Genomic DNA, 55,875 nt, shown 5'->3' on the forward strand with positions numbered 1-55,875 from the left:
TCCTTTCTCACCTTGAAGAAGCGATCAAACCGGCCTCTTCAGTGAGCGGCGCATTCTACGCCGTTCCGCTTGCCTGTCAACCCCCAAGTTATTGCTAACTTATTGATTGGCCTGGGCTTTTTAAAAAGCACCGCGGCTTGCGAGGGGCGAATTATAGACCCGCCAGATTTTACGTCAAGGGGTTTGTTACATAAATATTGCACCCAACAAAAACCCCGCACCAGGCGGGGTTTTCATATACCCATTTAGAAGCAGTCTTCAACCGACTTCAAGGGGTAATGCGCCGGGTAAGGCAGGCGAGCAACACCACTATCAATAGCAGCCTGGGCAACAGCCGCCGGCACCTTCTCGATCAGACGCACATCCATCGGCTTGGGAATGATGTACTCCCGACCGAACTCCATCGCCAACCCACCGTAGGCTTCGGCTATATAGGCAGGCACCGCTTCTTTGGCCAACTCACAGATTGCATGCACAGCTGCCATCTTCATTTCATCATTGATACGCGAGGCACGAACATCCAGAGCACCGCGGAAAATGAAGGGGAAGCAAAGTACGTTGTTAACCTGGTTCGGGTAATCCGAGCGGCCAGTAGCCATGATCACATCCGGACGGGCCCCGTGAGCCAGTTCAGGACTGATCTCGGGATCAGGGTTGGAGCAGGCGAATACAACAGGATTCTCGGCCATCAGCTTGAGCTCGGCCGGCTGCAGCAGATTGGGGCCCGACAGACCAACGAACACATCAGCACCTTTCATAGCATCAGCCAATGTGCGCTTATCGGTCTCGGAAGCAAAGACAGCCTTGTACTCATTCAGATCGTCACGGCCAGAGTGGATCACACCCTTGCGATCGATCATATAGATGTTTTCGATAGCCGCACCCAAACTGACCAGCAGCTTCATGCAGGCGGTCGCTGCAGCACCCGCACCCAGACAGACGATCTTGGCATCTTCCAGCTTCTTATCTGCCAGCTCCAGTGCGTTGATCATGGCGGCCGCAGTGACGATGGCAGTACCGTGCTGATCATCATGGAAGACCGGGATATCGCACTGCTCGATCAGAGCGCGCTCAATTTCAAAGCACTCTGGAGCCTTGATGTCTTCGAGATTGATACCACCAAAAGTGCAGGATATACGCTTGACCGTGTCGATAAAGGCTTGCGGGCTTTCAGCTTCAACTTCGATATCAAAGACATCGACGCCAGCGAAGCGCTTGAACAACACACCCTTGCCCTCCATCACCGGCTTCGAGGCCCGCGGCCCCAGATTGCCGAGACCGAGAATAGCGGTGCCGTCGGAGATCACCGCAACCAGGTTACCCTTACCAGTGTATTTGTAGGCATTTTCCGGGTCCTTGGCAATTTCGCGCACAGGCTCTGCAACACCCGGACTATATGCCAGCGCCAGATCACGCGCGGTGGCAGTAGGCTTTGTCAGCTCGACGCTCAGTTTGCCCGGACGCGGGCTGGCGTGATATTCGAGCGCATCAGTTCTCAGATCAGACATGATTACCTTTCCGGTCAAGTTGCTTATTGTGTTATGGACGAATGAGAATACAGAAAAGGCTGTACCCTCACAAGATCATTCACAGCATCTATCCGGAAGTCTTAGCAGCAAAACTAAGGTCACTTCTTCCTCGATCTGCAGCAATCATTCAACATTCACCATCCGGGGCTCGAGCAGCGGCAACATGAAGCGCTTATGGCCACGGCGTCGAGACTGTCGATCCACCACCCAACCGCGCACTTCCAACTGGCGCCCCGGCCAACTATCGACCCCACCGAAGCGCCCGCTACCGACGTCAGTCAGACGCAACGTCAAGGGCCCGTCCATCCCAACCCATACATAGCGACCGGCACGCTCGACCGTGACCACCCGACCCCGTATCAGATGGAAGCCACCCGCTCGAATATCTGCCGCACGCATCACTGGTACCTGACTCCAGACCCCCAGTCGCTCACCCCGAGCCCGGGCCTCGAGACCCAGATGACAATCCAGCAGTGCAAGATTGGGTGCAATACCGATCGCAAAACCCATTCCACCGCGCAGCAGCTGGCCTTCAATATTGGCACCGCGGACATCAAACAGGTGCCCCAGCGTACGCCCATAACGATCCTTCGGCTCTACTCCAATCACCAGCCGCAGCCCATCCTCACCAGCCAGCCGCTCGAGCCCAACCCTGGCCTTTTGCGCATAAGGCTCGGACGGCTTGCCACTACGCCCGATTTCCGGAGCATTGATGCCAATCAGGCGCACCCGCCGACCGTCAACCAGATCCAGCGTATCTCCATCGATGACATGACGACTGACAACCGGATCACCTGCGCCAGGCTGACTGCAGCTATCGGCCAATGCCGCCCCAGCCAACAGCCAGACAACAAAAAAGGCGCCCCATTGGGGCGCCTTCTGTGAAACGGACAATGCCATCGAAACGGCTTTCCGAATCTTACTTCTTGGTGCTGACAGCACCGAAACGCTGATTGAAGCGCTCGATACGGCCACCGGTGTCCAGAACTTTCTGCTTGCCGGTGTAGAACGGGTGGCATGCGGAGCAGACGTCCAGATAAATACCCTTGCCCAGCGTGGAGCGGGTCTTGATGACGTTGCCGCAACCGCAAGTGGCTTCGATTTCTTCGTACGCAGGATGCAAATCAGCTTTCATGGGTGATTCCTCGGTTTTGTGTGCCGCCACCGGACCAACCTGATCAGGCACCGCACTGGATGATGCTACCCGGCATCGAACAAACGAACGGACCGGAAAATAGGCCGGCGATGATAACAGAATTCCGCTGCCACGCAAGCATTACGGGTGTCCGGCTCGGACACCCCCCTGAAAACACAGTATAGCCAAGCGCCGTGCTTTTTCAGGGCGCTCTGGCCCTGCATATCACTTCGGGCAATGCTACCATCAGCAGCTTGTCAGAACAGGACGTCATAGTGTCAGGACCTATTCTTCAGGTTGCCCTCCCCTCGCCCCTGCGCCGTCTGTTTGACTATCGCGCTCCGGCGGGCCTGCGCATGGATGACTTGCAGGTGGGACTGCGCGTCCGCGTGCCTTTCGGCAACCGCCAGATGGTCGGTTTGATTGCCGCCATCAGCGAGCATTCGACCGTCCCTGCAGGCAAGCTCAAACGCGCCGACGAGCTGATCGACCACACGCCACTGCTACCCGAGAGTCTCTGGAAACTCTGCCTCTGGACCGCCAGCTATTATCAACATGGTCTGGGCGACACGCTGAGCAGCGCGCTACCCGTACTGCTGCGCCGCGGCGAACCCGCCCTCGCCCGACAAGACCTGCTCTGGCAGCTATTGCCGGGCGCCTATCCAGAACACCCAGCCATCAGTCGCGCACCAAAACAGAAGGAAGCGGTTCAGGTGCTGGCCAGACACCCCCATGGCCTGTCCCATGCCCTCATCAATCAATGGGGGCTGACCCGCGACGCCCTCGAATCCCTCGAGCGCAAAGGCCTGGCACAACGGATCAATCAGTCACCGCACCATACCAGCGAGCCACAGCCTTTAATAAGGGAAACGCCGCTGACCGCCAATGAGGAACAACAAGCGGCCCTGGACGCCATTCTCGCCGCCAACGGATTCAATGTCTGGTTGCTGGAAGGCGTCACCGGCAGCGGCAAGACTGAGGTCTATCTACAAGCGATAGAACATTGTCTGCAGCAGAATCGCCAGGCACTGGTACTGATTCCCGAAATCGGGCTGACTCCGCAGACCCTTGAACGCTTCCGACGCCGCTTCAACGTACCGGTGGTGATTCTGCATTCGGGACTGAATGACCGCGAACGACTTGATGCCTGGATTGCCGCCCGCGAGGGCGAGGCCGGCATCATCATAGGTACGCGCTCGGCCATTTTCACTCCGTTGGCGCGACCGGGCCTGATCATTGTCGATGAAGAACATGACCTGTCCTACAAACAGCAGGATGGTCTGCGTTACAACGCTCGGGATCTGGCAGTCTATCGCGCCCATCTGGAACAGGTGAGTATCATTCTGGGCTCCGCCACACCCTCCTTCGAGAGCCTGCACAACGTACAGCCCGGACGCTATCAGCGTCTACGCCTGACCCAACGCGCCGGCAATGCCAGCCCACCGACCTTCCAGTGCCTGGATATTCGCAGCCGACCACTGGAGGGCGGCATGTCGCGCCCGTTGATCCAGCTGATGGGTGAACACCTGCGCCAGGGCAATCAGGTACTGGTATTCATCAACCGTCGCGGTTTTGCACCCACCCTGATGTGCCATGACTGCGGCTGGATGGCCGAATGTCGTCGCTGTGATGCACGCATGACGCTGCATCAATCACCCGCGCAATTGCACTGCCACCATTGCGGCAGCCAGCGTAGCGTCGATCGCACCTGCCCGAAATGTCAGTGCCAGGACCTGCGCCCCATTGGCGCGGGTACCGAGCGCACCGAAGAGCACCTGATCAACTGCTTTCCGGACTTCCCGGTACTGCGCATCGATCGCGACACCATGACCCGCAAACAGGCCATGCAAAGCATGCTCACACGCATCCAGAGCGGCGAACCCTGCCTACTGGTCGGCACACAGATGCTTGCCAAGGGTCATCATTTTCCCGACGTCACACTGGTGGCGATCCTTGATGCTGATGGCGGACTGTTTTCCACCGACTTTCGCGGCCCCGAGCGCATGGCACAACTGATCATCCAAGTGGCAGGGCGTGCCGGACGCGCAGAAAAACCCGGCCAGGTGCTGATCCAGACACATATGGCCGAGCACCAGCTGCTGCTGGATCTGACCGAACATGATTACAGTCGCTTCGCCGAACGCGAGCTGACTGCCCGGGCCACAGCGCAATTGCCTCCCTACAGCTTCATGGCGTTGTTGCGCGCCGAATCCAACTCATCGGCGCAGACCAACCAGTTTCTCGACGAAGCCTGCGAGCTGGCCGAACAGCTTACCGCCACGCTCGGCATTACCGGTGTCGATCTGCTCGGCCCCGTGCCGTCGCCAATGGAGCGCCGTGCCGGCCGCCATCGCGCGCAATTGCTGGTGCTGGCAGGACAGCGCTCAACCCTGCATCAATTGCTGCACAGCTGGTTGTCGGCGCTGGAACAGCACCCCCTGGCGCGCCGCGTACGCTGGTCGATTGATGTCGACCCACTGGACATGTTCTGAATCTTGACCCTGTCAGACAGAGGGATTTGGCAAGCAGCCCGTTAAGTCGGATAATGCCGGGTTTTCCACATGCCGTTGCCGGATACTCCCCTACTTATGAAAAACCTGATCAGCCAGTTGCTCGCCAGTGCCGTCAGCACCTTGCAAAGCCAAGGCGTCCTGCCAGCCGATATCTCTCCTGACATTCAGGTCGAGATCGCCCGGGACAAGAGCCATGGCGACTTTGCCAGCAACCTGGCGATGATGCTCGCAAAGCCAGCCCGCATGAAGCCACGCGACCTGGCCGAACAGCTGGTTGCCGCGCTGCCGCAAAACGCAGCAATAGCCGAGGTCAACATCGCCGGTCCCGGCTTCATCAACTTCTTCCAGGCACGTGATTGGCTGGCAGCACAACTGCAGATGGCGCTGGACGATCCCCAGCTGAACATTCCACGGGCCGATCCGACCCAGCGCGTGGTCGTGGACTACTCCTCCCCCAACCTGGCCAAGGAAATGCACGTTGGGCACCTGCGTTCAACCATCATTGGCGACGCCGTGGCGCGGGTACTGGCGTTTCTGGGTCACCAGGTGATACGCCAGAACCACGTCGGCGACTGGGGTACCCAGTTCGGCATGCTGCTGGCCTATCTGGGTACCCCAGTCGCCGAAGCCGAACTGGGCGATCTGGAGAACTTCTACCGCCAGGCCAAGAAGCGCTTCGATGAAAGCGAGGAGTTCGCCAACCGTGCCCGTGAACGGGTGGTCCAACTGCAGGCGGGTGACCCGCAGTGTCTGGCGCTGTGGAATCGTTTCAACAGCATCTCCCTTGGCCATTGCCAGGCAATCTATGACCGTCTTGGCGTCAGCCTGACGCCCGCCGATGTGCGTGGCGAAAGTGCCTATAATGACCAGCTTGCCGATGTGGTCGACAGCCTGCAGCAGGCTGGCCTGCTGACCGAAAGCGACGGCGCCCGCTGTGTGTTCCTCGACGAGTTCAAGACCAGCGAAGACAAACCCCTGCCAGTGATCGTGCAAAAGGCGGGCGGCGGCTATCTGTATGCGACCACGGACCTGGCGGCCATGCGCTATCGCCACCAGGTACTGCAGGCCGATCGCGTGCTGTATTTTGTCGATCAGCGCCAGGCTCTGCATTTTCAGCAGGTCTTCGCGGTAGCACGCAAGGCCGGTTTCGTAGCGCAGGACATGCAGCTGGAGCATATGGGCTTCGGCACCATGAACGGCGCCGATGGCAAGCCGTTCAAGACCCGCGACGGCGGCACGGTCAAACTGATCGACCTGCTGAACGAGGCCGAACAGCGCGCCTATCAGCTGGTGGCGCAGAAGAACCCGGAACTCGATCCCGAAGAGCTGAAGCAGATTGCCCGCGCGGTCGGCATCGGCGCGGTCAAGTATGCGGACCTGTCCAAGCATCGCAGCAGCGATTACAACTTCAACTTCGAGCAGATGCTCAGCTTTGAAGGCAACACCGCCCCCTACCTGATGTATGCCTACACCCGGGTGGCCAGCGTGTTCCGCAAGATCGACCGCAACATGTCGCAGCTGGACGATCTGGCGCCGCTGGTACTGCAAGAGGCCGCCGAGGTTGATCTGGCGGCTCATCTCGCACAGTTTGGCAACTTGCTGGCATACGTAGCCCGCGAAGGCACGCCACATTCACTGTGCCATTACCTGTATGAACTGGCCGGGCGCTTCTCCAGCTTCTACGAGAACTGTCCGATTCTGGCCGCCGACGAGCCGGCACAACGCGACAGTCGCCTGCGTCTGGCAGCACTGACTGGACGCACCCTGCAGCAAGGCCTTAACCTGCTCGGCATCACCACTCTGGAGCGCATGTAAGTCGCATGGCCAAAGCACGCAAAACACCCCGTCGCGGCGCCAGCCGCGCCCGGTCCAAACCCGGTCGGCGCATACCCGCCTGGCTGATTGCCGTGTGCGGGCTGGTGCTGGGTCTGTTCATCGCCTTTCTGTTCCAGCTGGAGCCTGGTCGCGACACGGTGAAACGCAATACTGCACCGCCGCCACCCGCCGCTAAGCCGGCGCCGGCAAAACCCGCCGGCCCCAGCTATGACTTTTACACCTTGCTGCCCGAATCGGAGGTGGTGGTACCCACGCCACGCCCTGCTCCACCGCCGACACCCAAGCCAGCACCCGCGAGCAAAGCCGAGTCCACTACCCGCTATTACCTGCAGGCCGGCTCATTTCGTCAGCGTAGCGAAGCGGACCGGGTGCGCGCACAGATCATCCTGATGGGCCTGGATGCCCGTCTGGAAAATGCCAAGCTGGCCAATGGTGACCTCTGGCACCGGGTACAGGTCGGGCCGTTCGCCGACCAGAGCAAAAGGACCCAAGCCGAACAGACACTGTCCGGCAACGGCTTCAACAATCTGCTCCGCCAGCAGCGCACCACCGCCCCCTGATGTTCCGACCATCGGCAGCATTGGCTGCCGATATCTTGAATTCCTCTTCCCCAGCCCCAAGATAATGGCAAAGGCAGCGCGTGCAGCGTGCTGCGTGCTATCTGAACAGCCAACAGGAGCTGCGCGTGACTACAATCGTTTCAGTACGCCGCCACGGCAAAGTGGTAATCGGTGGTGATGGCCAGGTATCGCTGGGCAACACCGTGATGAAGGGCAACGCTCGCAAGGTTCGTCGCCTGTACAACGACCAGGTGATCGCTGGGTTTGCCGGCGGCACGGCGGATGCCTTCACCCTGTTCGAACACTTCGAGGCCCATCTGGAAAAACACCAGGGCCAGCTGGTTCGCGCCGCCGTGGAAATGGCCAAGGAATGGCGTACCGATCGCACCCTGCGCCGTCTCGAAGCCCTGCTGGCCGTGGCCAACAAGGATGCCTCGCTGATCATTACCGGCAACGGCGATGTGCTTGAGCCCGAAGAGGGCATTATCGCCATCGGCTCCGGCGGCCCCTACGCCCAGTCGGCGGCTCGCGCCCTGCTGCGTCACACCGAGCTGTCAGCCCGCGAGATTGTCGAGTCGAGCCTGAACATCGCCGGCGAGATCTGCATCTACACCAACCAGAACCACACTATCGAGGAGCTGGACGCCAACACCTGAGGCGCCCGGGAATCTGCCACATGTCCATGACACCCCGCGAAATCGTCCACGAACTGGACCGTCACATCATTGGTCAGCAGGATGCCAAGCGCGCCGTCGCCATCGCGCTGCGCAACCGCTGGCGCCGCCAGCAGCTGCCCGATGCACTGCGCCATGAAGTCACCCCGAAGAACATTCTGATGATCGGCCCGACCGGCGTCGGCAAGACCGAAATCGCCCGCCGCCTGGCGCGCCTGGCTCAAGCGCCCTTCATCAAGGTCGAGGCCACTAAATTCACCGAGGTCGGCTATGTCGGTCGGGATGTGGAATCGATCATTCGTGATCTGGTGGATGCGGCGCTGAAGATGCTCCGCGAGCAGGAAATCACCAAAGTCGGCCACCGCGCCGAAGATGCCGCCGAAGAGCGCATTCTCGATGCCCTGCTGACCCCGCCACGCGATGGCACCACTGACCAGCCCGTGCGCGAAGACAACAGCACCCGCCAGCTATTCCGCAAACGCCTGCGCGAAGGTCAGCTGGACGACAAGGAAATCGATATCGACGTAGCCGATACGCCAGTCGGCGTGGAAATCATGTCGCCGCCCGGCATGGAAGAAATGACCAGCCAGCTGCAGAACATGTTCTCCAGCTTCGGCAAGAACAAGCGCAAGTCGCGCAAACTCAAGGTCAGCGAAGCCTTCAAGTTGATTCGTGACGAGGAAGCCGCCCGCCTGGTCAACGAGGACGATCTCAAGACCCGCGCCATCGATGCGGTCGAACAGAACGGCATTGTCTTCCTTGATGAGATCGACAAGGTCAGCAAGCGCGCCAACAGCGGCGGCGGTGCCGATGTGTCCCGCGAAGGCGTACAGCGTGACCTGCTGCCGCTGATCGAAGGCTGCACGGTGAATACCAAGTTCGGCATGGTGCGGACCGACCATATCCTGTTCATCGCTTCGGGCGCCTTCCATCTGACCAAACCGTCGGATCTGATTCCCGAACTGCAGGGCCGCCTGCCGATCCGCGTCGAGCTCAAGTCACTGTCACCGGCAGACTTCGAGCGCATCCTGACCGAACCGGATGCCTCGCTCACCGAACAGTACCGCGCACTGCTGCAGACCGAAGGCCTGGAAATGGAATTCGCCGACAGTGCCGTAGCCCGACTGGCGGAGATCGCCTGGCAGGTCAACGAGAAGACCGAGAACATCGGTGCCCGTCGTCTGCATACCGTGCTCGAACGCTTGCTGGAAGAAGTTTCCTTCAGCGCCGGCGATCTGGCCTCCAAGCAGAACGGCGAGAAGCTGGTGATCGATGCCGCGTATGTGGACGAGCACCTGGGCGAGCTGGCGGTCAATGAAGACCTGTCCCGCTATATTCTCTAACTGATCTGAAACGAGCCAGCCATGACCACTCCAATACCCAGCAAGATCAAACTGCACAAGGCGTCGCGTACGCTGGATCTGCACTACGCTGATGGCCGACATTTCAGTCTGCCGGCAGAGTTTCTGCGGGTGCACTCACCCTCGGCGGAAGTGCAGGGGCATGGCCGGCCGGTGCTGCAGACCGGCAAACAAAACGTGGCGCTGACGGCCGTCGAGATGGCGGGAAACTACGCGCTGAAGCTGGTATTTGATGACGGCCATGACAGCGGATTGTTCAGCTGGAGCTATCTGCTGGAGCTGGGCGAACGGCAGGATGCGCTGTGGCAGGATTATCTCGACCAGTTGCAGGCGGCCGGCGCCAGTCGTGATCCGGATACGTCGGTAGTGAAAGTGATGCTCTGAGGTCATGAAGCCAGCCGGACTCGGCTGGCTTCATATCACAGCTCTACTCCTCTGACGGCTTGCCCGGCTCGGCACTGCTGGCCGGGGCGGGCGCGGATTTGCCGCGAGTAGCCGCTTTCGGCGCCGTGGTGCGGCGGCGGGTGGTGGCTTTGACCGGCTTGGCCGCTCCATCCTTAGATGCTGCAGGCTTGGGCGTTGCAGGTTTGGCAGCAGCCGACCTGCTGGTTGCTCGCCGCTTGGGTGCGGCCTTGGCTGCAGGAGCAGCCGCGGCCTCACTGGCCGCCTGGGCCACCGAATCGGCGATCACTGTGGAACTGGCTGTGGCCGCAGCGGCAGCCGGCGGCTTGCGAGGGCGCGCGGGCTTGGCGTTGAGCTGCTCCACCGCACGGGTCAGCTCGGCAATACGACTTTCCAGCACCTGCAACTCTTCCTGACGCGCCAGCCCCAACCGCTCAACGGCACTGGCCACGCGCTTGTCGAACATTTCCTCGAGACCACCGAACTTGTCAGTCAGCTTGCTCCGCGCCTTGTCGACTTTGGAGCGAGCACCCTCCAGCGGATCCTTCTTGTTGCGCGAGCCCTTGCCGCTGGTCTTCTCGGCTTCGTCTGTGGCTGTCTGTTCTGCCTGCTCCCCATCGCGGATCAGCGACTCGAACAGCTTGGCGCCTTCTTTACCCATGCGGGTGTAAGCACCCAGACCCGCCAGCCAGATCTGTCGGGAATAACCTTCCAAGCCGTCAACCCAATGAGAATCCCTGCTTTCACGCTTCTTCTTGTCCGCCATGAATAAACCCTCGTGAGCCGCTGTCGGTGAGAATATCCAGCTTAGCAGAGTTGATTGGCGCTGCCGCTGTCGTGACTCAGACCAGGTATTTGTTCAGGGCTTTTTCGATTTCGCCCTTCACCATGCCCGCCATCGGGGTCAGCATCATGCCGAGCTTGACCGCCACGTGCACATTGTCATCGCCGACCCGGATCTTGCCGTCGACGCCGCTGCGCTGGAATGTCAGCTCATCGTCCTGCCAGGTACACTTGGCATCCAGTTTGGCGGCCAGCTTGTCTGCCATCAGTTGGGCACGCTCTTTCGCTGCGTCCTTGCCCAATGAATGCTCGCGGGTGATTTCTACGGTTGCCATCTCGGTCCCTTCCAGTATGGTTGAAAAAAGACGCATAGCATGCCGCATCGTGAGTCTACATGCGACAGGTTGTCATGCTTAAAAGCCCCTCTGGGCTCTCGAATACAGGTAGAATGGCCCATCAATTTGCCAAGGCAGATGCTCTCATGACAGACAAGTCCAGCTCGGATCGTACTACCCACTTCGGCTACCAGACCGTTCCCGAATCGGAAAAGGCCGGCAAGGTGGCCGAGGTTTTCCATTCGGTCGCCTCCAAATACGACCTGATGAACGATCTCATGTCGGGCGGCATTCATCGGATATGGAAGCGCTTCACCATCGAATTGTCCGGTGTGCGCCCAGGCAACCGGGTTCTGGATATTGCCGGCGGCACTGGCGACCTGACCCGCAAATTCTCCAGTCTGGTGGGGCCGACCGGTGAAGTGGTGCTGGCAGATATCAACGCCTCCATGCTCCGCGTAGGCCGTGATCGCCTGCTGGACAAGGGCGTGGCCGGCAACGTGCGCTTCGTGCAGGCCGATGCGGAAAAACTGCCGTTCCCGGACAACCATTTCGATTGCATCACCATTGCCTTCGGCCTGCGCAACGTCACCCACAAGGAAGACGCCATCGCCTCCATGCTGCGCGTACTCAAACCCGGCGGCCGCCTGCTGGTGCTGGAGTTCTCCAAACCGGGCAACGAGCTGCTGTCCAAGGCCTATGATCAGTATTCCTTCACCATGCTGCCGCTGATCGGCCGCCTGATCACCGGTGACAAGGAAAGCTACCGTTATCTGGCGGAGTCGATCCGCATGCATCCGGATCAGGAAACACTCAAGGGCATGATGGAAGACACCGGCTTCGCCCGAGTGACCTACCACAACATGACCGGCGGCATTGTGGCCCTGCATCGCGGTATCAAGCCCTGATGTTGAGTCGCACCCTGCTGGCCGGCATCGAGCACAGCCTGGCGCTGGCCATCAAACAGGATCCACTGACGGCCAAACGGCTGGCAGCACTGGAAGGCCGCGTCATTCTGATATGCGCGCGCCAGCCTGCCTTGCAGATATATGTATTGCCAGGCCAAGCCGGTATTCGCCTGATGCAGGAATATGACGGCGAGGCAGACTGCACCCTCAGCGCACCGGCCAGCCTGCTGGCACGCCTGGGGCTCAGCAGCAACCGTCAGCAACTGCTGCTGTCACCGGAGCTCGAATTGACCGGTGATACCCAGGTACTGGTGCAACTGCAGAACATCTTCGGCGACTTGCAGATTGACGGCGAAGCTGCGCTGGCGCGCTGGATTGGCCCGGTAGCCGCGCATGCCGCCGGCAATCGCGCGCGGGGCAGTCGACACTGGCTTGGCACGGCCCAACAGAATCTGCAACGGAGCATCGGTGACTATCTCACCGAAGAGGGCCGCCAGCTGGTCGGCCACGCTGAAGCCGATGCCTCAGCCGCATTGCTTCATGACCTGCGCCTGCAGCTTGACCGGCTGGACGCGCGCGTCCACCGTCTTGAGCAACCTGACACTGGACTTGACGACGCATGAACCTGACCGCTTTTCTGCGCCTGTTTCGCATCTTGCTGGTGTTTACCCGCTACCGCCTGGACCAACTGATTCAGACATTGCCGCTGCCCTGGTATGGCCGCCTGCTGCTGCTTGGACCCTGGAAGCTTTACCCGGCGCCACGCAACCTGACCCGTGGCGCACGCCTGCGTCTGGCCCTGGAAAGCCTGGGCCCGGTCTTCATCAAATTCGGCCAGATTCTGTCCACCCGTCGTGATCTGCTACCTGACGACATCGCCATCGAACTGGCCTTTCTGCAGGACAAGGTGCCGCCCTTCCCTCCGGAGCAGGCACGCAAGCGTATCGAAGAACAACTGGGGCTGCCGATCGAAGCGGTATTTGCCGAGTTTTCCGACACCCCACTGGCTTCTGCCTCGGTTGCACAGGTGCATACCGCGCTGCTGCATGATGGCAGCGATGTGGTGGTCAAGGTGGTCCGACCCGGCATCGAGGACACCATCCATCAGGATATCCAGTGGCTGTATCTGGCCGCACGCACCCTTGAGCGCGTCTCGAGCGAAGGGCGCCGACTGCGCCCCGTGGAAGTCGTGCGTGATTACGAACAGACCATCTTCGATGAACTCGACCTGTACCGCGAGGCCGCCAACGCCTCCCTGCTGCGGCGCAACTTCCTCGGCTCCCCGGTACTCTATGTACCGGTCATTCATTGGGACTGGTGCCGCCACAAGGTGCTGGTCATGGAGCGCGTCAGTGGCATCCCGGTGACCGATATCGACGCCCTGCGCGCTGCCGGCATCGACATGAAGAAACTTGCCGAACGCGGCGTGGAGGTATTCTTCACTCAGGTGTTCCGTGACTGTTTCTTCCATGCCGACATGCACCCGGGCAATATCTTCGTCTCGCGCAGCCATCCGCAGGAGCCGCAGTACATCGCCATCGATTTCGGCATCGTCGGCAGCCTGACCCCGGAAGACCAGACCTACCTGGCGCGCAACCTGATGGCCTTCTTCAAACGCGATTACCGTCGTGTGGCGCAACTGCACATAGACTCCGGCTGGGTGCCGCCGGAGACCAAGGTCAATGAATTCGAGGCCGCCATTCGCAGCGTCTGCGAGCCCATTTTCGAGCGCCCCCTGAAGGATATCTCCTTCGGCCAGCTGCTGTTGCGCCTGTTCCAGACCGCACGCCGCTTCAATATGGAAGTGCAGCCGCAACTGGTGCTGCTGCAGAAGACCCTGCTCAATATCGAGGGTCTGGGGCGCCAGCTGTATCCCGACCTGGATCTGTGGAGCACCGGCAAGCCCTATCTGGAACGCTGGATGCGTGAACGCGCCGGCCCGCGGCAGCAGTTGCAGAACCTGCGCCAGCATCTGGAACGCATCCCGCCGCTGCTGGAGACCACCCACCGCGCGCTGGACAATATCGCTCAGCAAGATCGCCATGCTCCCGCCCGCCGCCGCGCCGACACTGTCGCTCTGCGCCTGATCGGCGTGGTGCTGGTGGCGCTGGGCGCCAATGGCCTGGGCACCGACATGCATCTATGGACCGACGCCCAACCCATGTACTGGCTGTTGCTGGCCGCTGGCGGCTGGCTGGTGCTGCGCCGCGACGACGATGACCCGAACCGACGGACATACCGACCGAAATGACCGATACCCGAACCGATACCGACTGGCTGGACTGCATCAAATGGGATGCCGACGGCCTGATACCCGCCATTGCCCAGGACGCCGCCACCGGCCGCGTGCTCATGGTCGCCTGGATGAACCGCGACGCCTTGACACTTACCGCTAAGGAAGGCCGCGCCGTATACTGGTCGCGCTCCCGAAGCAAACTCTGGCGCAAGGGCGAAGAGTCGGGCCATATACAGGTCTTACACGAGCTGCGGCTGGATTGCGACAACGACGTGATCATCATGCAGGTCGAGCAGCGCGGTGGCATCGCCTGCCACACCGGCCGGGAAAGCTGCTTCTACAAGGTTTTCCGGGACGGCCAGTGGCACGATAGTGATCCTGTCATCAAGAACCCGGAATATATCTATGAGCACAAGCATGAATGACACCCTGGCGCGTCTGGCTGAGGTGCTGGAACAGCGCAAACAGGCCGCCGCCGACAGCTCTTATGTCGCCAGCCTGCATGCCAAAGGTCTGAACAAAATCCTGGAAAAGGTCGGCGAAGAATGCACCGAAACGCTGTTGGCCGCCAAGGATTGTCAGCATAGCGAGGACAAGAGCGAGCTGATTTATGAAACCGCCGATCTGTGGTTTCATAGCCTGGTCATGCTCAGTCATCTGGGCCTCGGCCCAGATGACATATTGAAAGAACTGGAACGGCGCTTTGATTTATCCGGCCTGGCCGAGAAAGCAGCGCGGACACACGAGTAGGGCACTGCCCTGGAGGTTGAGATGGGTTTAGGCGGAATCAGTATCTGGCAGCTGGCGATCATCCTGGTAATCGTCATTCTGTTGTTCGGTACCAAGCGACTGAAAGGCATAGGGTCGGACGTAGGTGAAGCCATCAAGGGCTTTCGCAAGTCGATGAATGACGACGACAAGCCAGGGGTAGAGGACAAGCCCGGCGAAACGCTGGATGTCCAGGCCGAAAAGAAAACGGAATCCACCCCTCACAAGGACTGACGGTCCATGTTCGATATCGGTTTTCTGGAGATGGTGGTAGTCGCCATCGTTGCCCTGCTGGTGCTCGGTCCCGAGCGCTTGCCCGGCGCAGTGCGCATGGCTGGCCTGTATCTGGGGCGGATCAAGCGCAGCCTGGCTGATGTACGCAGCCAGGTAGAACGCGAACTGGGCGCTGACGAAATACGCCAGACCTTGCACAACGAGAAGATCATGGCCGATCTGGCGAAAAAGCCCGGCACCTCGAACGTCAAGCGCAGCACCACCGCGCCAACTGACGAAAAGTCGGAAAACTCAGCAGATACGGATGTCCTTGCTGCACCTGTCGAACCTGCACCGCCCGTCGCCGATACTACCGACGCTCCCTCTGACGATCATCCGGCTGCGCCCAAATGAGTGACAAGTTACCCGAACAGACCACCGGCGGTGATATGCCGCTGATCGCTCACCTGACCGAACTGCGTTCCCGGCTGTTGCGCATCGTGCTGATCTGGATGCTGATTTTCGCCGGGCTGTTCTACTTCGCAAATGATCTCTACACTTTCATTTCCGAGCCGCTGCGGGTATTTCTTCCGGAAGGCACCAGCATGATCGCGACGGATGTGGCCTCGCCCTTCCTGACGCCGTTCAAACTGGCGCTGATCAGTGCCCTGTTCCTGGCCATGCCTTTCGTCCTGCATCAGATCTGGGGCTTCATCGCTCCCGGTCTGTACAAACATGAAAAACGCATCGCCGTGCCACTGCTGGCCTCCAGTATTGTCCTGTTCTATTCTGGCATGGCCTTCGCCTATTACGTGGTATTTCCACTGGTATTCGGCTTCTTCACCAGTACGGCTCCCGACGGGGTAGCTGTGATGACCGATATCAACAGCTACCTCAGTTTTGTGATGACGCTGTTCCTCGCCTTCGGTCTGGCCTTCGAGATTCCGGTCGCCACTGTGTTGCTGGTGCTGGCAGGTGCTGTAAACGTAGCCAAGCTCCGGCAGATTCGCCCGTATGTGGTGGTTGGCTGCTTCCTCGTCGGCATGGTGCTGACGCCCCCGGATGTCATCTCCCAGACACTGCTGGCCCTGCCCATGTGGTTGCTGTACGAAGTGGGCATCCTGTTCGGCAGCGTGCTCAAGCCGGTGGTCCGCGAAACCGATACCGAAAACGATAAGCCCAGCGCATGAACCTGCTGCTGCTTGAGGAGCAGGATTTCACCGCTCCGCAGCGGGTCCGACTGAGTGGCCGGCGCCTGCAACACATGCTGGAGATCCAGCAGGTGGTCGTCGGTGATAGCCTGCGGGTCGGTCAGATAGACGGCTGCATGGGCGAAGGCGAGGTGGTATCGCTGAATACGCAACAGGCCGAGCTGCAGGTCACTCTCACCCACCCGCCGCCGGCCAAACTGCCGTTGACCCTGCTGCTGGCCATGCCACGACCCAAGATGTTCCGCCGCATTCTGCAGCACTGCGCCACTCTTGGCGTGGCCGAGATCGTGCTGCTGAACAGCTATCGGGTAGAAAAAAGCTTCTGGCAGACACCTTTCCTGCAACCTGAGGTGATCCGCGAGAACCTGCTGCTGGGGCTGGAGCAGGCACGGGATACGGTGTTACCGAGGGTGCGTATCGAAAAACGCTTCAAGCCTTTTGTTGAGGATCATCTGCCCGCTCTGATTGCCGACACTACCGCACTGGTGGCACATCCCGGTGACTTCCCCGCCTGCCCACGCGCACTGACGGGGCGGGTAAGCCTGGCCGTCGGCCCGGAAGGTGGCTGGATTCCCTATGAAGTCGACAAGCTCAGCGCAGCAGGCTTTCAGCCGGTACAGCTGGGTGAGCGCATATTGCGTGTGGAGACGGCGGTGACCGCGCTGATTTCGCGGCTGTTCTGATCAGCCAGCCGCCGGCGCAAACAACACCCCGGCCTCATCCTGCCAACCTTCACCGACTTCCACCCGCACATCCCGCGCACCAACCGGCTCAGCGCATTCGGAGCAGACCGAGACCGGCCGCATAACCTGACCACAACCCTTGTGGATATGTCGGATCGGCGCACCGCGCTCATCGGCCATGTGCCGGTCACCCCAACTGACCAGCGCCATGATCGCCGGATGCAGATCGAGCCCGCGCTCGGTCAATCGGTACTCTTCGCGCAGCGGCCGTTCTTGATAGGGCACCTTGACCAGTACGCCATGCTCGACCAGCTTCTTCAGACGATCAGCCAGCAGGTGACGGGTAACACCGAGGCGCTTCTCGAATTGATCAAACCGCCGCACACCGAGAAAGCAGTCACGCAGAACCAGCAAGGTCCAGCGATCACCGACCACAGCCAGGGTGCGGGACAATGAACAGGGCTGCTGATCCAGCTCTTCCCAGCGCATAATCGACTCCTTAATCGGGGTATAGGCCCACAGGATAGCTTGACAAGTTCCAAAAAGAAACTGACTATCATTTGAGTTCCAAAAAAGAACCAATGAGGAGTCACCATGTCCAGACCACCTGTAGCTGTTGTCATCGGCGCCGGCGATGCCACCGGCGGGGCCATAGCCCAACGCTTTGCCCGTGAGGGTTTCACCCTGTGCATCACCCGCCGTCAGGCCGACAAGCTGGAACCGCTGGCCAGCAGCATCGAAACCGCCGGTGGCAAAGCCCATCCGTTTGGTTGCGATGCCCGCAGTGAAGAACAGATGGTCGCGCTGTTCAGCAGCATCGAACGGGACATAGGGCCGATTGAGGTGGTGGTATTCAACATTGGCGCCAACGTGCGCTTCTCCATCACCGAAACCACCGAGCGGGTATATCGCAAGGTCTGGGAAATGGCTGCGCTATCTGGCTTTCTCACCGGCCGGGAGGCGACCAAGGCCATGTTGCCGCGTGGCCACGGCACCATCATCTTCACTGGCGCTACCGCCTCCCTGCGTGGCGGTGACGGTTTCAGCGCCTTCGCCGGTGCCAAGTTCGCCCTGCGCGCCCTGGCCCAGAGCATGGCCCGCGAGCTGGGGCCGCAGGGCATTCATGTAGCGCACCCGATCATCGACGGCGCCATCGATACCGCTTTCATCCGTGACAACTTCCCCGAACGCTATGCATTGAAAGATCAGGGCGGGATTCTCAATCCCGAACACATTGCCGAACAATACTGGCAATTGCATTGCCAACCGCGGGATGCCTGGACCCATGAGCTGGATCTGCGGCCATGGATGGAAACCTTCTGAACCCATCACTCATCACAGGACAACTGACAATGAACAAGAAAATCGATTTCTATTTTGATGTGGGCAGCCCAGCCAGCTACCTGGCCTGGACCCAGATTGCCGATATAGCCCAGCGCCATGGCGCCGAACTGGCCTACCAACCCATTCTGCTGGGCGGTGTGTTCAAGGCCACCGGCAACAGCTCACCGGCGACCGTACCGGCCAAAGGGCGCTATACCAGACAGGATTTCCAGCGCTACGCCCGGCGCTATGGGGTGGCGTTTCAGCACAATCCGTATTTCCCGATCAACACCATGCAGCTGATGCGTGGCGCAGCCGCCTATCTGGGTACCGAGCAGTTCCTACACTATGTCGATGCGGTCTTTCAGGCCATGTGGGTCGACCAGCTGGACATGGGGAATCCCGAGGTAGTCGCCGCCGTGCTGGGTCGCCACGGTTTCGATATTGCTGAAGTCCTGCAGAAGATCAACGACCCCGCGGTGAAAGACCGGCTGCGTCAGATCACCGAAGAAGCCATTGAGCGAGGCGTATTCGGTGCCCCGACCTTCTTCGTCGGTGACGATATGTTCTTCGGCCAGGATCGGCTGGAATTCGTGGAGGAAGCGCTGGGCTAAGGCGCGGTGAACGCTCCTATAGTCAGCTCCCACAATCCACTCTCACAATGGGTGTCGCGCTTGACTTGATAACCTGCCGGGCATAGCGTGAGCAGCGCATCGGCCCGGTATGGACTTCATGATTTCACTTGCATTCAAGGCGCTGCTCGGCGCACTGGCGGTTCTGCTCATTGCGCTGCTGGCGCGCTCGAAAAGTTTCTATATCGCCGGATTGGTGCCGCTGTTTCCGACCTTTGCGGTGATCGCTCACTACATCATCGGCAGCGCGCGTCCGGCGGCGGATTTACGTACTACCGCCATCTTCGGCTTATGGTCGCTGTTGCCCTATGCCATCTATCTGGCCGTGGTCGCCTGGAGCGCAGGGCGGCTGCCGCTGCCCGCCACCCTGTTGCTGGCCATGCTCGCTTGGGGCGTTGCTGCAACAGTGCTGGTTCTGTTGTGGGGGCGCTTTCAGGCGAGCTGAAATCAGGTTTCCAACAGCAGGGTCACTGGTCCGTCATTGATCAGATGCACCTGCATATCCGCACCAAAGCGTCCGGTAGCCACCTGTGGCCAGCTCTTCCGGGCCTGCGCCAGCAGATAATCGAACAACGCGGCGGCCTGCTCCGGTGGCGCCGCCGTGGAGAACCCCGGACGCAAGCCCTTGCGCGTATCAGCGGCCAGCGTGAACTGGGATACCAATAGCAATCCGCCCTGCACATCCTGCACCGAGCAGTTCATGCGGCCTTCGGCATCGCTGAAAACCCGATAGTTGAGCAGCTTGTGCAACAGCTTGTCGGCGCTGGCCTGGTCGTCCTGAGGTTCGATGCCGACCAGTACCAGCAGACCATGATCAATCGCACCCACTATGCCGCCTTCAACTTCAACGCGGGCCTGACTGACCCGTTGCAACAATCCCTTCACTTATTCCGCCTCCGGCGCCAGCTGCAGCAGTTGCCGCGCCATGCTCTGGGTCGCTCGTACCAGTGCATCGGCAATGCCGGCTTCGGACGCAGAATGACCCGCCTCGCGGATAATCTGCAATTCACTGCCCGGCCAGCGCTGATGAAGCGCGTGGGCGTTATCCAGCGGGCAGATCATGTCATAGCGGCCATGCACGATAATGCCCGGGATATGCTCGATCTTCGGCATATCCTGGAGCAGCTGGTTCGGCTCGAGAAAGGCCTTGTTGATGAAGTAATGGCATTCGATACGCGCCATGGCCAAGGCACGCCGCGTCTCGGTAAAGCGCTCAACCACCTGGGTGCTGGGTCGCAGGGTTGCACAGCAGCCTTCCCAGCCGGACCAGGCACGCGCTGCGTGCATCTGACAGATCTCATCGTCACCGGTCAGCCGGCGGTAATAGGCCGCCACCATGTCGTCGCGCTCATCCTCGGGGATCAGCGCCTGATAGTCTTCCCAGTAATCCGGAAACACCCGGCTGGCACCCTCCTGGTAGAACCAGCGGATATCCTCGTCACGGCACAGAAAGATGCCGCGCAGAATCATGCCGCTGACCCGCTGCGGGTGCGCCTGGGCATAGGCCAGCGCCAGGGTTGAGCCCCAGGAGCCGCCGAACAACACCCACTTGTCGATGTGCAGATGCTCGCGCAGCGCTTCCAGATCCTCGATCAGCGCAGCGGTAGTGTTGTTCTCCAGGCTGGCGTGGGGGATGGAACGCCCGGCGCCGCGCTGGTCGAAAGTGATGATGCGATAGACCGATGGGTCGAAGAAGCGCCGACTGAGGCTGTCACAACCACCCCCCGGGCCGCCATGGATGAACACCACCGGAAGGCCATTTGCCTGGCCACTCTCATCGACATAGAGTACGTGGGGCGCTTCGACAGCCAGATCATGGCGGGCAAAGGGTTTTATCTCGGGATACAGCAACTGCATGATGATGCTCCTGACGCGGCAGTGAGACTGCCCGTGTGATGGACAACAGCTCGACAACCTTGGCGACGACGACCTGAGATCGCCGCCACCTCAACCAGCCAGCAGGTCAGCCGCCGAAGGGTTTGACGCCGATCAGCGGACCATGCAGCAGCAGGGCAAATACCACCCAGGCCACCAGCCCGACCACAATCGCGATCGCATCCCGGCTGAAGCCCGCCGCTGGATAGCTCACACCAGCCAGACGATCGCGACGGCGCGACACCACATACAATGCCACAGCCCAAGCGAGGAAGCCGCCAAAGAGCAACAGATCAGCCAGCGTGCCATTGGCGATCAGATGGGCAATGGCCCAGAACTTCACGCCCAGCAGCATCGGGTGACCGGTGCGGGCCTTGATGCGTGTCCCGGGCACATAGGCCGCGGCCAGCAGAATGAAGGCCGGGATGGTCAGCAATGCCGCCAGGTGGCGAGTCCAGACCGGCGAGACCCACAGCCAGGTCGGCGACAGACGTGCCTGCCCGTAACCCCAGATGATCAGCACCAAGCCGATCAGAGCGACAATGGCATACATCCCTTTCCACGGTAGCAGTCCAAGACGGCTGACCTGCGCAGCCCGCCAGTCTGCGGCAAACAGGCGTGTGGAATGTACGCCCAGAAAAAGTAGCAAACCCAGTACCAGCGCCAGCATATGAATCTCCTTGAGTTGTTATCAGTATTCCAGTCGGGCCTTAAGTGAGCCATCGGCAGAATGCAGCAATAATGCGCCGGTGTCGTCGATGTCAAAGCGCTGAAGTGTGTCCAGATTGTGCAACACTCGCTGTTCCTGCTCCATCAGCGATGGCGCGCAGGCTTTCCGTGTGGTGGCCGGATGGCTGATGCTCAGGCCTTCCCCGGTCAGCTGATACTCTCCCATGAAGTTGTTACAGGAGGAGCGCCCGGTTACCCGACCATCCGCCCCAAAATTCAGCGTCACGCGCGAGCGGTCTATGATACCGCCGCCATTGATGTCTTCCACCACCCATTCACCGCCCTGCAGCAATCGCGCCGGGTCACCGCCGCACCCATTCAAACGGGTACCCTCCACCTGAACATTGACCTGTTGCGGATACAGCATGCCGCTCATGCTGTCCTGGCATATTTGATCACTGACCTCGAGGCTGACCGGATGACTGCCCTGTGTGTAAAAATACCCGTCCGCTTCGCCGGCAGCATAGGCCTGAGCGGGTAACTCGCCTTCGTTCAACCGATTGAGGGTCAACATGCCCCCCTCCAACATCACCGACCAGAAGGGCTCGTTGCCCGAGGCGCGAAACGGCTCGATGATCGCAGTCGATGGCGCACAGTGCGGGTACTCCACCCCCTGCAGTACCAATCTGGCCTGTTCACCCTTGAACCACAGACTGGTTTCCGGCTCACCTTCGGCGACATACCGGGCGCCTGAAGCACTGATCGCCTGGGTCAACACAAACTGCTCACCCTTGGCGCTCAATAACAACTGATCACCATCCTGCTGTGTAGCGGTAATCGGCAGGCGAGCACAGTTCAGCTCGGCATGGAATGGCTCGGTGGTAGCACGCTCCGTGACATTCGTACTGCAGCCAGCCAGGGTAACGACAGCCGCTGCAAGCGGTGCGGGCGTCAGAGTGTTGAAGCGCATAGGGTACTCCTCATAAAAAGTTGGTACAGATACGGCGGATCGGCGCTCAGAACGAAGAGCCCGGCTGAGTCAGGAATACCCGCTCCTCCTCGGTGGAGATTCGCCCCAGAATCTTGTTGCGATGCGGGTAGCGACCGAAGCGCCGCAGAATATCCCGGTGCTGCAGCTCAATGTTCAGACTGCTTTCCATCCCGGGCGTGCCAAACAGCACTACCGCCCGTTCATGGATCAGCAGCGACTCGCTGTGCATGAATGGCAGATAAATGAAGCTGCGCTGCATCACCGGAAGCGCCATGTCCGCGCCAGCAGCGATGGCTTCCTGAGCGAGCGCCAGCGCCATGCCATCATGGGCAAAGGACTCAGGCTGACCGCGATGGATATTGCGTGAAAACTGATCCAGCAGAATGATCTCGGCCAGTCGGCCTTCCGCTGTGGCACGCCATTGCCATAATTCGCCGCTGATCGCTTGTAGATGCAGCGCGCCGAAGCGCTGGCCAATCAACTGGTCCAGTTGCTCATCCCTCTTCCACCACATAGCCGACTTGAGCTCCTCAAACCAGAACTCGAGTATCTGCTGGTACATGGGTCACCCCGCTTGGTCAGATCATTTCATCGGCAACGCGATGACGATAACAGGCCTCAGTGTAACCAATCTGCCGCGCCACCGCCGACCTGTGACAATCGGTCAGCCAGAGATACCAATACCCGGCGCTTTATGTATAATCGCCGGCTCGCAGGAGAGAGAGGCCACGCGCCTCCGCCGAAGGCGCAAACTCCCATAATCGCTCAGGCACCGTTACTGCGAATCAGATCCGGAAGCCCAAGTTGCCATGTATGGCACTCGGTGCAACCGTAACGCCAGCTGGAGAGAGGTTGCCAGGCAACCCACCGAAGGGGCAAGCAGTCAATGACTGCGTAAACTCTCAGGTAAAAGGACAGGGGGAGAGGCAACACAGTTCGGAGGATACCTGTGTGCTCCTTTACGTCTATCTGATAGCCATTACCGCCGAGGCCATGTCCGGCGCCCTTGCCGCAGGCCGGCGCAACATGGACATGTTCGGTGTTGCCTTCATTGCCTTCATCACTGCACTGGGCGGCGGAACGGTCCGCGACATGCTGCTGGGCAACTATCCGGTCACCTGGACCCAGCACCCGATGTACATCTACCTGACCATCTCCGCTGGCCTGTTGACCATGCTGATTGCGCGATTCATGCATCGCCTGCATTCATTGTTCCTGATCCTCGACGCCATGGGTCTGATTGCCTTTACCGTCATCGGCTGCAACGTCGCGTTGCGGCTGGACTATGAGACGCCCGTGGTCATCATGGCCGGTATCACCACCGGTATCTTCGGCGGCATCCTGCGCGATCTGCTGTGCAATCGTACCCCTATGGTATTGCGCAAGGAGCTGTATGCCAGCGTCTCGCTGCTGGTGGCGCTGTTGTATCTCAGCCTGCTCGAACTGGGCGTCAATCATGACGTCACCCTGCTGGCCTCGTTCAGCTGCGGCCTGGCCCTGCGTCTGTCAGCCATCCGCTGGTCGCTGTCGCTGCCGGTGTTTTCCTATGAGCCGGGCCGCTGGAACGACTGATTCCAGCGCAGCTCCGGCATCCGGACTGCACTTCAGCCCTGCCCATCACCCGCCAACACATCTAATTAATAGATATATTAGCGGCTGTTTTTGCGCTTAACATCAGCCCAGAATCGATAGACCATGGACCCATCAAGCTTGTCTGTAACAGAGACAGCTTTTCATTCCCTTCACAGGAGAACAGAACATGGGTCTGCTTATCGATGGACAATGGGTCGACAAATGGTATGACACGGATTCCACCCAAGGCCGTTTCGTCCGCACTGAAGCACAATACCGCAACTGGATCACCGCCGATGGCAGCGCCGGCCCTACCGGCGACGGTGGCTTTCATGCCGAAGCAGGCCGCTACCATCTGTACGTCTCCCTGGCCTGCCCCTGGGCTCACCGCACGCTGATCTTCCGCGCGCTCAAAGGGCTGGAAGACATGATCAGCCTATCCGTGGTCAACCCGCTGATGCGCGAACATGGCTGGACCTTCGACCCCGATGCAGGCGTCGTTGCCGACCCGTTGAATGGTGCTGATTACATGCATCAGGTCTATACCGCCAATGATCCCGACTACAGCGGCCGGGTCACGGTGCCGGTATTGTGGGACAAACAACAGCAGCGAATCGTCAACAACGAGTCGGCGGAAATCATCCGCATGCTCAACAGCGCTTTTGACGGTATCGGCGCCAAGCCGGGCGATTACTATCCAGCAGCACTGCGCGCACAGATCGACGAGATCAATGAGCGTGTTTATGACCGCATCAACAACGGCGTATACAAGGCCGGCTTTGCCACCACCACCGAAGCCTACGAGCAGGCATTCTGGCCGCTGTTCGATATGCTCGATGAGCTTGAGCAACGTCTATCCGGTCAGCGCTACCTGCTGGGCGACGCCCTGACCGAAGCCGACTGGCGGCTGTTCACCACATTGATTCGCTTCGACCCTGTGTACCACGGCCACTTCAAATGCAACCTCAAGCGCATTGTGGATTACCCCAATCTGTCGGCTTATGTGCGCGAGCTGTACCAGTGGCCCGGTGTGGCAGCGACCGTGAACATGCAACACATCAAGGACCATTACTACCGCAGCCACGCCACCATCAACCCGACCGGCATAGTACCGGCTGGCCCGCTGCTGGATCTGGATCGACCGCATGGGCGCGACAGGCTCTGAGCCTGTGCTCACCCGGCACCTGTCCACACAACATGGTCTACAGTAGTGACGAGAAGCCGAACGCTGAAGGCTTCCCCCTACACGCCTGACCAAGAGGATGCCCCATGAGTGATACCGACAAGCCAGCAACCGGCTCGACCATGAGCACCGGCGCACCGGCACCCAGCGATCGCAATTCCCTGACCATTGGCGCCAACGGCCCGATCATGCTCCATGATGTGCACTTCCTGGAGCAGATGGCCCACTTCAACCGTGAAAAGGTGCCCGAGCGCCAACCCCATGCCAAGGGCTCCGGCGCCTTCGGTGTGTTCGAAACCACCGAAGATGTGTCCGCCTACACCAAGGCGGCACTGTTCCAGCGAGGCAGCCAGACCGAGATGCTGGCGCGCTTCTCCACCGTCGCCGGCGAGATGGGTAGCCCGGATACCTGGCGTGACGTACGCGGATTTTCGTTGAAGTTCTATACCGACGAAGGCAACTACGACCTGGTCGGCAACAACACGCCGATCTTTTTCGTGCGTGATCCGATGAAATTCCCCCACTTTATCCGCAGCCAGAAACGCCTGCCTGACTCCGGCCTGCGCGACAACCATATGCAGTGGGACTTCTGGACCAACAACCCCGAGTCGGCGCATCAGGTGACCTACCTGATGGGGCCTCGCGGCCTGCCGCGCACCTGGCGCCACATGAACGGCTACGGCTCCCACACCTACATGTGGATCAACGCTTCCGGCGAACGCTTCTGGGTCAAGTACCACTTCCATACCGAGCAAGGCATGGAGTTCTTCAATAACGCCGAAGCTGCCAACATGGCCGGGATCGATGCGGATTATCACCGCCGCGACCTGTTCGAGGCCATTGCCCGCGGCGAGCACCCGAGCTGGATCATGTCTGTGCAGGTCATGCCCTATGCCGACGCCGCCACCTATCGCTTCAACCCCTTCGATCTGACCAAGATCTGGTCGCACAAGGATTATCCGCTGATCAAGGTCGGCAAGATGACCCTGAACCGCAATCCGGAGAACTTCTTCGCCCAGATCGAGCAGGCGGCCTTCTCCCCCGGCAACACGGTGCCCGGTATAGGCCTGTCTCCCGACAAGATGCTGCTCGGCCGCGCCTTCGCCTACAACGACGCACAACGTAACCGTATCGGTACCAACTTCCATCAGTTGCCGGTAAACCGCCCGAAAGTACCGGTCAACACCTACATGTTCGACGGTCAGATGACCTACGAGCACAGCGGCAACGCACCGGTCTATGTACCCAACAGCGGCGATCGCAGCTGGGCGGACAGTACCGGCAAGATGGAAGATGGCTGGGAAGCGGACGGCGACATGGTGCGCAGCGCCTATACGCTGCATGCCGAGGATGATGACTTCGGCCAGCCGGGAACCCTGGTACGTGAGGTATTCAATGACGAGGAACGCGCCCAGCTGGTCGAGCAGGTCGCCGGCAGTCTGCTCGGTGGCGTGCGTAGCCCAGTGTTGGAGCGTGCCTTTGAATACTGGCGTAACGTCGACGCCGAAGTGGGTCGGCGCATTGAGGAGAAAGTACGCTCTGGAACCGCCAGTCAGCCTGCCGAAGGCATGGGTGAAGCCTGAGCTGACGTTCTGCAGATAATGGGGGCCTGCGCAATGCAGGCCCCCATTTTTATTCAGCCCACAAACCAGGGCAGCAGCAATGCCGTCGCCAGCCCCAGCAGACTCATCCCCAGCGCCGCAAAAGCAGCACATTCGCCACCTTCGCGCAGCGCATGAGCTGTGCCGATGGCATGGGCGTTCATGCCCAGGGTCAGCCCCCGCGCCGCAGGTGAATCAACCCGCGCCAGACGCAGCAGCGGCGGTGCCATCACGGTACCGATCACCCCCGTCAGCATCACCAGCGCCGCGGTCATCGCTGCATCACCGCCAGCCTGTTCGGACAGCAGCATGGCAATCGGCATGGTCACCGACTTGGGCGCCAGCGACATCAGCGTGACGAAGGGCGCACCCAGCAGCCAACCAAGCAGCAGGGTCAGCACCACAATCAGCACACCACCGACCAGCAGGGTGATCAGGATCGGCCACAGCAACACGCGGATGCGCTGGCGTTGCTGGTACAGCGGCACCGCCAGCGCCACGGTCGCCGGGCCGAGCAACAGGGCGATCGGCTCCGCGGCTTCGCGGTAGATGAGGTAATCGATATCCAGCAGCAGGAGCATCGCGATCACCAGCATCAGCGTCACGATTACCGGCTGCAGCAGCAGCGAACCAGTACGACGCTGCACCCAGAGCGCCACCTGATAGGCCGCTATGGTCAACATCGGCGCAAATACCGGGATGGTTACCAGCAGAGCGATCATTGGCGGCTCTCCTGACGGCGGATCAGCCATTGCAGCAGCCAGCCACAGAACGGCACGGCTACCAGTAGCGAGCCAACCAGCGCCAGCGCGATGGGCAACCAGTCCGCCAGCAGGCGATCATGACTGAGCATGATGCCCGACGCCGGCACCACCAGCAGCAGCGGCAGATAGCCGAGCAGTGCTGACGCGGTCCGCTGCAGCGACTCCGGTACCTCGCCGAGGAAAACCAGGCCCAGCACCAGCAGCACCATGCCGATAATCGGTCCCGGCAGCGCCGGCACCAGAAAATGACTGATCACCGCGCCCGCCGCCTGCAGTGCCATCAACCACAGCAGAGCACCCAGATTCATGCCCGCCTCCTTTCACGCGGACCAGGCCCGCCCCGTTCGCACTTGTTTTGCTGGTAATACATGCAGCGACAGCCTCATGGCAATTTGGATTCGACCGGGCACTATGCAACATCAACTAACAAATAAACAGGCTCAGATACCGTGCTGAAAACCGTATCAGCGCCCTGTCATGGCAAGCTGCTCATGGCAGTAATCCCCGCTCCGTCATAACAGAGCGGCCTGCGACAATGCGTCACCCCCTAACTACGCGGCTTTGCTGCTGATACGGTTTTTTATCGAAAACCTGAGTCTGTTTCATATCAGGCCCACTCACGATCATGTCATCAGCCTGATTCATGATTGATGGGGTAGACCATGGGTGAACGTATTCCCGTCGAGATCATCGACGCCACCATTGCACGCAACACGCCTGCCCAGCTCGGCGGGCCGATTCATACCCGCAGCTTCGAAGGGCACTACCGGCGGCTGCGCCTGCTCGGCGCCGGCCTGCTGTTCCTACTGTTCTTCGGCACGGCCTGGCTGAACTGGCACCAGCGTCAGGCCGTGCTGTGGGATCTGGCCAGCCGCAAATTTCACATCTTCGGCGCGACCTTCTGGCCTCAGGATCTGATCCTGCTGTCGGCGATCCTGATCATCGCCGCCTTCGGCCTGTTCTTCATCACGGTGGTCGCCGGACGCATCTGGTGCGGCTACACCTGCCCGCAGAGCGTGTGGACCTGGGTGTTCATGTGGGCGGAGAAGGTCACCGAAGGCGACCGCCACCAGCGCGTGCGCCTCGATGCCGCGCCATGGTCCGTCGCCAAGCTGCTGCGACGCGGCGCCAAGCACGCCATCTGGCTGGGCGTGAGCCTGGCCACGGCGCTCACTTTCGTCGGCTATTTCACGCCGATCCGCGAGCTGGCCGTGGGTCTGTTCACCCTCGACCTGGGCGCCCAGGCAGCGTTCTGGTTGTTCTTCTTCACTGCCGCCACCTATATCAACGCCGGCTGGCTACGCGAGAACGTCTGCCGCGACATGTGCCCCTACGGGCGGTTCCAGAGCGCTATGTTCGACCGCGACACACTGGTCATCGCCTATGACACCGAACGGGGCGAGCAACGCGGACCGCGGCGCCGGGACAGCAAGCCGGCCGAGCAGGGCCTGGGGGATTGCATCGACTGCACCCTGTGCGTGCAGGTCTGCCCAACCGGCATCGATATCCGTGACGGCCTGCAGTTCGAATGCATCGCCTGCGCCGCCTGCATCGATGCCTGCGACAGCGTCATGGACCGCATGGGTTATGCGCGCGGCCTGATCAGCTACACCTCCGAGCGTGCTCAGCAAGGCGGCACCACACGCTGGCTGCGACCCCGGCTGCTTGGCTACGGCAGCATGCTGGCGCTGATGATCGGCCTGTTCGTGGTGGCGCTGCTGGGCCGGCCGATGATGTCGCTGGATGTTAGCCGCGACCGCGGCAATCTGTTTCGCGAGAACAGCGCCGGCCAGCTGGAGAACAGCTACAGTCTCAAGGTGATCAACAAGAGCCAACGACCCGGCCGCTTTCAGATAACCCTCGATGCACCGCAGGGTCTGCAATTGGCGACCCCGACCAGCGTGCAGCTGGCGGCCGAAGATATCCACGATCTGCCGCTCAGTGTGGTCTGGACCGGCGAACAACCTCCCGCGGCACGCCAGCGCATCCGCTTCAGACTCGCCGCAGAGGATGACAACAGCGCACCGGTTGTGGCCGAATCAACCTTTCTGGCACCGGCCAGCTACTGACTGCATGGAACCATTCGATGAAACGCTACGAGCGCCTGGCCGATACCATTGCCGAATTGATTCGCACCGGCATTCTGGCGCCGGGCGAGCGGATTCCTTCGGTGCGCCAGGCCAGCCAGAGCTATGGCGTGAGCCCGTCCACGGTATTCCAGGCCTATTACCTGCTGGAGGATCGCGGGCTGATCCAGGCCCGTGCCCGCTCCGGCTACTTTGTCCGCAGCCTGGCCGGGCTGCCCCTGCCTGACCCGCAGCCCACTCCAGCAGTGCCGCCGACCACCGAGGTCGGCGTCAGCGAGCTGGTATTTTCGGTACTCGGCTCACTGAAGAACCCGCATACGGTGCCCTTCGGCTCGGCCTTTCCCAGCCCCGACCTGTTCCCGATGGCCCGCCTGGCCCGCTCCATGACCAGCAGCCTGCGCAACCTGTCGCCCCATGACATCATCGCCGACATGACCGCAGGCAATCCCGACCTGATGCGCCAGATCGCCCTGCGCTACATGGTCAGCGGGGTCAGGTTGCCGATAGAAGAACTGGTGGTCACCAACGGTGCACTGGAAGCCCTCAACCTCGGGCTGCAGAGCGTGACCCAGGCCGGCGATCTGGTGGCGATCGAGTCACCGACCTTCTATGCCTGCCTGCAGGTACTCGAACGGTTGCAATTGAAGGCCGTGGAGATTCCCGTGCACCCACGGGACGGCATCGATCTGGCGGTACTGCGCGAACGTATGGGCAGCCTGCCGATCAAGGCCTGCTGGTTCATGAGCAGCTTTCAGAACCCACTCGGCGCCAGCCTGGATGACAGCCGCAAACAGCAGTTGTACAACCTGCTGCAGGAGCATCAGGTGCCGCTGATCGAAGACGATGTCTATGCCGAACTGCATTACGGCGAACGTCCGCCCATGCCGATCAAGGGGCTGGACAGCGAAGGGCTGGTGATCCACTGCGGGTCTTTCTCCAAGACCCTGGCACCCGGCTACCGGGTGGGCTGGGTAGCCGGCGGGCGTTTCACCGAGCGCATCGCCCGGCTCAAGCTGATGACCACTATCTCGCCCTCGGTGCCGGCCCAGACCGCCATCGCCGATTACCTGCAGCATGGCGGCTACGATCGCCACCTGCGCAAATTACGCCATGCCCTGCAACGCCAACAGGAGGCGATGCTCGCCTCCGCCGCCCGCCATTTCCCCAAGGGCACCCGCGTGACCCAGCCCGACGGTGGTTATTTCCTCTGGTTCGAGTTTCCCGAGCAGGTCGATTCGCTGCAGTTATTCAGATTAGCCCTGGCCCAGGGCATCAGCCTGGCACCCGGCCCGATCTTCTCCGCCAGCCAGAGCTTTCGCCACTGCGCGCGCCTGAACCACGGCCACGCCTGGGGCCCGGACAGCGAGCAGGCGATGGAACTGCTGGGGCGGATGCTGCGGTCGTTCTGAGCTTCGCCTTCAGCCTCAGCAAACTGAACTGGTCATTCCAGCGCTTCACGCAGCCGCTGTTGATCTGCCACACAGGTCAGCGCCACCTCACTGCGTTGCAACGCGATGGCCGACTGTCTGGCGGCCGCCTGACGAAAGCTCGTACTGCCCCGCCGCTGCAATGCCGCCAGCGACTTCTGCAGCCGCAGCTGCACCTCGATCATCCCAGCGCCATCGCGAGCTATCAGCATGAACGCATCTTCAAGCAAGTCGTCATCGCCCAGCGGCGACAGATGCAGGCGTGCATAGTCGACGGGCACATCGTCCCGCCCACCCGCCCATTGGGACAGCAGGCGCGTCAGACGACCAATCACATCGATGGCCGTGCCCGGGTCATTGACGGCCGGCGATAGCGCCCGCGAGGCGATTTCCGACATGACCGCCAACCCGAAGCGCGGGTCCTGTTCAAAACTACGGTTGGTGTCGATCACAAACTGATCTGCCATCTGCCCGGAAACCTCCGATAGATCCTGCTGCGAATGGAGCCAGACCACCACCGTATCCTCGAACACGAACGCGCCCGGGTTAAGCGGCAAGTAGGCTTCGCAGTCCGCTTCTTCGCATAGGCGGGACAACACCGGGATATCGATAAACTGGATATAGCCGATGGCGCTGGCGTACACCGGAATCGCGCCCGGTGGCACCGCGCCCACATCGGGCCAGGGGTTGGCGCCCAGATAGGGCACCGCCAGGCGCTCGGTCAGCGCCGCGCCGGCAACCTGCTCGACCCGGTCGATGGTCGTGCCCACCCGGCCCAGCGAGATCAGGTGGTTGATCCAGCGCAACAACTGGATCACTACCAGCCCGATAACCACAATAGTGAACAGGAACAGCACCGCCCGCCCACGCTCACCGTAGGAGCCGGTCTTGAGCACAATGATGCCAACGATGCTGAACAGGAAGGCGCCAATGAAGGTCGACAGCACGTTGTTGGTCAGCTCGTCTTCCATCAACAACTTGGTCGCCCGCGGCGTGACGTTGGTGGTTGCCGCGCCAAAGGCCGCGGTCATTACCCCCAGCGAGAATGTCGTGACCGCCAGCATGCTCGAAGCGATGATATTGAGCAGACTATCCACTGCATCCGAGCTCAGGTTGAACGGCATCTCCCAAGGGAAGACCCGCTCCGCGACCAGCGCCAGCACCGCCGTGAGCATCCCCGCGATACCAAAGACCACCGCCCGCCACCACAGCTGGCGTTTTACTCGCTCATAGAGCCAATGCCAGTAATTCACGCCTGCCTCCGCTCCCGTTTCGCTGACTAGAGCGTAGCACCGTCCCGGCAACGTGCAGCAGTGCGAGACCGAGAACGTCAGTGCGGCCAGATCAGGCTGACTCGAACACCAACAACGTCGATGTCGCCGTAGCACACAGGCGGCCATCACCGTCATGCAGCGTGGCTTCGGCAAATGCCACACGACGGCCCATGGACACTACCCGCCCCACCGCCCGCACCAGCCCGCTGTTTTCGCTCATGGCCCGCAGGTAGGACACCTTGAGTTCCAGCGTGGTGTGGCCCTGGCCAGCGGCAAGTCGTGTATGCACGGCCAAGCCGCAGGCACTGTCGAGCAGGGTCGCCGCATAGCCGCCATGCACCGAGCCCATCGGGTTATACACACTGCTATCGGGGCGTCCCTCGATCACCGCATGCCCCTCATCCACCTCCACCAGAGAAAAGCCCAGGGTCTGCCCCATCGGCGCGGCGTGACCGGAAGCCACATACCCCCGAAGCAGGGTCAGCCCATCCGGCCCCGATGACAATGCAGTTTCGCTACTACTCATTCGTTGTTCTCCTTACCAGGGTTCATGGAACGGCCGTACCTCGGCGAGGAACGACCAGGCGCCACGCGGCTGGTGGGCCAGGTGGTAGATCTCATCAGCAATCGCATCGGGATGGATGAAAAAATCATCCTTTGCGTCCGGCAACCGCTCGCGCTGCCAGGGCACATCGATCACCGCATCAACAATCAGATAGGCAACATGGACGCCTTTCGGGCCAAGATCGCGGGCGATGGATTCAGCCAGAATCCGCTGCGCCGCCTTGGTCGGTGCAAACCCGGCAAAAGCCGCCTTGCCCCGCTGCGCCGAGGTATTACCGGTAACAATCAGCGCCCCTTCGCCCGCGCTCACCATCGCCGGTGTGGTCAGTTGCGCCAGACGCAGCAGCGCCATGGTGTTGATGTCGAAATTGCGCTGCAACACAGCCGGGTCGATATCCATGAAGTTACCGAAGGCGCCGCCCACCGCGTTATGGATCACTACCTTCGGCGCACCAATACGCGAGATCGCCGCCTCAAGCGCAGCCGCATCGGTCACATCACAGGGCACGGCAATGGAGTCCGGAATCTCTGCTGCCAGGGCAGCCAACCTATCCGCATTACGCGCCAACATGGCGACGCGGTAACCGCCAGCGGCGAAACGACGGGCCACCGCCGCGCCCGTCCCCGGGCCAACGCCCGTTACCAGAGCCAGGGGCTTATTGTCAGCCTGCATTATTTTGTCTCCTGAAGCGCAAGGTGCTCCCGCACGAAATCGAGGCGGTCATTCCCGAAGAACATGGTTTCGCCGATAAGGATCGTCGGCGAGCCGAATACGCCCCGCGCGGCGGCCTCTTTGGTATTGGCCTCCAGCGCCGCCACCGTGGCAGGGTCATCAATACGAGCGCCCAGCGTCGTCGCATCTATCCCCGCCTCCGTCAGCGCACTCAAAATATCCGCTACCGAGGTCAGCGACTTACCCTCACCCCAGCAGGCACGAAATAGCGCGCCGGTAATGGCCGCCGCCTGTTCAACAGAGTCTGCCGCCAGCACCGCGCGCGAACAGGCCTCGCCGTCCGTGCGCTTCATGTCCCCGGGATTGAGCGGCACCTGGTAACGCTGCGCCCAGCGAACCAGGTCGGCCCGGGCATAGCGGCCCTTTACGGCGCACACCAGGGTCGTCGGCACGTTACCGACTGCATCCATCACCTTCAGCACTGACATCGGCCGCAGAACAATCTCGGCGTTCAACTCGTGAAGCTGACTGTATGCCAGGTAACTGTAGGGACTGCGAAAATCAAAGAAAAACTCCAGCGGTGAAGTCATGGCGGTTCCTGCTCTGTTATTCAATTTATCGGCACGCTTTATACATGATGCTTGTCATGTATGCGTTTTCGATTATGATGACCATCATGTAAAAGTCAACCACCACAGGAGAAGGATCAAGTGAGGGTCAGTCGAGAACAGATGGCCGAGAACCGGCTCAAAATTCTGGATGCCGCCAGCCGGCTGTTTCGCGCCAAGGGGTTCGAAGCGGTCAGCGTGGCTGAGGTGATGAACGCGGCGGGCCTGACCCACGGCGGGTTCTATGGGCACTTCCGCTCCAAGGATGAGTTGATCGCCTGCGCCCTGGCCACCGCTTGTGAATCCACGCCCGGAAGAGGGTTGGATATCGATGCTTACATCAAGGCCTATCTGTCGCCGCGCCACCGCGAAAATGTGTCTGGAGGCTGCCCACTGGCGGGCCTGGCTGCCGAGACCTTGCGCCAGACACCCGAAGCCCGGACAGCTATAACGGACGGGCTACGCGGACAGGTCGAACGCATGACCAGCGCCCTACATGACAAGGGCGTCGCCGATGCGCGACAGGCAGCCATCGGTAATCTGGCCGCCATGGTCGGCGCTTTGGTCTTCGCCCGTGCCTGTGACGATCCGGCCCTGTCTGACGAGCTGCTGGAGCAGACACGGGCCTGGATTGATGCGGCCAATAACCAGGGCAGCAGCGCCTGAACCCCATCTGAATAACAAAGAGAAAAACATGCCCACGCTTTCAGCAACCAGCAGCGCCAACCAGACAAGAGCGCTCACCGGCAGCACCCTGTTTCTGCTCGCCGGGCTGGCGGCGCTGGGCGCGCTGGCGACCAATATCATTCTTCCCGCCTTTCCGCATATTGGCGCCGACCTCGGCGTATCAACCCAGGATCTGGCGCTGACCCTCAGCAGCTTCTTTATCGCCTTCGCCTTCGGGCAACTGCTGGTCGGGCCGCTCTCGGATCGCTTCGGTCGGCAATGGTTGGTGCTGGGAGGGCTGGCGACCTTTGCCCTCGGCAGCCTCCTCTGCGCGCTGGCCGACAGCCTCAGCTTCATGATTGTTGGTCGGGTGGTTCAAGCCCTGGGTGCCTGCGCCGCTGTCGTGCTGTCGCGGGCCATCGCCCGGGATCTGTTTGACGGCGAAGCCCTGGCCCGGGCGCTAGCTCTGGTGATGATCGCCATGTCAGCCGCACCGGGCTTTTCGCCATTGGTGGGCGGCGCTATTCACAGCCTGTTCGGCTGGCAGATCATCTTTATCATGCTGGCCCTGTTCGCCGCCGTGTTGGCTCTGCATTACTGGAGCGGCATCCGCGAAACCCACCCTCCCGCTAATCGCACTGCGCTGACAGCTACCACCGTAGCCAGCGCCTATCGCCGCCTGGCAATGGACGCTCGGTTCGTACTGCCCGCCCTTACCGTAAGTCTGGTGATCGGCGGGCTGTATACCTTCTTCGCCGCCGCCCCTGCCGTACTGATGAACGGCCTCGGCTTCAGCGCCCTGGAGTTGGGTGTGTTCTTTGCCGCCACGGTGTTCATCGTCATGGGCGCCGGCCTGCTCGCCCCACGCCTGGCCCGTCGTTGGGGCCAGTACCGCACCGGTCTGCTCGGCATCAGCATTGCGCTGGCCGGAGGGCTTGCTCTATTCGTTTTCGCCGCCGCACCGAGCCTGCTCACCCTCACCATAGCCATCGTGCTTTATCTCTTCGGCATGGGGCTGATCAACCCACTGGGCACCGCCATCGCCCTCCAGCCCTTTGGTAAACAGGCCGGACTGGCCTCGGCACTGCTCGGCTTTCTGCAAATGAGCTGCGCCGCTATCGGCACCACCCTCGTCGCCGCCTTACCGGTCACCCCCGCACTGGCATTGGCTATCGTGCTATTTGCTGCCTCAGCTCTGGCGCTGGTGCTGTTTATTCCGGTCGAACAAAACCGGTCTCGAACTGCGGAAGGTCATCATTGATCGGCCACCAGTTGGTTTTTGAACCCACATAGATATGCGCACCAGGCGATGTAGCCAGCGGCTCGCTCAGCAAGCCGGCACGGATGCGCAGCACACCCGGCATACCATCCTTGGTGCTGTACAGCGGTGATCCGCAATGACTGCAGAACACCCGATGCTTACCGGGGGATGACTCGAAGGACTTGAGCAGCTCCGCACCGCTGAGCAGGGTGAAGGCACTTTCCTGCACCGGGATATTGCTCGCGAAGGGCGTGCCTTGTGCTCGCCTGCACTGGGAGCAATGGCAGACCTGAATCGGCTCAAGCTCACCCACAATTTGGAAGCGCACTCCGCCGCATTGGCAATGGCCTGTGTACATGGATATCTCCGGTGTTGATGACTCAGGGTTTCGACGGCGCATCGGTATCGGCGCCATGGTTCAGGTGCCGGCGACCCAGCATCCGTAGATGGTATGCAGCGAGACCTATCACTAATCTCAAGAATGCACTGCCAACACCCAATATGGCCAGATCGGAAGCCGTCACCATGCCCAGCCCGGCATATTGCATGACTGCTTGATCCACGCCTGCAGCTGAGCAGATTCCAGCTCTTCAGAACGCCTGATTTTCACGTAACGCGTTTCATCCCCAAGCTCCGGCGGTGCATCGAGCCGGCTGCCATTGAGGAAAACGATATTGAAAGAGACATCATAAGCCGCGAGTTCGATACACCAGCCCCGACCGGCCGAACCGTAATACGCCTTGCTCCATTTAACGGCGTAGCGTGGCTCATCCAGCAGCATACCGATCTGCTTATCCAGCGCCTTGAGGAGCGGGGTCAGGGCAGGCCTGGCATCGGCAATCCAGTCATCGATGAGTTGATGATTCTCACCGGGCGCTGGTGGTTTTTTCGATGAAAGCGGTTTATGAGTTTTCATAGCTGATCTATCCCCTGCACCATCTGCGAACTACTTGAGACCTTCACTTTCCATGACTTGCTCAGGTGATGGTGATGCCGATTATCATCGAGAAAACCTCCTGTACCGCCTAGCGTCGGCTGCATGTCCTGTTTATACATCTTCATCCTTCGGGCCGACCCAAAAGAGGGGATTGTGCGCGATCTCCCAAAGATAGCCGTCGGGATCGGCAAAGTATCCGGAGTAACCACCCCAAAACACCTTCTGAGCAGGTTTCACCAGTTTAGCCCCTGCTGAAACGGCCTGTTCCATGAGTTCGTCCACGGCCGCTTCCGAATCCACATTATGCGCAATTGTGAAACCGGCAAAGCCGCTGCCAGCCGAAGGTACTCCCACATCTTCCGCCAACGCTTCGCGGCCATATAGTCCGAGCCAACTGCCATTGAGCGTAAAGAACGCTACCTCTGGCGGTGAGTCCATCCTCGGAAGACCAAGCCCCTGCTCATAGAAGTGAGCCGACTCTTTCAAATCCCTGACGCCCAGGGTAATCATGCTGATCCTTGGATTCATGCAGAACCCTCCTCTGATGTAACGTAAAACGGTCGAGACATTGTTCACTTCCTCCAAGCTGCTGAAATAGCAACAGCAATGCGCGGTCGTCTGGTAGTCGAACAGGAAGACGCGATTTCGACAGGAACGAGACAATATTCTCGCACTTCGTCGAGAAAGTGATCCGGCCACGCGCTTTTTCACTCCGGGCTAAACGGGAGTCTCGGTGCGTGTCCACTGAGCAACGGGGCGAACGTCACGTCGTTTTCGAGCGTATTCCGGATGATCTGCTAGGCTGAAATGAATACCTCCCACTACTCAGCGGGGAGCTACTGCCAGTGCCTACTTACCTCCCTGACAGCCGCAGCATACTTGCCTTCACCGCCAGTCTTGTCGGCGTGAGCATACTCTTCTTGCTGGTCACTCTGACGACCGGCACGCAGGCCCAGCAGAGCCAACACAGTGCCATCGTGCTCACGGTTGAAGGCGCTATCGGCCCGGCGACGATGGACTATGTGGCACGGGGTATCGAGCAGGCGGAAGAAGAGCAGGCAGCCTTGGTGGTCATCCGCATGGATACTCCGGGAGGCCTCATGGAATCCATGCGCATGATCATCCGGGACATCCTGGCCTCGCCCGTACCCGTAGCCACGTACGTGACGCCCGCCGGTGCTCGTGCGGCCAGTGCCGGCACCTACATCCTGTATGGCAGCCACATTGCCGCAATGACGCCAGCTACGCATCTGGGATCGGCTACCCCCGTGCAGATAAGCCCAATGCCGGGCGCCGACAAGCCGGAGCCGGCATCTGACCCAGATGCCAAGGAGAATAAAGGTGAACCCCGGCGGGGTAACACTGCGATGGAGCGCAAGGTACTGGAGGATTCGGTTGCCTACATCCGCAGCCTGGCTGAACGCCATGGCCGCAACGCCGACTGGGCGGAAGAAGCGGTGCGCGAAGCGGTCAATCTGAACGCGCAGCAAGCGCTGGAGCGCAACATCGTGGATGTTGTCGCCACTGATGTCGAGGATCTGCTGCAACAGATCAATGGCCGTAGCGTGGTGATGACGTCGGGTAACCAGACCCTTGAGACCGCCAACCTGACGATCAAGCAGGTGGATCCGAACTGGCGGACCCGGCTGCTGTCAGTTATCACCAATCCCAACATCGCTTTCTTTCTGATGATCATCGGTTTTTACGGGATCATTTTCGAGCTGTCGAACCCCGGACAATTGTTCCCGGGCATTCTCGGCGCGGTATGTCTTATCCTGGCTCTGTTCGCGTTCCAGATCCTGTCGGTCAACTATGCCGGGTTGGCGCTGATCATACTCGGGCTGGCACTGATCATGGCTGAAGCATTCGCCCCCAGCTTCGGTATTCTCGGTGTTGGCGGGATCATTGCGTTCATTTTCGGCTCGGTGATTCTGATGGACGGTACGCACCAGCAGGTGTCGCTACCAATGATTGGGGGAATCGCTGCCGTCGCTGCCGGCTTCATGCTGTGGGTCCTGACCCGAATTGTCCGTCTGCGGCGCCTGCCGGCAACCAGTGGGGTCGACAATATGGTAGGGCAAGACGGTATCGCTGCCGACGACTTCCAACTGTGGGCAGGCGCTCGGCAAGGGCGTTACCGCGGCCACGTGCAAGTCAGCGGCGAACGCTGGAACGCCGTGTCTGATCATCCTGTCCAGGCTGGGCAACCGGTTCTTATCGAGAAAGTGGAGGGCCTGTTGCTGCATCTCAAACCCATCCATGACAAACGCAACCCATAATTTCGGGAGGATCCATCATGTTCGAGCTCGCATCCTATCTGGTCCCGCTGTTTCTGCTGTTTATCATTCTAGCCTCGGCCATCCGGATTCTGCCCGAGTACCAGCGCGGGGTCGTGTTCTTTCTCGGTCGCTTTCAGGGCGTCAAGGGCCCCGGTCTGATCTTCATTCTTCCCGGCATCCAGCAGATGGTACGGGTAGATCTTCGGGTGGTTGCGCTGGATATTCCCGCCCAGGACGTCATATCCAAGGACAACGTGACCGTGCGAGTCAACGCGGTTCTCTACTATCGCGTGGTTGATCCGGAGCGGGCAATCATTCGAGTCGAGAATTTCGCCGATGCGACCAGCCAGTTGGCACAAACTACACTGCGCTCGGTGCTCGGCAAGCACGACCTCGACGAAATGCTCTCCGAACGGGACAAGCTCAACTCGGATATCCAGGAGATTCTGGATGCCCAGACTGACGAGTGGGGCATCAAGGTGGCGAACGTCGAGATCAAGCATGTGGATCTTAACGAGTCGATGGTGCGCGCCATTGCCCGTCAGGCCGAAGCTGAGCGAGAACGCCGCGCCAAGGTGATTCATGCCGAAGGTGAGTTACAGGCCTCGGAAAAACTGGTCGAAGCGGCGCGGATCATGTCCAGTGAACCAGGGGCGATGCAACTGCGCTATTTGCAGACATTGGCGGATATGAGTACCAGCAACGCCTCCACGATCATTTTCCCGTTGCCGATAGATCTGATTCACAACCTGATCAAGAGCCATGAGCAAGGCTCCTGAGGAGGATGGCTAACGTCAGGCTTTGGCGCGAGTCACTCGAATGAATCCATAAGCAGAACAGTGCCAGGTGACCTTTGGTGCCGGTTAATCAGCGGCACCAACCTCTTGAAATGCTCAGTATTGCAGTGCGCGTCCAAAGCCGCGCGATCAGGCCATTCCTCTATAAATATGAAATGCCCAGGGTCCTTCTGGTCAATGAAAAGATCATAGGCCAGGCACAGCGGTTCTTCTTTGGTCTTTGCTACCAGCTCCCGATACAGAGGCATGACCTTCTCGATACATTCCGGCTTGATGAAGTCCTGAGCAATTACTTTAAGCATGTAGTTTTATGTCCGTTATCCCTTCTCGTCCAGCCACGCTATCACACTGAGTCACAAGTACCACAAATCCATGAACTCGTTCACCGGCATCTCCTCCAGCGCCTGCTGACTATCGCAGGCGGCAAGGATCGCCGCCGCCTGCTTCGGCCCGAAATGGCCGGCCACGGCCGCCTCGCACTTCTCCAGCAATAGCGGAATCCCCTCAGCCCGGCGGCGGCGGTGGCCAAGCGGATATTCGACCGCGACCCGCTCGGTCTTGCCGCCGTCCTTGAAAAAAACCTGGATAGCGTTGCCGATGGAACGCTTGGCCGGATCGAAGTAATCCTTGCTGAAAGCTGCGTTCTCAACCATCTCCATCTTGCCGCGCAGTACATCGATGCGCGGATCGACAGCCACAGCGTCCTCATAGTGCTCCGCCGTCAGCTCCCCGTACATCAACGGAATGGCAATCATGTATTGCAGGCAGTGATCCCGGTCGGCAGGATTGTCCAGCGGTCCGATCTTGTTGATGATGCGCATGCCGGCTTCCTGAGTTTCGACCCTGATCCGGTCGACCTGACCAAGCAACTTGGTGCATGCCGGATACCGCAAAGCCAGGATAAGGCCTTGTGGTGTTCCTTCACGCGCAGCTGTGCCAGCTCATGCACTACGACCATGCGCAATAGCGGTTCAGGGAGGGTTTTGAAGATGGTTCACCGCTACGTTTTGATGATGTTGGGCCTAAACGTCTGCTCTTCGCCCAAACCCGCGAGGTGTGCCGAAGAGTTGCAAAGGATATCTACAACAGATGGCCGGCAGGCTTGTCACCCCGCGACCGAACAATGTCTTTTTATCCGGTACATCTCTCCATCCGCGTGGCTGAGCAGACTATCAGCATCCTCCCCGTCCGCAGGATAACAGGCCACGCCAATACTGCAGGACGGCATTCTGATTTCGCCGAACTCAGCACCCAGCGGCTCGGCCATGGCCTTGAGAATCTGTTCTACTTTGCTGGAAACAGCATCTTCCGACTGAATATCCGTCAAAAGAACAGTGAACTCGTCCCCACCCATGCGGGCCACCGTGTCCGTTTCACGTAAGCAGCCTTCCAGCCGTCGTGCAACCACACAGAGCACACGATCGCCCGCCGCATGGCCGTGGGTATCATTGATTCTCTTGAAGTCATTGATATCCAGAAACAGCAAAGCCAGAGTGGCCTGGTGGCGGCGTGCCGATCGCAAGGCCGAGTCCAGTCGCTCATTGAACAGCGACCGATTTGTCAATTCTGTCAGCGGATCATGATGGGCGAGGAAGCGCAATTTCGCCTCGGCCTGCCTTAGGGCCGTCACATCCCGCGCAACACCGATCCGCGCACCCACCTCCTCGGACCATCGCGCAGACCACAGGATGTGTGCGACACCTCCATCCTTGCGGATATAACGGTTGTAAAAATCAACGTGGGGCTGAGCATTCATGACCCGGACAATAGAGGCTCGTGTGGCCGCCAGGTCTTCAGGATGCATATAGTCTGTGATCAATGTGCCCATCAACTCATCAGCGCTATAACCGAGCAGCTGCTCACAGGCATTACTCACAAATACAATCTGGTCGCCCCTATCAACCACGAAGACAGTGTCCATAATCAAATTGATCAGCTTCGGGTAGAGCGCTTGCAGGTCAACGGGCATAGGTCAGGGGAGTCCGCTTCACATATCTCGATTTATTGAATAACGGGAACGGATTGATTACCGCGTTCACTTCCTGGCCGACGCTGTCCTCGCTGATCCAGAAATAATAATACCATATGGCCAGTATAACCATCATTTCCATGGCAAACCCAACTCGACCCACAACGCCCATATCCGGGGTGGAGATCCTGCGGGAGCGCTCAAGCCAACGCCCCTGACCGGATAACGTGCACACCCGGCTGCGCGGCAATAGCCGCCTCCAGCAAGGCCAGGGCAATATTATCAGCCGGGTTAACGCGCCAGTTCCGGGGCAAAAGCGGGCCAAGGGCTTTCAGTACCCACTCCCCCGTCCGCTCTCCTGCCCGAAACGCCTGACGTGGGCCGCTGATCAAGCCCGGTCTCACATGGGTGACCGAAGTGAAACCACAGCCGGCCAGATCACGCTCCAATTCCCCTTTGACCCGGTTATAGAAAAAGCGCGAAGTCGCATCGGCGCCCACCGCAGAGTTGAGAGCATAAGTCGGTGTACCGTGCTGTCGGGCGAGTTTCGCCACCGCCAGGGGATAGTCATAGTCCACGCGCCTGAATGCTTCCCTGGATCCAGCCAGCTTCATGGTTGTGCCAAGGGTGCATATCACCGCATCGGCTTGCCACCAGGGCGCATCTGCCGGGAGTTGCTCGAAATCAATCAAGGGCGCGAACAGCTTCGGGTGCTCATCCAGCGCGCGACGCGAAGGTGCCACCACCTCGCTGATACGCTCATCGGCCAGTGCCCGTTGCAGCACATGACTGCCGACCAAACCGCTTGCCCCTACCAACAATAACTTCATTCAAGATTCTCCAGCCCAGCTCAGCCGCGTGATATAGAACCGTCCGGGTATTCTTCTTCAGTCACCATAATTCATCATGACATCTCACGCCGCAATCACGCGCTAGCCCCATGCATTGCCTGGTTAAGCAACATTGTTTCAGGCTCGTTTTGAGAGCCACGCATGAATTAATCCAGACTGAAAAAACTGAACAGGAAGCTCGAACCCTCCAGACTCAATGATCGACGCAACCTTGGCCGGAGGTAGAACACCAACATCATTGGCGTAAGCTTTGCGCATGCGCTCCACCGCCTCAGGTGAAATATCCGCTGCGGACATCATATTTATCCAAGCACGAAGCAACACCTCGTATTCTGGCGATGCAACATCTGATGCCAGGTCGGAGCTTGCAAGAACCCCGTCAGGCCGGAGCCTGGCAGCAATTTCGCTGAAAAACCTGGAGCGTTCATGTTCTTCCAGAATAAACTGAGAGACCAGGAAACAGGTTGCAGCGTCATACTTCTCGATAGTGGGAAGTGAGTCGAGGTAACCTTCATAAAAAACGCAGCGAGATGCAACGCCTCCTTCCTCGGTTCTTTGCCTACAGATATCAAGCATGGGACCGGATGGTTCGACAGCAGCAAAAGTCCAACCAGGATGCTGAGACGCAAGGTAGATCAGCTCGTCACCCGTTCCCACTCCAACGCATAGAATATGTGCATCTTCAGGAAGCTCAGCGAACATCGACCCAAGAAGCAGATGCAGGCAGTTTCGGATCGGTGCCGTTTTCGCCCACTGCGCGTCATAGCTTGCAGCTTGTTGATCAAAAAGCGCTTTTATTTCGTCTTGACGCATCTCGCTCTCCGTTTATTGCACCTAACGTCTGAGTTAAGCCGGCCTGCGTAGCGGAGCCGGCTTGATTGAATTGTCAGGCCTCTTTGGACCATACCGGCGTCAGTGCCGTGACCTGCGGAGGGCCAGCCAGAAGCGGCTCAACATCCTTGAGATAAGCCGCATAACTGTCAGTCTTCAGGAACGCCTGTGATGCCTCAGCACTGGCGTATTGCTGGAAAGCGCTAATTGAATCCGGGTCAGCATTGTCGAAGCAGTAAAAGTACGCGGTATGCCCCAGGTTGGCGGCTATGGCCGGCGCCATGTGCTTTTCCCAGACCTTACGGACTTCATCTCGCTTCCCGGGCTGGGTTTGATGCTTAACGATAAGTGCGAAAGATGTCATTGGAACCTCGCGATGATGTTACGTAAGAGTCCAAACGCCTGAACGCAGTTGCGGTCGGCTGCAGCTCTCGGTTAAGCCTTTGCCACCCTGGTCTCGCTCACTACCCCAACGCCAGAGCGCTACAGGCGCAGGACGCGGCTGAGGCAAGAGTGCGTACGTGATTCCATCGCACCCACTGACGGACATACTGGGGCCAATATGCAGCAGCCTCCGCTGATTCCGCATCCAGGCGCCCCAGCCGATTGTTCATGGGTACGTTAAAGCCCACGGTAACAAAGAATGACCCCAGGACATACAAGGCGCTGGCGGAGATCAGTAACGGCGAGCGCGAAGCCGTCCATGGGAAGAACGCAACGAAGGCGAGAAGAACTACACCTTCAATCATCATCGACTCTCCTACGTAGCAATTGGCACATAGCGCCTAACGCACCTTACAATCGACCGGGCTGCTTACTGGTAAAAACTGCCAATTGAGCGTCAAATGCACGTTTGTAGGCGGGCCGCGCTTCACCGCGAGCGACATAGGTGGAGAGGTTCGGATATCCCTCCAAAATACCCGTTCCTTCCAACCTCCGCAGCACCAGCACCATCAAGAGGTCGCCGCCGCTGAATGCACCGTCGAGCCAGTCGGCCTCCCCTAGCCGGATGGAGAGATCGTTCAACCGCGCGCGAACGCGATCCTCAATCATAGGCAGACGCTCCTCGTACCAAGGCTTGTCGTGCTCTTGGTAAAGAACTTGCTCGCACTCAACGATCGGCGGCTCCACGGTATTGAGCGCGGCAAACATCCAGGTGATCGCTCGCGCCCGCGCATTCGCGTCCTTCGGCAGCAAGCCCGCATGGCGTTCGGCGATATGAAATATGATCGCCCCCGACTCAAACAGAACAAGATCGCCTTCTTCATAGGTCGGAATCTGGCCAAAAGGATGAAGTTTACGATGCGCGGGTTCCTTCATCGCTTTGAACGAAACAAGTCGAACGTCGTAAAGCTGGCCCACTTCCTCGAGCGCCCAGCGAACGCGCATGTCACGCGCCAGTCCCTGCCCCTCATCCGGTGAGCTCTCAAAGGCTGTAATGGTCGGAATCATTGGAAGACTCCAGTTGATTGAGGGAGCGAACGCACTGGCTCGTGCGGCCTAACGTAAAGCGGCCGGCTGGAGCACGATGCTATGCGCGTTCACTTCAGGTTGTTGAATCTTTCGGCGGTATCGCCGCCGGGTCCATCCACATTGCCTCCCAGACGTGGCCGTCGGGATCAGCGAGGTTACGGTTATACATAAAACCAAGATCCTGAACGGGATTGATATCAGCAGTCCCACCATTTGCCGCAGCCGTCTCGTTCATCGCATCGACAGCCTCGCGACTGTCGCACGACAGGGCCAGCATCACTTCGCTGGATGTTGTTGGTGGAATTGGACGACGGGTAAAGGTGCGCCACTTGGCATGCGTGAGCAGCATGACATTGATCGTCTCGCTCCAGACCATGCACGCAGCCGTATCGTCAGTGAAATGCGGGTTATTCTCAAAGCCGATGGACTTGTAGAACGCCATCGATGCATCGAGATCAATGACGGGCAGGTTCACGAAAATCATTCGGGACATTGTCACTTCCTCCAGGTTGCTGAAATAGCGACAGCTCAATGCTGCGGTCTTCTGGTAGTCGAACAGGAAGTCGTGATTTCGACAGGAACGAGAAAATATTCTGCATTTCGTCGAGACAGTGATCCGATTACAAAACGTGTTCCCCCTGCTGCCTGAACGACTTGATAGGCCGCTGCTGCACTGACCCATATGCGACTAGAGCTGCCATCGCCCAGCTCCTACGGGGCAGAACAGGCGGCATGTGAGGAATGGTTTGGGAGAATAAAAAAGGTTCATCGCATTTTACCGGGAAACGCTGCTTTGATTTTCAAGAAGAAGTAGTTGTTATCCCGGTAACCGTAAGCCATTCGTTTGATGACCTTGATCTTGTTGTTCATGCCTTCCAGAACACTGGTGTTCATCCGGTAGAGGGCGCTGGAAATAATCCCGTCGACATACCCCGCAAGACGCCTGGCGAACTGCTGCAGAGGAGCAAGGTCGCTACTCATAGCCATCCCGAACCAGTCTTCCCACCGTTGTTTGGCTTCTGCTTCAGAGGGTGCATACCAGAGCTCTTTCAGTTGGTCTTTCAACAGATAAACCGTCATCAGTGGCTGGTTCGCCTGTAGCAGCTCTGCAAGCTTGATAGCCTGGGTCTCCTTGAGGTTGGCGCGATTTCTAAGCAGCAGCCAACGACTTTGCTTGACCACCTTCCGAGCCGGCTTGTCGTGACGCAGCTGATTTGCCTGATCGACTCTGACCCGATCAATGACTTCCCGGCCAAACTTGGCCACCACATGAAAGAGATCGTAGACGACACGGGCCTGTGGGCAGTGGTGCTCCACTTCCAGATCCATGGCGGTGTTCATATCCATGGCAACAGCTTGAATGCGCTGGCAAACGGCTTCGCCCATCCATTCGAAGAATGGCTGTATTGACTCACGGCTACGACCTTCACCAACCCAGAGCACCTGCTGTGTATCCGCGCAGATAACTACCGTCGCGTAACGGTGCCCTTTGTACAAGGCAAACTCGTCCATGACCAGGTGGCGCACAAGGCTCAGATCCGCCGGGACAACCTCCCGCTGCAGGTGCCGGTAATCAATGTCCTTGACAGTATGCCAGTGTAGCCCGAGCAGCTCAGCCACTTGCTTGATAGGCAAAAGACGAACGAGGGATTCGATATAGCCGACCATGCCTTGTGTGAGCGCCCGCCGGCCTGCCAGCCAGTGAATCTGCTCCCGGCGCGTTCCACAGCGCGGGCAGCGTACCCGCCGCACCGGGACATCCAACCACACGCGGTAACCGAACAGGTCGCGCTCGCGCACCCGGCGTCGGTTAACATCGTGAATGAGGGGTGTACTCTGCCCGCAACCGCTACAGAACGGCGGCTGCGAGGGTTTGGGTGTCAGGCGAAGACAGAGGTTCTGAGCATCGAGCTGTTCATGGCTCTCCAGCTCAAACCCTTCCCAGAAGAGGTCAAGAAGTTTAGCATCCATAGCGACGGCGGCAGTTGGGTCTGGTTGGTGTTGTGGTGACCCAAACTTAACCCAGCTTGTCCGCCGTCCCTACTAAATTCCCGCTAATCCGCGATGAACCATAAAAAAGCCCCCGAGGCGTTAACCGTCGAGGGCTTTTGAACTGCTGGCTAGCGGATCAGTTTTTGCTGGCGCGCTTGCGGTCAGTCTCGTTCAGGAACTTCTTGCGCAGACGGATCGACTTGGGCGTTACTTCGACCAGCTCGTCGTCATCGATGAATTCCAGTGCCTGTTCCAGAGTGAACTTGATCGGCGGTACCAGGGCGATGACTTCATCCTTACCGGAGGCGCGCATGTTGTCGAGCTTTTTGCCCTTGGTGGGGTTGATCACCATGTCAGTGTCACGGCTGTGGATGCCGGCCAGCTGGCCTTCATACACTTCCTGGCCTGGCTCGAGGAACAACTTGCCGCGGCTCTGCAGGGTTTCCAGCGAGTAGGTCAATGCCTTGCCGGTAGCCATGGAGACCAGTACGCCGTTCTGACGATGGCCAACATCACCACCTTTGATCGGTCCGTAGTGACTGAAAGTCGAAGTCAGGATACCGGTACCGGAAGTCATGGTCAGGAAGCTGTTACGGAAGCCGATCAGACCGCGAGCTGGAATGGTGTATTCCAGACGGATGCGACCCTTGCCATCCGGTGCCATGTTGGTCAGATCGCCCTTGCGCAGGCCCATCTGTTCCATCAACGCACCCTGATGCTGCTCTTCGATGTCGATGATGACATTCTCGTAGGGCTCCTGCTTCTCGCCGTCAACCACCTTGATGACCACTTCCGGACGGCCAACGGCCAGCTCGAAGCCTTCACGACGCATGGTTTCGATCAGCACCGACAGGTGCAGTTCGCCACGGCCGGAGACCTTGAACTTGTCAGCCGAGTCGCCGTCTTCAACGCGCAGAGCAACGTTGTGCAGCAGTTCCTTTTCCAACCGCTCCTTGATGTTGCGGCTGGTAACAAACTTGCCATCCTTGCCGCAGAACGGTGAATCGTTGACCTGGAAGGTCATGGATACGGTCGGCTCATCCACGGTCAGCGGCGGCAACGCCTCAACATTGTTCATGTCGCACAGGGTGTCGGAAATGTGCAGCTCGTCCATGCCGCTGACGCAGACGATGTCACCGGCCTGGGCTTCTTCGACTTCAACTCGCTGCAGGCCGGAGTGGCCCATGATCTTGAGAATACGACCCTGACGCTTCTTGCCGTCGGCGCCGATGGCAATCACCGGCGTGTTGGTCTTGACCTTGCCACGGTTGATCCGGCCTACACCGATCACGCCGAGGAAGCTGTTGTAATCCAGCTGGGAAATCTGCATCTGGAACGGGCCTTCGGGATCAACAGTCGGCGCCGGCACATGGTCAACGATGGCCTGGAACAGCGAGTCCATGTTGTCTTCCAGTTTTTCATGATCCAGACCGGCGATACCGTTCAGGGCGCTGGCGTAAACGATCGGGAAGTCCAGTTGCTCTTCAGTGGCGCCGAGGTTGTCGAACAGGTCGAAGATCTGGTCAACAACCCAATCAGGGCGAGCACCCGGACGGTCGATCTTGTTCACGACCACGATCGGGTTCAGGCCGGCCTGGAAGGCTTTCTGAGTCACGAAGCGGGTCTGCGGCATGGGGCCGTCGATGGAGTCGACTACCAGCAGTACGCAGTCAACCATGCTCATCACGCGCTCAACCTCACCACCGAAGTCGGCGTGGCCGGGGGTGTCGACGATGTTGATGTCGTAGTCTTTCCACTTCAGCGCGGTGTTCTTGGCCAGGATGGTGATACCACGTTCCTTTTCCTGGTCGTTGCTGTCCATTACGCGCTCGTTCTCGAGCTCCTTGCGGTCCAGCGTGCCGGACAGACGCAGCAGCTTATCCACCAACGTGGTCTTGCCGTGGTCGACGTGGGCAATAATGGCTATGTTTCGGAGATTCTCGATCACTGTGGAGGTCCTGAATTGCGCGGCAAACAGCCGGCTGACTGAAAAAATGAGTTCGGCATTATACAGACACTGAGATGACAGTGTATGTTTTTTGAACGAAATTGCGCGACCGCCGGTAGATTCATGGGGTCGACAGACGCAGAACTCTTACGTTGTCATGCCCGCGATCAAGCAGATACTGGGCATGCAGTTGACTCATTACACCCTTTTCGCAGTACAGAAGATAGGCCCGCCCGGGGTTCAGCTCGGCAAAATGGCTGTTCAATCGGTAGAAAGGCACGGCCTGCACCTCGATACCTTCAAGCATCAGCGGGCGCGCTTCCTGCTCGTCCGGCGGGCGTATATCCAATACTACCTGCCCGGCCAGCGCCTGCTGTACCACTTCCACCTCGGAGCCTTCCATGTCCAGCTCCAGATCGCAGCAGTCGGTATGGGTGGCTTGCAGCACAGCGTCGTCCAGCAGAGCGAAATTGAATCCGGCTTCGGCTGCGGCGACCTTGGCCGGATTGGTGTGAATGTCCGGGCTGACTGAAATCACCCCGCAATACTCGGGCATGCTGGCGGAGAAGGCTTCGGTACCGATGCGCCGGGCAGTCCTGATGATCTCGGTCTTGCTGGTAGTGATGAGCGGACGCAACACCAACAGCTCGCTGGCCTGGTCGATGACCGACAGATTCGGCAGCGTCTGGCTGGACACCTGGGCAATGGCCTCGCCGGTTACCAACGCCTGGTAGCCACGGCGAAACGCGACGCGGTTGGCCGCGCGCAGCATCATGCGCTTGAGCACCACACCCATCTGGCTGTTTTCCACATTCTCCAGAATGTCCGCCACCACGCCCTCGAACGGCACACTGATGAAGCGCAGGCGATGACTGGCGGCGTAACGCTCCCACAGATGGTGCGCAACCTGACGCACGCCCAGCTCGTGGGCACGACCGCCAAGGTTGAAGAAGACGAAATGCGGCAGCAGACCGCGCTGCAACATCTGATAACTGGCTACGGTGGAGTCGAAACCGCCGGACATCAGGCTCAAGACCGGCTCCATGGTACCCAGCGGAAAACCACCCATCCCCTCATGCCGCGCCTGAATCAGGAATACCCGTTGATTGCGAATCTCCAGCTGCACCTGGACCTGCGGTTCACGCAGAGAGACGCCGAGCGCACCGGTCTGCTCCATCAATCGGCTGCCAACCAAACGATTGACGTCGGTCGAGGTGAACGGGTGATGGCCCACCCGCTTGCAGCGCACGGCAAAGATCTTGCCCTTCAGCTCAGCGCCGAAGCAGTCAACGCATAGCTGCGCCAGCTCATCCAGCGTGCCGAGCGGGTATTCGTGCACCTCATTGAAGTGGGCGATACCGGGTGTGTTGCGTAAACGCTCAATGATCCGTGCCTGCAAAGCAGGATCGTCCGTCACACTGAGTTCAAGACTGTCCCAATCACCAGTGATACGGACCCCCGGATCGATCTGTGGCAGCAAAACCCGCAGATTCTTTTTCAGCTGCTGAACGAAGCGCTTGCGTACCTGGCGGGATTTGATGGTGATTTCGGGGAAGAACTTGATGATCAGTTTCATAATTGGCAGGTCGATATGGGTGAGTGGCGCAAAAGCGGGGCATTATACCTGCGCTGGCGTCACCGTGCTTGCACCATGAAAAACCGACCGGCGCATCAATATGGTGCGCGACAACTGTTCCACGCACCCATTAAGTGCGCGATAATGCTGCCCATTCCCCACGGCGATCGGTCGACCGCGCTGCAGCAGGGTTTTCAGCGGCTTGGCGATAGTGGCACAGCTTTTGCTGCTTCGGTTACGGACAGCTCGAACCACCGCGGAGTGCATTCAGGCTCCGCACGAACAGTGTAGACAGGCGCCAGGTCGTTACCTGGAAAATGATTCCTTCTGGAGAAGAACATGTCGAAAGCGATTCAACTGATCAACGAATTTGATGTGAAGTGGGTTGACCTGCGCTTCACCGACACCAAAGGCAAGCAACAACATATCACCATGCCGGCCCGCGACGTCAACGAGGAGTTCTTCGACGAGGGCAAGATGTTCGATGGCTCCTCTATCGCTGGCTGGAAAGGTATCGAAGCGTCCGACATGATCCTCATGCCCGATGACAGCACCGCCGTGCTGGATCCGTTCACCGAAGAGCCGACCCTGATCCTGGTCTGTGACATCATCGAGCCCACCACCATGCAGCGCTATGAGCGCGACCCGCGCAGCATTGCTCGGCTGGCTGAGGAATACCTGAAGTCCACCGGCATCGGCGACACCGCCTTCTTCGGCCCGGAACCCGAGTTCTTCATTTTTGACGAAGTTAAGTTCAAGTCTGACGTCTCCGGCTCCATGTTCAAAATCTACTCCGAACAGGCCTCATGGAACACCGATGCCTCTTTCGAGACCGGTAACAAGGGTCACCGTCCAGCGCTCAAGGGTGGTTACATGCCGGTGCCGCCGGTCGACCATGACCACGAAATCCGCACCGCCATGTGTAATGCGCTGGAAGAGATGGGCCAGGTCGTCGAAGTGCACCACCATGAAGTCGCTACCGCTGGCCAGAACGAAATCGGCGTGCAGTTCAATACCTTGGTCGCCAAGGCTGACGAAGTACAGAACCTGAAGTACGTAGTTCATAATGTTGCCGATGCCTACGGCAAGACCGCTACCTTCATGCCCAAACCGCTGTATGGCGATAACGGCTCCGGCATGCATGTACACATGTCGATCAGCAAGGACGGCAAGAATACCTTCTCCGGCGAAGGCTATGCCGGCCTGTCCGAGACAGCGCTGTATTTCGTCGGCGGCATCATCAAGCACGGCAAGGCGCTGAATGCCTTCACCAACCCGTCGACCAACTCCTACAAGCGTCTGGTTCCCGGTTTCGAAGCCCCGGTCATGCTGGCCTACTCGGCCCGCAACCGCTCGGCCTCGATCCGTATTCCCTATGTGTCCAGCCCGAAAGGCCGCCGTATCGAAGCGCGTTTCCCGGATCCGGCCGCCAACCCTTACCTGGCTTTCGCTGCTCTACTGATGGCCGGGCTGGATGGCATCCAGAACAAGATTCACCCTGGCGACGCCGCCGACAAGAACCTGTATGACTTGCCGCCGGAAGAGGCCAAGGCAATCCCGCAGGTGTGCGGCAGCCTGAAGGAAGCGCTGGAAGCACTGGATGCGGACCGCGCCTTCCTGATCAAAGGCGGCGTATTCACTGATGGCTTTATCGATGCCTTCCTAGAGCTGAAGGCGGCCGAGGAACTCAAGGTACGCACCTTCGTCCATCCGCTGGAATACGACCTGTATTACAGTGTCTGATTCGGACGGTCTGCGGCGTTTTGCTGCGGACCACAGCTGATCCTCTACGAGCCCCGGCCTGACGGGGCTCGTCGTTTGCTGCAGTGATATTCGCCCTGCGACTTCTTGCCGCACCCCGCTGTTCATTTCCAACCTCCACAACACCACTGGTCAGACCAGTCTGGGCAATTGCTGATCGCCAGCATGACCACCCAGTCAGGCCCGCAATTCATTGACTACCGCGCTTCGCTCAGCCTGGGTGAATAAAAATACTGGTCCGACCACTGAGATAACATCTGGACCTGCCCCTCCGGTAATAGCAGTATTCTACCGATCGAGTTAATGTCGCACTTGCAATGCGCATTCCTCATATAAAAAAATAAGGGAAATCCAGATGAGCCAAACGCTTTTGTCTCTACTTGCATTCTTTCCTCTGGTTCTGGCGGGGGTCCTGTTGGTCGGGTTCCGCTGGCCGGCGAAATATGCAATGCCAGTCGTCTTCTTCGTAACCGTTGCTATCGCTCTGCTCGCATGGGACATGACGCTGATTCGAGTCGTCGCTTCCAGCCTTCAGGGTCTGGTACTGACGGCCTCCATCCTGTGGATCATCTTCGGCGCGATTCTGCTGCTCAATACACTCAAGCATTCAGGCGGCATCCTGGCCATCCGCAAGGGTTTCTCGGGCATCAGCCCGGATCGCCGCGTGCAGGCAATCATCGTTACCTGGCTGTTCGGCTGCTTCATTGAAGGCGCTTCCGGCTTCGGTACCCCCGCTGCGGTCGCCGCACCGCTGATGGTAGCGCTGGGCTTCCCAGCCGTTGCCGCTGTGGTGGTCGGCATGATCGTGCAGTCCTCGCCGGTGTCCTTCGGCGCGGTGGGCACACCGATGATCGTCGGTGTCGGCGCTGGCCTGGATCAAGCCGGTATCGGCGCCAGCCTGGCCACTGTCGGGTCTGACTGGCCGACCTTCTTCCAGCTGATCGTTTCCAAGGTCGCCATCATGCACGCCCTGATCGGCCTGCTGATGCCGCTGATCATGGTCATGATCCTGACCCGCTTCTTCGGTGCGAACCGCTCCTGGAAAGAAGGCCTGGCGGTTGCTCCCTTCGCTCTGTTTGCCGCGGTGTGCTTCTCCGTTCCCTATGCGCTGGCCGGTGTGTTTCTCGGTCCGGAGTTCCCGTCCATCATTGGTGGCCTGGTCGGCCTGGCCATCGTGGTACCTGCCGCCAAGGCTGGCTTCCTGATGCCCAAGGAGAACTGGGACTTCGCTGATCCGAAGGACTGGCCCGCCGACTGGATGGGCAGTGTCGAAATGAAGCTGGATGACGTGGCCGGCAAGCGCCCGATCGCCATCTGGATGGCCTGGCTGCCCTATGTACTGCTGGCTGCGACGCTGGTGCTGTCGCGCACCAACGATACCCTCAAGGGTCTGCTCAACAGCCTGAGTTTCAAGTTCACCAACATCATGGGTGAAGCGGGTCTGTCCGCCAGCCTGGAGCCGCTGTATCTGCCTGGTGGCATCCTGGTGTTCGTGGTGCTGGTCACCGCCATGGTGCATCGCATGTCGTTCACCGAGTTCAGACGCTCGCTGGGCGAGTCTACCAACACCATCATCGGCGCCGGCTTCGTGCTGATCTTCACCATCCCCATGGTGCGAATCCTGATCAACTCGGGGGTCAACCTGTCCGACCTGCCCTCCATGCCGGTGGCCATGGCCAATGCCGTCGCCAACGCCGTGGGTGATGTCTACCCGCTGTTCGCGCCCACTGTCGGCGCGCTGGGTGCCTTCATCGCCGGCTCCAACACCGCTTCCAACCTGATGCTGTCGCAGTTCCAGTTCAATACGGCTGAGCTGCTGGGCATCTCTGGCGCCATGATCGTGGCTGGCCAATCGGTAGGTGCAGCGGCGGGTAACATGATCGCCATTCACAACGTGGTTGCGGCATCGGCCACTGTTGGCCTGCTGGGTCGCGAGGGCATCACGCTGCGCAAGACGCTGCTGCCGACGCTCTACTACGTGATCTTCGCCGGCCTGCTGACCATGCTGGCGATCTACGTGTTTGGTGTCAGTGATCCGCTGAGTGCGGCGGGGATTACCACCACGGGAAGCTGATCCTCGGGGTGGTAAAGAATGGGCGGTACATCTTGCGTGTACCGCCCATTTTTATTGCCAGCCTTCCAGCCGCATGGTCGCGCGTTCCAGACGCTGACCCTCGTTCTCGATATCCCGGAGGTTGTCGCGAATACTATGAATATGATCCACCGCAGCCCGCTTGGCCTGGGTCGGCAACCGCTCCATCACTGCGTGATAGAGCCGTGCATGCTGACGATCCAGCTGCCGTTTGTGGGGCGGCCGGTGGTACAGATTCTGTACCGAGGCAAATACCGAGCTGAGCAGCAGTTTGGTCAGCGACTGCAGGGTATGCGCCAGCACCGGGTTATGCGACGCATCACAGATCGCCAGATGAAACGCGTGGTCCAGTTGCGCCAGAGCTTCCGGATCCTGAACCGGTCCGCTGGTATGGGCCGCGACCATCTCATCGTAACGTCGCTGGATCAGCACGAAGTCCGCATCGGTTCCACGCAGAGCCGCCAATCGTGCCGACTCACCTTCGAGCAGCGCCCGCACCTCCAGCAAATCGAACAGTGTCCGCGGGTGGTTGTTGAACAGATGCATCATCGGCGTTTCGTCCCGGTTGCCCATCAGACTGGCAACATAGGAACCACGCCCTTGAGACGTCTTGATCAATCCCCTGCCCCGCAGCACTTTCAACCCCTCACGCAGAGCGCTGCGAGAAATACCCAGCTTCTCGCACTGCTGTCGCTCGGAAGGCAACATCTGCCCCATTTTCAATACACCATCCGCTATCAGCTTCTCGATACGGTCTGCAACCACATCGCCGACCTGGCGACGCTCCGAAGCACCTTCAACCATGACCTCACCTTTCTTGGTAAAACTGGTCATACCAGAGTAGAGATGACGAAATTACAAATCCACTATAATTTTGTGAGCGCCTGTATCTCCAGCACTTACGTATTTATAAACCCCAATAAAGCCGAAAGAAACTGGTCAGACCACCGAGCTTTAGGCTGGACGTCTGCCGCCCAAAGCAGCAGTATTCGGGACCATAAGCTGGTCCTCAGACCATCGACAGGAAACAGGTGATATCCGTGAACCTTCTC

General features: G+C 59.5%; 63 protein-coding genes, 1 pseudogene and 2 riboswitches (1 of these 66 only partly in view). Of the genes and pseudogenes, 30 read left to right on the top strand and 34 right to left on the bottom strand.

Annotated elements, in window-relative coordinates; genetic code table 11:
• Positions 1–245: 245 nt before the first annotated feature.
• From INT39_RS15545 to rpmE, 3 genes are all read right to left on the bottom strand, one after another.
• Complete coding sequence (locus INT39_RS15545; protein WP_193074914.1) at positions 246–1,508, bottom strand: malic enzyme-like NAD(P)-binding protein; 1,263 nt, start codon at positions 1,506–1,508, stop codon at positions 246–248.
• Positions 1,509–1,652: 144 nt separating this feature from the next.
• Positions 1,653–2,429 (bottom strand): thermonuclease family protein, encoded by a 777-nt coding sequence (locus tag INT39_RS15550; protein ID WP_193074915.1) that lies wholly within the window; start codon positions 2,427–2,429, stop codon positions 1,653–1,655.
• Positions 2,430–2,448: 19 nt separating this feature from the next.
• Positions 2,449–2,664 (bottom strand): 50S ribosomal protein L31, encoded by a 216-nt coding sequence (gene rpmE / locus INT39_RS15555; protein ID WP_193074916.1) that lies wholly within the window; start codon positions 2,662–2,664, stop codon positions 2,449–2,451.
• Between the two features lie 275 nt (positions 2,665–2,939).
• Here rpmE and INT39_RS15560 point away from each other — a divergent pair, with 275 nt between their 5' ends.
• From INT39_RS15560 to INT39_RS15585, 6 genes are all read left to right on the top strand, one after another.
• Positions 2,940–5,156 carry a primosomal protein N' gene (locus tag INT39_RS15560; protein ID WP_193074917.1) on the top strand — a complete coding sequence of 739 codons (2,217 nt, stop codon included), beginning with the start codon at positions 2,940–2,942 and terminating at the stop codon, positions 5,154–5,156.
• 96 nt (positions 5,157–5,252) lie between these two features.
• The gene (argS, locus tag INT39_RS15565; RefSeq protein WP_193074918.1) at positions 5,253–6,992 is read left to right on the top strand and encodes an arginine--tRNA ligase; all 1,740 of its coding nucleotides are present in this window, start codon (positions 5,253–5,255) and stop codon (positions 6,990–6,992) included.
• Positions 6,993–6,997: 5 nt separating this feature from the next.
• A complete protein-coding gene (locus INT39_RS15570; RefSeq protein WP_193074919.1) occupies positions 6,998–7,573 on the top strand; it encodes an SPOR domain-containing protein in 576 nt (191 codons plus the stop codon).
• Between the two features lie 125 nt (positions 7,574–7,698).
• Positions 7,699–8,229 (top strand): ATP-dependent protease subunit HslV, encoded by a 531-nt coding sequence (gene hslV / locus INT39_RS15575; RefSeq protein ID WP_193074920.1) that lies wholly within the window; start codon positions 7,699–7,701, stop codon positions 8,227–8,229.
• Between the two features lie 20 nt (positions 8,230–8,249).
• Positions 8,250–9,590, top strand: a complete 1,341-nt coding sequence (gene hslU / locus INT39_RS15580) for an ATP-dependent protease ATPase subunit HslU (protein ID WP_193074921.1) — start codon at positions 8,250–8,252, stop codon at positions 9,588–9,590.
• A gap of 21 nt (positions 9,591–9,611) precedes the next feature.
• A complete protein-coding gene (locus INT39_RS15585) occupies positions 9,612–9,992 on the top strand; it encodes a gamma-butyrobetaine hydroxylase-like domain-containing protein (RefSeq protein WP_193074922.1) in 381 nt (126 codons plus the stop codon).
• 43 nt (positions 9,993–10,035) lie between these two features.
• Here INT39_RS15585 and INT39_RS15590 read toward each other — a convergent pair whose 3' ends face one another.
• Entirely contained in the window at positions 10,036–10,776 is a 741-nt protein-coding gene (locus INT39_RS15590) for a phasin family protein (protein ID WP_193074923.1), read from the bottom strand.
• A 76-nt stretch (positions 10,777–10,852) separates the two neighbouring features.
• A complete protein-coding gene (locus tag INT39_RS15595) occupies positions 10,853–11,128 on the bottom strand; it encodes a polyhydroxyalkanoic acid system family protein (protein WP_193074924.1) in 276 nt (91 codons plus the stop codon).
• Between the two features lie 146 nt (positions 11,129–11,274).
• On the opposite strand from INT39_RS15595, the gene ubiE reads away from it, so the two are divergent.
• From ubiE to INT39_RS15640, 9 genes are read left to right on the top strand one after another with little or no spacing between them, the layout of a single operon-like run.
• Positions 11,275–12,036, top strand: coding sequence for a bifunctional demethylmenaquinone methyltransferase/2-methoxy-6-polyprenyl-1,4-benzoquinol methylase UbiE (ubiE, locus tag INT39_RS15600; protein ID WP_193074925.1), 762 nt, complete (start codon positions 11,275–11,277; stop codon positions 12,034–12,036).
• Entirely contained in the window at positions 12,036–12,659 is a 624-nt protein-coding gene (locus INT39_RS15605; protein ID WP_193074926.1) for an SCP2 domain-containing protein, read from the top strand. The genes ubiE and INT39_RS15605 overlap by 1 nt, the downstream gene beginning before the upstream one ends.
• Complete coding sequence (gene ubiB, locus INT39_RS15610; protein ID WP_193074927.1) at positions 12,656–14,287, top strand: ubiquinone biosynthesis regulatory protein kinase UbiB; 1,632 nt, start codon at positions 12,656–12,658, stop codon at positions 14,285–14,287. The genes INT39_RS15605 and ubiB overlap by 4 nt, the downstream gene beginning before the upstream one ends.
• Positions 14,284–14,697: a phosphoribosyl-AMP cyclohydrolase gene (gene hisI, locus INT39_RS15615; RefSeq protein WP_193074928.1), complete on the top strand. Its 414-nt coding sequence runs from the start codon at positions 14,284–14,286 to the stop codon at positions 14,695–14,697. Before ubiB ends, hisI begins: the two co-directional genes overlap by 4 nt.
• On the top strand, positions 14,690–15,022 hold the full coding sequence (locus tag INT39_RS15620; protein WP_193075060.1) for a phosphoribosyl-ATP diphosphatase: 333 nt from the start codon (positions 14,690–14,692) through the stop codon (positions 15,020–15,022). The genes hisI and INT39_RS15620 overlap by 8 nt, the downstream gene beginning before the upstream one ends.
• Positions 15,023–15,043: 21 nt before the next feature.
• A complete protein-coding gene (gene tatA, locus INT39_RS15625; RefSeq protein WP_193074929.1) occupies positions 15,044–15,274 on the top strand; it encodes a twin-arginine translocase TatA/TatE family subunit in 231 nt (76 codons plus the stop codon).
• Between the two features lie 6 nt (positions 15,275–15,280).
• Positions 15,281–15,667 carry a Sec-independent protein translocase protein TatB gene (gene tatB / locus INT39_RS15630; protein ID WP_193074930.1) on the top strand — a complete coding sequence of 129 codons (387 nt, stop codon included), beginning with the start codon at positions 15,281–15,283 and terminating at the stop codon, positions 15,665–15,667.
• Positions 15,664–16,443: a twin-arginine translocase subunit TatC gene (gene tatC, locus INT39_RS15635; RefSeq protein WP_193074931.1), complete on the top strand. Its 780-nt coding sequence runs from the start codon at positions 15,664–15,666 to the stop codon at positions 16,441–16,443. Before tatB ends, tatC begins: the two co-directional genes overlap by 4 nt.
• A complete protein-coding gene (locus INT39_RS15640; RefSeq protein WP_193074932.1) occupies positions 16,440–17,147 on the top strand; it encodes a 16S rRNA (uracil(1498)-N(3))-methyltransferase in 708 nt (235 codons plus the stop codon). The genes tatC and INT39_RS15640 overlap by 4 nt, the downstream gene beginning before the upstream one ends.
• Here the strand turns inward: INT39_RS15640 and INT39_RS15645 are convergent, their stop codons facing one another.
• Positions 17,148–17,636, bottom strand: a complete 489-nt coding sequence (locus INT39_RS15645; protein ID WP_193074933.1) for a winged helix-turn-helix transcriptional regulator — start codon at positions 17,634–17,636, stop codon at positions 17,148–17,150. It lies immediately after the preceding gene.
• 105 nt (positions 17,637–17,741) lie between these two features.
• Here INT39_RS15645 and INT39_RS15650 point away from each other — a divergent pair, with 105 nt between their 5' ends.
• From INT39_RS15650 to INT39_RS15660, 3 genes are all read left to right on the top strand, one after another.
• Positions 17,742–18,470, top strand: coding sequence for an SDR family oxidoreductase (locus tag INT39_RS15650; protein ID WP_193074934.1), 729 nt, complete (start codon positions 17,742–17,744; stop codon positions 18,468–18,470).
• A 29-nt stretch (positions 18,471–18,499) separates the two neighbouring features.
• A complete protein-coding gene (locus INT39_RS15655) occupies positions 18,500–19,084 on the top strand; it encodes a 2-hydroxychromene-2-carboxylate isomerase (RefSeq protein ID WP_193074935.1) in 585 nt (194 codons plus the stop codon).
• Between the two features lie 121 nt (positions 19,085–19,205).
• Positions 19,206–19,547 (top strand): GlpM family protein, encoded by a 342-nt coding sequence (locus INT39_RS15660; protein WP_319021375.1) that lies wholly within the window; start codon positions 19,206–19,208, stop codon positions 19,545–19,547.
• Positions 19,548–19,549: 2 nt separating this feature from the next.
• Here INT39_RS15660 and dtd read toward each other — a convergent pair whose 3' ends face one another.
• The 5 genes from dtd to INT39_RS15685 all read right to left on the bottom strand — a co-directional run bounded on the left by dtd (position 19,550) and on the right by INT39_RS15685 (position 23,199).
• The gene (dtd, locus tag INT39_RS15665) at positions 19,550–19,987 is read right to left on the bottom strand and encodes a D-aminoacyl-tRNA deacylase (RefSeq protein ID WP_193074937.1); all 438 of its coding nucleotides are present in this window, start codon (positions 19,985–19,987) and stop codon (positions 19,550–19,552) included.
• Positions 19,988–20,959 carry a prolyl aminopeptidase gene (gene pip / locus INT39_RS15670; RefSeq protein ID WP_193074938.1) on the bottom strand — a complete coding sequence of 324 codons (972 nt, stop codon included), beginning with the start codon at positions 20,957–20,959 and terminating at the stop codon, positions 19,988–19,990.
• A 106-nt stretch (positions 20,960–21,065) separates the two neighbouring features.
• Positions 21,066–21,647, bottom strand: coding sequence for an NnrU family protein (locus INT39_RS15675; RefSeq protein WP_193074939.1), 582 nt, complete (start codon positions 21,645–21,647; stop codon positions 21,066–21,068).
• 21 nt (positions 21,648–21,668) lie between these two features.
• Positions 21,669–22,616: an META domain-containing protein gene (locus tag INT39_RS15680; RefSeq protein ID WP_193074940.1), complete on the bottom strand. Its 948-nt coding sequence runs from the start codon at positions 22,614–22,616 to the stop codon at positions 21,669–21,671.
• Positions 22,617–22,662: 46 nt separating this feature from the next.
• Complete coding sequence (locus INT39_RS15685) at positions 22,663–23,199, bottom strand: DUF924 family protein (protein ID WP_193074941.1); 537 nt, start codon at positions 23,197–23,199, stop codon at positions 22,663–22,665.
• 141 nt (positions 23,200–23,340) lie between these two features.
• Positions 23,341–23,428: riboswitch (glycine riboswitch) on the top strand.
• Between the two features lie 40 nt (positions 23,429–23,468).
• Positions 23,469–23,565, top strand: a riboswitch (glycine riboswitch).
• Between the two features lie 23 nt (positions 23,566–23,588).
• On the opposite strand from INT39_RS15685, the gene INT39_RS15690 reads away from it, so the two are divergent.
• From INT39_RS15690 to INT39_RS15700, 3 genes are all read left to right on the top strand, one after another.
• Entirely contained in the window at positions 23,589–24,209 is a 621-nt protein-coding gene (locus tag INT39_RS15690; protein ID WP_193074942.1) for a trimeric intracellular cation channel family protein, read from the top strand.
• A 187-nt stretch (positions 24,210–24,396) separates the two neighbouring features.
• Positions 24,397–25,374 carry a glutathione S-transferase family protein gene (locus INT39_RS15695; RefSeq protein ID WP_193074943.1) on the top strand — a complete coding sequence of 326 codons (978 nt, stop codon included), beginning with the start codon at positions 24,397–24,399 and terminating at the stop codon, positions 25,372–25,374.
• 104 nt (positions 25,375–25,478) lie between these two features.
• Complete coding sequence (locus INT39_RS15700; protein ID WP_193074944.1) at positions 25,479–26,975, top strand: catalase; 1,497 nt, start codon at positions 25,479–25,481, stop codon at positions 26,973–26,975.
• Between the two features lie 53 nt (positions 26,976–27,028).
• On the opposite strand, the gene INT39_RS15705 is transcribed toward INT39_RS15700, so the two are convergent.
• Positions 27,029–27,715 (bottom strand): LrgB family protein, encoded by a 687-nt coding sequence (locus INT39_RS15705; protein ID WP_193074945.1) that lies wholly within the window; start codon positions 27,713–27,715, stop codon positions 27,029–27,031.
• Complete coding sequence (locus tag INT39_RS15710; RefSeq protein WP_193074946.1) at positions 27,712–28,065, bottom strand: CidA/LrgA family protein; 354 nt, start codon at positions 28,063–28,065, stop codon at positions 27,712–27,714. Before INT39_RS15710 ends, INT39_RS15705 begins: the two co-directional genes overlap by 4 nt.
• A gap of 354 nt (positions 28,066–28,419) precedes the next feature.
• On the opposite strand from INT39_RS15710, the gene ccoG reads away from it, so the two are divergent.
• Both ccoG and mapR read left to right on the top strand, forming a co-directional pair.
• Positions 28,420–29,826 (top strand): cytochrome c oxidase accessory protein CcoG, encoded by a 1,407-nt coding sequence (ccoG, locus tag INT39_RS15715; RefSeq protein WP_193074947.1) that lies wholly within the window; start codon positions 28,420–28,422, stop codon positions 29,824–29,826.
• Positions 29,827–29,843: 17 nt separating this feature from the next.
• A complete protein-coding gene (gene mapR, locus INT39_RS15720; RefSeq protein ID WP_193074948.1) occupies positions 29,844–31,253 on the top strand; it encodes a GntR family transcriptional regulator MpaR in 1,410 nt (469 codons plus the stop codon).
• A gap of 32 nt (positions 31,254–31,285) precedes the next feature.
• Here mapR and INT39_RS15725 read toward each other — a convergent pair whose 3' ends face one another.
• The 4 genes from INT39_RS15725 to INT39_RS15740 all read right to left on the bottom strand — a co-directional run bounded on the left by INT39_RS15725 (position 31,286) and on the right by INT39_RS15740 (position 34,372).
• Positions 31,286–32,524: a DUF2254 domain-containing protein gene (locus INT39_RS15725; protein ID WP_319021371.1), complete on the bottom strand. Its 1,239-nt coding sequence runs from the start codon at positions 32,522–32,524 to the stop codon at positions 31,286–31,288.
• A gap of 91 nt (positions 32,525–32,615) precedes the next feature.
• Positions 32,616–33,071, bottom strand: coding sequence for a PaaI family thioesterase (locus INT39_RS15730; RefSeq protein ID WP_193074949.1), 456 nt, complete (start codon positions 33,069–33,071; stop codon positions 32,616–32,618).
• A gap of 12 nt (positions 33,072–33,083) precedes the next feature.
• Positions 33,084–33,782, bottom strand: coding sequence for an SDR family NAD(P)-dependent oxidoreductase (locus tag INT39_RS15735; protein ID WP_193074950.1), 699 nt, complete (start codon positions 33,780–33,782; stop codon positions 33,084–33,086).
• A complete protein-coding gene (locus INT39_RS15740) occupies positions 33,782–34,372 on the bottom strand; it encodes a 2-hydroxychromene-2-carboxylate isomerase (protein WP_193074951.1) in 591 nt (196 codons plus the stop codon). Before INT39_RS15740 ends, INT39_RS15735 begins: the two co-directional genes overlap by 1 nt.
• A 120-nt stretch (positions 34,373–34,492) precedes the next feature.
• On the opposite strand from INT39_RS15740, the gene INT39_RS15745 reads away from it, so the two are divergent.
• Positions 34,493–35,056, top strand: a complete 564-nt coding sequence (locus INT39_RS15745) for a TetR/AcrR family transcriptional regulator (RefSeq protein WP_193074952.1) — start codon at positions 34,493–34,495, stop codon at positions 35,054–35,056.
• A 28-nt stretch (positions 35,057–35,084) separates the two neighbouring features.
• A complete protein-coding gene (locus INT39_RS15750; RefSeq protein ID WP_193074953.1) occupies positions 35,085–36,317 on the top strand; it encodes a multidrug effflux MFS transporter in 1,233 nt (410 codons plus the stop codon).
• Here INT39_RS15750 and INT39_RS15755 read toward each other — a convergent pair.
• The 3 genes from INT39_RS15755 to INT39_RS15765 form a co-directional block, all read right to left on the bottom strand.
• Positions 36,268–36,675: a GFA family protein gene (locus INT39_RS15755; RefSeq protein WP_193074954.1), complete on the bottom strand. Its 408-nt coding sequence runs from the start codon at positions 36,673–36,675 to the stop codon at positions 36,268–36,270. The two genes, INT39_RS15750 and INT39_RS15755, sit on opposite strands and share 50 nt — an antisense overlap.
• Before the next feature lie 162 nt (positions 36,676–36,837).
• Positions 36,838–37,233, bottom strand: coding sequence for a hypothetical protein (locus tag INT39_RS15760; protein ID WP_226944830.1), 396 nt, complete (start codon positions 37,231–37,233; stop codon positions 36,838–36,840).
• Positions 37,234–37,365: 132 nt separating this feature from the next.
• A complete protein-coding gene (locus tag INT39_RS15765; RefSeq protein ID WP_193074955.1) occupies positions 37,366–37,782 on the bottom strand; it encodes a VOC family protein in 417 nt (138 codons plus the stop codon).
• Positions 37,783–38,099: 317 nt separating this feature from the next.
• On the opposite strand from INT39_RS15765, the gene INT39_RS15770 reads away from it, so the two are divergent.
• Positions 38,100–39,533: a nodulation protein NfeD gene (locus INT39_RS15770; protein WP_319021372.1), complete on the top strand. Its 1,434-nt coding sequence runs from the start codon at positions 38,100–38,102 to the stop codon at positions 39,531–39,533.
• Positions 39,534–39,550: 17 nt separating this feature from the next.
• Positions 39,551–40,312, top strand: a complete 762-nt coding sequence (locus INT39_RS15775) for a slipin family protein (protein ID WP_193074956.1) — start codon at positions 39,551–39,553, stop codon at positions 40,310–40,312.
• A 32-nt stretch (positions 40,313–40,344) separates the two neighbouring features.
• On the opposite strand, the gene INT39_RS15780 is transcribed toward INT39_RS15775, so the two are convergent.
• The 13 genes and pseudogenes from INT39_RS15780 to INT39_RS15845 form a co-directional block, all read right to left on the bottom strand.
• Positions 40,345–40,632: a putative quinol monooxygenase gene (locus INT39_RS15780; protein WP_193074957.1), complete on the bottom strand. Its 288-nt coding sequence runs from the start codon at positions 40,630–40,632 to the stop codon at positions 40,345–40,347.
• Between the two features lie 51 nt (positions 40,633–40,683).
• Positions 40,684–41,223 (bottom strand): hypothetical protein, encoded by a 540-nt coding sequence (locus INT39_RS15785; RefSeq protein WP_226944831.1) that lies wholly within the window; start codon positions 41,221–41,223, stop codon positions 40,684–40,686.
• Positions 41,224–41,435: 212 nt separating this feature from the next.
• Positions 41,436–42,299 (bottom strand): sensor domain-containing diguanylate cyclase, encoded by an 864-nt coding sequence (locus INT39_RS15795; RefSeq protein ID WP_193074958.1) that lies wholly within the window; start codon positions 42,297–42,299, stop codon positions 41,436–41,438.
• A 200-nt stretch (positions 42,300–42,499) separates the two neighbouring features.
• Complete coding sequence (locus INT39_RS15800; RefSeq protein WP_193074959.1) at positions 42,500–43,129, bottom strand: NAD-dependent dehydratase; 630 nt, start codon at positions 43,127–43,129, stop codon at positions 42,500–42,502.
• 138 nt (positions 43,130–43,267) lie between these two features.
• A complete protein-coding gene (locus INT39_RS15805) occupies positions 43,268–43,963 on the bottom strand; it encodes a class I SAM-dependent methyltransferase (protein ID WP_193074960.1) in 696 nt (231 codons plus the stop codon).
• A 73-nt stretch (positions 43,964–44,036) separates the two neighbouring features.
• On the bottom strand, positions 44,037–44,345 hold the full coding sequence (locus INT39_RS15810; protein WP_193074961.1) for a putative quinol monooxygenase: 309 nt from the start codon (positions 44,343–44,345) through the stop codon (positions 44,037–44,039).
• A gap of 100 nt (positions 44,346–44,445) precedes the next feature.
• A pseudogene (locus INT39_RS15815) lies at positions 44,446–44,736 on the bottom strand (anthrone oxygenase family protein); the annotation flags it as partial.
• A 40-nt stretch (positions 44,737–44,776) separates the two neighbouring features.
• Positions 44,777–45,433 carry a glutathione S-transferase family protein gene (locus tag INT39_RS15820; RefSeq protein ID WP_193074963.1) on the bottom strand — a complete coding sequence of 219 codons (657 nt, stop codon included), beginning with the start codon at positions 45,431–45,433 and terminating at the stop codon, positions 44,777–44,779.
• A gap of 94 nt (positions 45,434–45,527) precedes the next feature.
• Positions 45,528–45,947: a VOC family protein gene (locus INT39_RS15825; RefSeq protein WP_193074964.1), complete on the bottom strand. Its 420-nt coding sequence runs from the start codon at positions 45,945–45,947 to the stop codon at positions 45,528–45,530.
• 272 nt (positions 45,948–46,219) lie between these two features.
• Positions 46,220–47,425: an ISL3 family transposase gene (locus INT39_RS15830; protein ID WP_193074965.1), complete on the bottom strand. Its 1,206-nt coding sequence runs from the start codon at positions 47,423–47,425 to the stop codon at positions 46,220–46,222.
• A gap of 157 nt (positions 47,426–47,582) precedes the next feature.
• Positions 47,583–49,394, bottom strand: coding sequence for a translational GTPase TypA (gene typA, locus INT39_RS15835; RefSeq protein ID WP_193074966.1), 1,812 nt, complete (start codon positions 49,392–49,394; stop codon positions 47,583–47,585).
• 121 nt (positions 49,395–49,515) lie between these two features.
• Positions 49,516–50,970: a tRNA uracil 4-sulfurtransferase ThiI gene (gene thiI, locus INT39_RS15840; protein ID WP_193074967.1), complete on the bottom strand. Its 1,455-nt coding sequence runs from the start codon at positions 50,968–50,970 to the stop codon at positions 49,516–49,518.
• A 42-nt stretch (positions 50,971–51,012) separates the two neighbouring features.
• Positions 51,013–51,237 (bottom strand): hypothetical protein, encoded by a 225-nt coding sequence (locus INT39_RS15845; RefSeq protein WP_193074968.1) that lies wholly within the window; start codon positions 51,235–51,237, stop codon positions 51,013–51,015.
• A 72-nt stretch (positions 51,238–51,309) separates the two neighbouring features.
• Between INT39_RS15845 and glnA the strand changes: the two genes are divergently transcribed.
• Both glnA and INT39_RS15855 read left to right on the top strand, forming a co-directional pair.
• Positions 51,310–52,713, top strand: a complete 1,404-nt coding sequence (gene glnA, locus INT39_RS15850) for a glutamate--ammonia ligase (RefSeq protein WP_193074969.1) — start codon at positions 51,310–51,312, stop codon at positions 52,711–52,713.
• Between the two features lie 373 nt (positions 52,714–53,086).
• The gene (locus INT39_RS15855; protein WP_193074970.1) at positions 53,087–54,805 is read left to right on the top strand and encodes an L-lactate permease; all 1,719 of its coding nucleotides are present in this window, start codon (positions 53,087–53,089) and stop codon (positions 54,803–54,805) included.
• A 51-nt stretch (positions 54,806–54,856) separates the two neighbouring features.
• On the opposite strand, the gene glcC is transcribed toward INT39_RS15855, so the two are convergent.
• A complete protein-coding gene (gene glcC / locus INT39_RS15860; protein WP_193074971.1) occupies positions 54,857–55,627 on the bottom strand; it encodes a transcriptional regulator GlcC in 771 nt (256 codons plus the stop codon).
• 236 nt (positions 55,628–55,863) lie between these two features.
• On the opposite strand from glcC, the gene glcD reads away from it, so the two are divergent.
• Positions 55,864–55,875 carry the start of a glycolate oxidase subunit GlcD gene (gene glcD, locus INT39_RS15865; RefSeq protein WP_193074972.1) on the top strand. Its footprint extends 1,488 nt past the window's final position, so the window shows 12 of its 1,500 coding nt (coding positions 1–12); the start codon lies at positions 55,864–55,866; its stop codon lies beyond the right edge, outside the window.

Source organism: Pseudomonas sp. FME51, from assembly GCF_014897305.1.

Coding starts and splice junctions, on each gene's coding strand:
- INT39_RS15795 (WP_193074958.1), bottom strand. CDS start 42,299: ATGCCCGTTGACCTGCAAGCGCTCTACCCGAAGCTGATCAATTTGATT.
- INT39_RS15675 (WP_193074939.1), bottom strand. CDS start 21,647: ATGCTGGCGCTGGTACTGGGTTTGCTACTTTTTCTGGGCGTACATTCC.
- INT39_RS15700 (WP_193074944.1), top strand. CDS start 25,479: ATGAGTGATACCGACAAGCCAGCAACCGGCTCGACCATGAGCACCGGC.
- ccoG (WP_193074947.1), top strand. CDS start 28,420: ATGGGTGAACGTATTCCCGTCGAGATCATCGACGCCACCATTGCACGC.
- glnA (WP_193074969.1), top strand. CDS start 51,310: ATGTCGAAAGCGATTCAACTGATCAACGAATTTGATGTGAAGTGGGTT.
- INT39_RS15590 (WP_193074923.1), bottom strand. CDS start 10,776: ATGGCGGACAAGAAGAAGCGTGAAAGCAGGGATTCTCATTGGGTTGAC.
- INT39_RS15680 (WP_193074940.1), bottom strand. CDS start 22,616: ATGCGCTTCAACACTCTGACGCCCGCACCGCTTGCAGCGGCTGTCGTT.
- INT39_RS15845 (WP_193074968.1), bottom strand. CDS start 51,237: ATGCACTCCGCGGTGGTTCGAGCTGTCCGTAACCGAAGCAGCAAAAGC.
- tatC (WP_193074931.1), top strand. CDS start 15,664: ATGAGTGACAAGTTACCCGAACAGACCACCGGCGGTGATATGCCGCTG.
- rpmE (WP_193074916.1), bottom strand. CDS start 2,664: ATGAAAGCTGATTTGCATCCTGCGTACGAAGAAATCGAAGCCACTTGC.
- hisI (WP_193074928.1), top strand. CDS start 14,284: ATGACCGATACCCGAACCGATACCGACTGGCTGGACTGCATCAAATGG.
- tatB (WP_193074930.1), top strand. CDS start 15,281: ATGTTCGATATCGGTTTTCTGGAGATGGTGGTAGTCGCCATCGTTGCC.
- mapR (WP_193074948.1), top strand. CDS start 29,844: ATGAAACGCTACGAGCGCCTGGCCGATACCATTGCCGAATTGATTCGC.
- INT39_RS15620 (WP_193075060.1), top strand. CDS start 14,690: ATGAATGACACCCTGGCGCGTCTGGCTGAGGTGCTGGAACAGCGCAAA.
- hslU (WP_193074921.1), top strand. CDS start 8,250: ATGTCCATGACACCCCGCGAAATCGTCCACGAACTGGACCGTCACATC.
- INT39_RS15805 (WP_193074960.1), bottom strand. CDS start 43,963: ATGCGTCAAGACGAAATAAAAGCGCTTTTTGATCAACAAGCTGCAAGC.
- INT39_RS15605 (WP_193074926.1), top strand. CDS start 12,036: ATGTTGAGTCGCACCCTGCTGGCCGGCATCGAGCACAGCCTGGCGCTG.
- INT39_RS15735 (WP_193074950.1), bottom strand. CDS start 33,782: ATGCAGGCTGACAATAAGCCCCTGGCTCTGGTAACGGGCGTTGGCCCG.
- INT39_RS15810 (WP_193074961.1), bottom strand. CDS start 44,345: ATGACATCTTTCGCACTTATCGTTAAGCATCAAACCCAGCCCGGGAAG.
- INT39_RS15570 (WP_193074919.1), top strand. CDS start 6,998: ATGGCCAAAGCACGCAAAACACCCCGTCGCGGCGCCAGCCGCGCCCGG.
- INT39_RS15650 (WP_193074934.1), top strand. CDS start 17,742: ATGTCCAGACCACCTGTAGCTGTTGTCATCGGCGCCGGCGATGCCACC.
- thiI (WP_193074967.1), bottom strand. CDS start 50,970: ATGAAACTGATCATCAAGTTCTTCCCCGAAATCACCATCAAATCCCGC.
- INT39_RS15710 (WP_193074946.1), bottom strand. CDS start 28,065: ATGAATCTGGGTGCTCTGCTGTGGTTGATGGCACTGCAGGCGGCGGGC.
- INT39_RS15820 (WP_193074963.1), bottom strand. CDS start 45,433: ATGATTCCGACCATTACAGCCTTTGAGAGCTCACCGGATGAGGGGCAG.
- INT39_RS15750 (WP_193074953.1), top strand. CDS start 35,085: ATGCCCACGCTTTCAGCAACCAGCAGCGCCAACCAGACAAGAGCGCTC.
- INT39_RS15550 (WP_193074915.1), bottom strand. CDS start 2,429: ATGGCATTGTCCGTTTCACAGAAGGCGCCCCAATGGGGCGCCTTTTTT.
- INT39_RS15595 (WP_193074924.1), bottom strand. CDS start 11,128: ATGGCAACCGTAGAAATCACCCGCGAGCATTCATTGGGCAAGGACGCA.
- INT39_RS15780 (WP_193074957.1), bottom strand. CDS start 40,632: ATGCTTAAAGTAATTGCTCAGGACTTCATCAAGCCGGAATGTATCGAG.
- INT39_RS15830 (WP_193074965.1), bottom strand. CDS start 47,425: ATGGATGCTAAACTTCTTGACCTCTTCTGGGAAGGGTTTGAGCTGGAG.
- INT39_RS15800 (WP_193074959.1), bottom strand. CDS start 43,129: ATGAAGTTATTGTTGGTAGGGGCAAGCGGTTTGGTCGGCAGTCATGTG.
- INT39_RS15730 (WP_193074949.1), bottom strand. CDS start 33,071: ATGAGTAGTAGCGAAACTGCATTGTCATCGGGGCCGGATGGGCTGACC.
- INT39_RS15765 (WP_193074955.1), bottom strand. CDS start 37,782: ATGAATCCAAGGATCAGCATGATTACCCTGGGCGTCAGGGATTTGAAA.
- INT39_RS15755 (WP_193074954.1), bottom strand. CDS start 36,675: ATGTACACAGGCCATTGCCAATGCGGCGGAGTGCGCTTCCAAATTGTG.
- INT39_RS15740 (WP_193074951.1), bottom strand. CDS start 34,372: ATGACTTCACCGCTGGAGTTTTTCTTTGATTTTCGCAGTCCCTACAGT.
- INT39_RS15685 (WP_193074941.1), bottom strand. CDS start 23,199: ATGTACCAGCAGATACTCGAGTTCTGGTTTGAGGAGCTCAAGTCGGCT.
- INT39_RS15640 (WP_193074932.1), top strand. CDS start 16,440: ATGAACCTGCTGCTGCTTGAGGAGCAGGATTTCACCGCTCCGCAGCGG.
- INT39_RS15760 (WP_226944830.1), bottom strand. CDS start 37,233: ATGAAAACTCATAAACCGCTTTCATCGAAAAAACCACCAGCGCCCGGT.
- INT39_RS15655 (WP_193074935.1), top strand. CDS start 18,500: ATGAACAAGAAAATCGATTTCTATTTTGATGTGGGCAGCCCAGCCAGC.
- INT39_RS15645 (WP_193074933.1), bottom strand. CDS start 17,636: ATGCGCTGGGAAGAGCTGGATCAGCAGCCCTGTTCATTGTCCCGCACC.
- ubiE (WP_193074925.1), top strand. CDS start 11,275: ATGACAGACAAGTCCAGCTCGGATCGTACTACCCACTTCGGCTACCAG.
- INT39_RS15855 (WP_193074970.1), top strand. CDS start 53,087: ATGAGCCAAACGCTTTTGTCTCTACTTGCATTCTTTCCTCTGGTTCTG.
- tatA (WP_193074929.1), top strand. CDS start 15,044: ATGGGTTTAGGCGGAATCAGTATCTGGCAGCTGGCGATCATCCTGGTA.
- INT39_RS15545 (WP_193074914.1), bottom strand. CDS start 1,508: ATGTCTGATCTGAGAACTGATGCGCTCGAATATCACGCCAGCCCGCGT.
- INT39_RS15775 (WP_193074956.1), top strand. CDS start 39,551: ATGTTCGAGCTCGCATCCTATCTGGTCCCGCTGTTTCTGCTGTTTATC.
- INT39_RS15825 (WP_193074964.1), bottom strand. CDS start 45,947: ATGTCCCGAATGATTTTCGTGAACCTGCCCGTCATTGATCTCGATGCA.
- glcC (WP_193074971.1), bottom strand. CDS start 55,627: ATGGTTGAAGGTGCTTCGGAGCGTCGCCAGGTCGGCGATGTGGTTGCA.
- INT39_RS15585 (WP_193074922.1), top strand. CDS start 9,612: ATGACCACTCCAATACCCAGCAAGATCAAACTGCACAAGGCGTCGCGT.
- pip (WP_193074938.1), bottom strand. CDS start 20,959: ATGCAGTTGCTGTATCCCGAGATAAAACCCTTTGCCCGCCATGATCTG.
- argS (WP_193074918.1), top strand. CDS start 5,253: ATGAAAAACCTGATCAGCCAGTTGCTCGCCAGTGCCGTCAGCACCTTG.
- ubiB (WP_193074927.1), top strand. CDS start 12,656: ATGAACCTGACCGCTTTTCTGCGCCTGTTTCGCATCTTGCTGGTGTTT.
- INT39_RS15695 (WP_193074943.1), top strand. CDS start 24,397: ATGGGTCTGCTTATCGATGGACAATGGGTCGACAAATGGTATGACACG.
- INT39_RS15705 (WP_193074945.1), bottom strand. CDS start 27,715: ATGATCGCTCTGCTGGTAACCATCCCGGTATTTGCGCCGATGTTGACC.